Annotated in this window: 53 protein-coding genes and 3 tRNA genes (2 of these 56 cut by a window edge); 33 read left to right on the top strand and 23 right to left on the bottom strand. The window is 72.2% G+C overall.

Annotation, left to right across the window (positions count from 1 at the left end):
* Positions 1-894 carry the 5' portion of a DMT family transporter gene (locus ACIBG4_RS17760; protein WP_397202661.1) on the bottom strand. 15 nt of this gene lie to the left of the window's left edge, so the window shows 894 of its 909 coding nt (coding positions 1-894); its start codon is at positions 892-894; its stop codon lies off the left edge, out of view.
* Positions 895-981: 87 nt separating this feature from the next.
* On the opposite strand from ACIBG4_RS17760, the gene ACIBG4_RS17755 reads away from it, so the two are divergent.
* A complete protein-coding gene (locus ACIBG4_RS17755) occupies positions 982-1,509 on the top strand; it encodes a CGNR zinc finger domain-containing protein (protein WP_397202660.1) in 528 nt (175 codons plus the stop codon).
* 187 nt (positions 1,510-1,696) lie between these two features.
* On the opposite strand, the gene glgC is transcribed toward ACIBG4_RS17755, so the two are convergent.
* Positions 1,697-2,932 (bottom strand): glucose-1-phosphate adenylyltransferase, encoded by a 1,236-nt coding sequence (gene glgC / locus ACIBG4_RS17750; RefSeq protein WP_355449804.1) that lies wholly within the window; start codon positions 2,930-2,932, stop codon positions 1,697-1,699.
* Between the two features lie 195 nt (positions 2,933-3,127).
* On the opposite strand from glgC, the gene glgA reads away from it, so the two are divergent.
* The gene (gene glgA, locus ACIBG4_RS17745) at positions 3,128-4,321 is read left to right on the top strand and encodes a glycogen synthase (protein WP_310711066.1); all 1,194 of its coding nucleotides are present in this window, start codon (positions 3,128-3,130) and stop codon (positions 4,319-4,321) included.
* Positions 4,322-4,367: 46 nt separating this feature from the next.
* Here the strand turns inward: glgA and ACIBG4_RS17740 are convergent, their stop codons facing one another.
* The 7 genes from ACIBG4_RS17740 to ACIBG4_RS17710 all read right to left on the bottom strand — a co-directional run bounded on the left by ACIBG4_RS17740 (position 4,368) and on the right by ACIBG4_RS17710 (position 9,801).
* Entirely contained in the window at positions 4,368-4,736 is a 369-nt protein-coding gene (locus tag ACIBG4_RS17740; RefSeq protein ID WP_310711065.1) for a PH domain-containing protein, read from the bottom strand.
* Positions 4,737-4,800: 64 nt separating this feature from the next.
* Entirely contained in the window at positions 4,801-5,205 is a 405-nt protein-coding gene (locus ACIBG4_RS17735) for a nitroreductase family deazaflavin-dependent oxidoreductase (RefSeq protein ID WP_310711064.1), read from the bottom strand.
* Between the two features lie 173 nt (positions 5,206-5,378).
* Positions 5,379-5,834, bottom strand: a complete 456-nt coding sequence (locus ACIBG4_RS17730; RefSeq protein ID WP_310711063.1) for a hypothetical protein — start codon at positions 5,832-5,834, stop codon at positions 5,379-5,381.
* Positions 5,835-5,946: 112 nt separating this feature from the next.
* Positions 5,947-6,495: a GNAT family protein gene (locus ACIBG4_RS17725; protein WP_310711062.1), complete on the bottom strand. Its 549-nt coding sequence runs from the start codon at positions 6,493-6,495 to the stop codon at positions 5,947-5,949.
* 43 nt (positions 6,496-6,538) lie between these two features.
* Complete coding sequence (locus ACIBG4_RS17720; RefSeq protein ID WP_310711061.1) at positions 6,539-7,246, bottom strand: hypothetical protein; 708 nt, start codon at positions 7,244-7,246, stop codon at positions 6,539-6,541.
* A 228-nt stretch (positions 7,247-7,474) separates the two neighbouring features.
* The gene (locus tag ACIBG4_RS17715) at positions 7,475-8,407 is read right to left on the bottom strand and encodes an SPFH domain-containing protein (protein WP_310711060.1); all 933 of its coding nucleotides are present in this window, start codon (positions 8,405-8,407) and stop codon (positions 7,475-7,477) included.
* An 89-nt stretch (positions 8,408-8,496) separates the two neighbouring features.
* Positions 8,497-9,801, bottom strand: coding sequence for an MFS transporter (locus ACIBG4_RS17710; protein WP_397202659.1), 1,305 nt, complete (start codon positions 9,799-9,801; stop codon positions 8,497-8,499).
* An 84-nt stretch (positions 9,802-9,885) separates the two neighbouring features.
* On the opposite strand from ACIBG4_RS17710, the gene ACIBG4_RS17705 reads away from it, so the two are divergent.
* The 5 genes from ACIBG4_RS17705 to ACIBG4_RS17685 all read left to right on the top strand — a co-directional run bounded on the left by ACIBG4_RS17705 (position 9,886) and on the right by ACIBG4_RS17685 (position 13,955).
* Entirely contained in the window at positions 9,886-10,623 is a 738-nt protein-coding gene (locus tag ACIBG4_RS17705) for a GntR family transcriptional regulator (protein WP_397202796.1), read from the top strand.
* A gap of 10 nt (positions 10,624-10,633) precedes the next feature.
* The gene (locus ACIBG4_RS17700) at positions 10,634-10,996 is read left to right on the top strand and encodes a DUF2203 domain-containing protein (protein ID WP_397202658.1); all 363 of its coding nucleotides are present in this window, start codon (positions 10,634-10,636) and stop codon (positions 10,994-10,996) included.
* 83 nt (positions 10,997-11,079) lie between these two features.
* A complete protein-coding gene (locus ACIBG4_RS17695) occupies positions 11,080-12,102 on the top strand; it encodes a hypothetical protein (RefSeq protein WP_397202657.1) in 1,023 nt (340 codons plus the stop codon).
* Positions 12,103-12,107: 5 nt separating this feature from the next.
* The gene (locus ACIBG4_RS17690) at positions 12,108-13,196 is read left to right on the top strand and encodes a hypothetical protein (RefSeq protein ID WP_397202656.1); all 1,089 of its coding nucleotides are present in this window, start codon (positions 12,108-12,110) and stop codon (positions 13,194-13,196) included.
* Between the two features lie 45 nt (positions 13,197-13,241).
* Complete coding sequence (locus tag ACIBG4_RS17685) at positions 13,242-13,955, top strand: CGNR zinc finger domain-containing protein (RefSeq protein WP_397202655.1); 714 nt, start codon at positions 13,242-13,244, stop codon at positions 13,953-13,955.
* Here the strand turns inward: ACIBG4_RS17685 and ACIBG4_RS17680 are convergent.
* Complete coding sequence (locus ACIBG4_RS17680; protein WP_397202654.1) at positions 13,895-15,184, bottom strand: MFS transporter; 1,290 nt, start codon at positions 15,182-15,184, stop codon at positions 13,895-13,897. The genes ACIBG4_RS17685 and ACIBG4_RS17680 overlap by 61 nt on opposite strands.
* A 218-nt stretch (positions 15,185-15,402) precedes the next feature.
* Between ACIBG4_RS17680 and ACIBG4_RS17675 the strand changes: the two genes are divergently transcribed.
* Entirely contained in the window at positions 15,403-16,032 is a 630-nt protein-coding gene (locus tag ACIBG4_RS17675; protein WP_397202653.1) for an alpha-ketoglutarate-dependent dioxygenase AlkB, read from the top strand.
* Positions 16,033-16,057: 25 nt separating this feature from the next.
* Here the strand turns inward: ACIBG4_RS17675 and ACIBG4_RS17670 are convergent, their stop codons facing one another.
* Positions 16,058-17,008: a helix-turn-helix domain-containing protein gene (locus ACIBG4_RS17670; protein WP_397202652.1), complete on the bottom strand. Its 951-nt coding sequence runs from the start codon at positions 17,006-17,008 to the stop codon at positions 16,058-16,060.
* 41 nt (positions 17,009-17,049) lie between these two features.
* Between ACIBG4_RS17670 and ACIBG4_RS17665 the strand changes: the two genes are divergently transcribed.
* Positions 17,050-17,850 (top strand): phytanoyl-CoA dioxygenase family protein, encoded by an 801-nt coding sequence (locus tag ACIBG4_RS17665; protein WP_397202651.1) that lies wholly within the window; start codon positions 17,050-17,052, stop codon positions 17,848-17,850.
* A 76-nt stretch (positions 17,851-17,926) separates the two neighbouring features.
* On the opposite strand, the gene dusB is transcribed toward ACIBG4_RS17665, so the two are convergent.
* A complete protein-coding gene (gene dusB, locus ACIBG4_RS17660; RefSeq protein ID WP_397202650.1) occupies positions 17,927-19,036 on the bottom strand; it encodes a tRNA dihydrouridine synthase DusB in 1,110 nt (369 codons plus the stop codon).
* Between the two features lie 83 nt (positions 19,037-19,119).
* Here dusB and ACIBG4_RS17655 point away from each other — a divergent pair, with 83 nt between their 5' ends.
* The 4 genes from ACIBG4_RS17655 (at position 19,120) to ACIBG4_RS17640 (ending at position 20,061) form a co-directional block, all read left to right on the top strand.
* Positions 19,120-19,755 carry an ACT domain-containing protein gene (locus ACIBG4_RS17655; RefSeq protein WP_355449847.1) on the top strand — a complete coding sequence of 212 codons (636 nt, stop codon included), beginning with the start codon at positions 19,120-19,122 and terminating at the stop codon, positions 19,753-19,755.
* Between the two features lie 71 nt (positions 19,756-19,826).
* Positions 19,827-19,898 (top strand) — tRNA-Gly (locus ACIBG4_RS17650).
* 13 nt (positions 19,899-19,911) lie between these two features.
* A tRNA-Cys gene (locus ACIBG4_RS17645) sits at positions 19,912-19,985 on the top strand.
* Position 19,986: 1 nt separating this feature from the next.
* A tRNA-Val gene (locus tag ACIBG4_RS17640) sits at positions 19,987-20,061 on the top strand.
* 131 nt (positions 20,062-20,192) lie between these two features.
* Here the strand turns inward: ACIBG4_RS17640 and ACIBG4_RS17635 are convergent.
* Entirely contained in the window at positions 20,193-20,702 is a 510-nt protein-coding gene (locus tag ACIBG4_RS17635) for a hypothetical protein (protein ID WP_397202649.1), read from the bottom strand.
* A gap of 118 nt (positions 20,703-20,820) precedes the next feature.
* Positions 20,821-21,180, bottom strand: a complete 360-nt coding sequence (locus ACIBG4_RS17630; protein WP_397202648.1) for a MerR family transcriptional regulator — start codon at positions 21,178-21,180, stop codon at positions 20,821-20,823.
* Positions 21,181-21,244: 64 nt separating this feature from the next.
* Here ACIBG4_RS17630 and ACIBG4_RS17625 point away from each other — a divergent pair, with 64 nt between their 5' ends.
* Together ACIBG4_RS17625 and bla are read left to right on the top strand one after the other, a co-directional pair.
* Complete coding sequence (locus ACIBG4_RS17625; RefSeq protein ID WP_397202647.1) at positions 21,245-21,574, top strand: putative quinol monooxygenase; 330 nt, start codon at positions 21,245-21,247, stop codon at positions 21,572-21,574.
* 150 nt (positions 21,575-21,724) lie between these two features.
* Positions 21,725-22,708: a class A beta-lactamase gene (bla, locus tag ACIBG4_RS17620; protein ID WP_397202646.1), complete on the top strand. Its 984-nt coding sequence runs from the start codon at positions 21,725-21,727 to the stop codon at positions 22,706-22,708.
* Between the two features lie 28 nt (positions 22,709-22,736).
* On the opposite strand, the gene ACIBG4_RS17615 is transcribed toward bla, so the two are convergent.
* On the bottom strand, positions 22,737-23,630 hold the full coding sequence (locus tag ACIBG4_RS17615; protein ID WP_397202645.1) for an NAD(P)-dependent oxidoreductase: 894 nt from the start codon (positions 23,628-23,630) through the stop codon (positions 22,737-22,739).
* Between the two features lie 1,070 nt (positions 23,631-24,700).
* Here ACIBG4_RS17615 and ACIBG4_RS17610 point away from each other — a divergent pair.
* Positions 24,701-25,621: a hypothetical protein gene (locus tag ACIBG4_RS17610; protein WP_397202644.1), complete on the top strand. Its 921-nt coding sequence runs from the start codon at positions 24,701-24,703 to the stop codon at positions 25,619-25,621.
* A gap of 460 nt (positions 25,622-26,081) precedes the next feature.
* Here the strand turns inward: ACIBG4_RS17610 and ACIBG4_RS17605 are convergent, their stop codons facing one another.
* Positions 26,082-27,260 carry an ROK family transcriptional regulator gene (locus ACIBG4_RS17605; protein WP_310711042.1) on the bottom strand — a complete coding sequence of 393 codons (1,179 nt, stop codon included), beginning with the start codon at positions 27,258-27,260 and terminating at the stop codon, positions 26,082-26,084.
* Positions 27,261-27,432: 172 nt separating this feature from the next.
* Here ACIBG4_RS17605 and ACIBG4_RS17600 point away from each other — a divergent pair, with 172 nt between their 5' ends.
* The 7 genes from ACIBG4_RS17600 to ACIBG4_RS17570 are packed head-to-tail and all read left to right on the top strand — an operon-like array spanning position 27,433 to position 37,015.
* The gene (locus ACIBG4_RS17600) at positions 27,433-28,779 is read left to right on the top strand and encodes a glycoside hydrolase family 36 protein (protein WP_397202643.1); all 1,347 of its coding nucleotides are present in this window, start codon (positions 27,433-27,435) and stop codon (positions 28,777-28,779) included.
* Positions 28,776-29,660 carry a carbohydrate ABC transporter permease gene (locus ACIBG4_RS17595; protein ID WP_397202642.1) on the top strand — a complete coding sequence of 295 codons (885 nt, stop codon included), beginning with the start codon at positions 28,776-28,778 and terminating at the stop codon, positions 29,658-29,660. The genes ACIBG4_RS17600 and ACIBG4_RS17595 overlap by 4 nt, the downstream gene beginning before the upstream one ends.
* A 15-nt stretch (positions 29,661-29,675) precedes the next feature.
* A complete protein-coding gene (locus ACIBG4_RS17590) occupies positions 29,676-30,494 on the top strand; it encodes a carbohydrate ABC transporter permease (protein ID WP_397202641.1) in 819 nt (272 codons plus the stop codon).
* A gap of 27 nt (positions 30,495-30,521) precedes the next feature.
* Positions 30,522-31,835: an ABC transporter substrate-binding protein gene (locus tag ACIBG4_RS17585; protein ID WP_397202640.1), complete on the top strand. Its 1,314-nt coding sequence runs from the start codon at positions 30,522-30,524 to the stop codon at positions 31,833-31,835.
* A gap of 11 nt (positions 31,836-31,846) precedes the next feature.
* Positions 31,847-33,400, top strand: coding sequence for an alkaline phosphatase D family protein (locus tag ACIBG4_RS17580; protein WP_397202639.1), 1,554 nt, complete (start codon positions 31,847-31,849; stop codon positions 33,398-33,400).
* A gap of 11 nt (positions 33,401-33,411) precedes the next feature.
* Positions 33,412-35,364, top strand: a complete 1,953-nt coding sequence (locus ACIBG4_RS17575) for an NPCBM/NEW2 domain-containing protein (RefSeq protein ID WP_397202638.1) — start codon at positions 33,412-33,414, stop codon at positions 35,362-35,364.
* 22 nt (positions 35,365-35,386) lie between these two features.
* Positions 35,387-37,015, top strand: a complete 1,629-nt coding sequence (locus ACIBG4_RS17570) for a beta-N-acetylhexosaminidase (RefSeq protein WP_397202637.1) — start codon at positions 35,387-35,389, stop codon at positions 37,013-37,015.
* On the opposite strand, the gene ACIBG4_RS17565 is transcribed toward ACIBG4_RS17570, so the two are convergent.
* On the bottom strand, positions 37,012-37,506 hold the full coding sequence (locus ACIBG4_RS17565) for a DUF2087 domain-containing protein (protein WP_397202636.1): 495 nt from the start codon (positions 37,504-37,506) through the stop codon (positions 37,012-37,014). The genes ACIBG4_RS17570 and ACIBG4_RS17565 overlap by 4 nt on opposite strands.
* Positions 37,507-37,523: 17 nt before the next feature.
* On the opposite strand from ACIBG4_RS17565, the gene ACIBG4_RS17560 reads away from it, so the two are divergent.
* Positions 37,524-38,102 (top strand): hypothetical protein, encoded by a 579-nt coding sequence (locus tag ACIBG4_RS17560; protein ID WP_397202635.1) that lies wholly within the window; start codon positions 37,524-37,526, stop codon positions 38,100-38,102.
* A gap of 215 nt (positions 38,103-38,317) precedes the next feature.
* Here the strand turns inward: ACIBG4_RS17560 and ACIBG4_RS17555 are convergent, their stop codons facing one another.
* From ACIBG4_RS17555 to ACIBG4_RS17545, 3 genes are all read right to left on the bottom strand, one after another.
* A complete protein-coding gene (locus ACIBG4_RS17555) occupies positions 38,318-40,825 on the bottom strand; it encodes a DEAD/DEAH box helicase (protein ID WP_397202795.1) in 2,508 nt (835 codons plus the stop codon).
* A gap of 236 nt (positions 40,826-41,061) precedes the next feature.
* Positions 41,062-41,556 carry a GNAT family N-acetyltransferase gene (locus ACIBG4_RS17550; protein ID WP_397202634.1) on the bottom strand — a complete coding sequence of 165 codons (495 nt, stop codon included), beginning with the start codon at positions 41,554-41,556 and terminating at the stop codon, positions 41,062-41,064.
* Between the two features lie 48 nt (positions 41,557-41,604).
* Entirely contained in the window at positions 41,605-42,894 is a 1,290-nt protein-coding gene (locus ACIBG4_RS17545) for an acyltransferase (protein WP_397202633.1), read from the bottom strand.
* A 218-nt stretch (positions 42,895-43,112) separates the two neighbouring features.
* Between ACIBG4_RS17545 and ACIBG4_RS17540 the strand changes: the two genes are divergently transcribed.
* Positions 43,113-44,348: a sensor domain-containing protein gene (locus ACIBG4_RS17540; RefSeq protein ID WP_355452041.1), complete on the top strand. Its 1,236-nt coding sequence runs from the start codon at positions 43,113-43,115 to the stop codon at positions 44,346-44,348.
* Positions 44,339-44,986, top strand: a complete 648-nt coding sequence (locus ACIBG4_RS17535; RefSeq protein ID WP_397202632.1) for a response regulator — start codon at positions 44,339-44,341, stop codon at positions 44,984-44,986. The genes ACIBG4_RS17540 and ACIBG4_RS17535 overlap by 10 nt, the downstream gene beginning before the upstream one ends.
* 177 nt (positions 44,987-45,163) lie before the next feature.
* On the opposite strand, the gene mihF is transcribed toward ACIBG4_RS17535, so the two are convergent.
* Together mihF and ACIBG4_RS17525 are read right to left on the bottom strand one after the other, a co-directional pair.
* Positions 45,164-45,469 carry an integration host factor, actinobacterial type gene (gene mihF / locus ACIBG4_RS17530; RefSeq protein WP_310711026.1) on the bottom strand — a complete coding sequence of 102 codons (306 nt, stop codon included), beginning with the start codon at positions 45,467-45,469 and terminating at the stop codon, positions 45,164-45,166.
* Positions 45,470-46,338: 869 nt separating this feature from the next.
* A complete protein-coding gene (locus ACIBG4_RS17525) occupies positions 46,339-47,157 on the bottom strand; it encodes an MBL fold metallo-hydrolase (RefSeq protein ID WP_397202631.1) in 819 nt (272 codons plus the stop codon).
* Between the two features lie 104 nt (positions 47,158-47,261).
* On the opposite strand from ACIBG4_RS17525, the gene ACIBG4_RS17520 reads away from it, so the two are divergent.
* Entirely contained in the window at positions 47,262-47,870 is a 609-nt protein-coding gene (locus ACIBG4_RS17520) for a helix-turn-helix domain-containing protein (protein ID WP_397202630.1), read from the top strand.
* Between the two features lie 206 nt (positions 47,871-48,076).
* Here ACIBG4_RS17520 and ACIBG4_RS17515 read toward each other — a convergent pair whose 3' ends face one another.
* The gene (locus ACIBG4_RS17515) at positions 48,077-49,390 is read right to left on the bottom strand and encodes an ROK family protein (RefSeq protein ID WP_397202629.1); all 1,314 of its coding nucleotides are present in this window, start codon (positions 49,388-49,390) and stop codon (positions 48,077-48,079) included.
* Between the two features lie 122 nt (positions 49,391-49,512).
* On the opposite strand from ACIBG4_RS17515, the gene ACIBG4_RS17510 reads away from it, so the two are divergent.
* From ACIBG4_RS17510 to ACIBG4_RS17485, 6 genes are all read left to right on the top strand, one after another.
* Positions 49,513-50,775, top strand: a complete 1,263-nt coding sequence (locus ACIBG4_RS17510) for an MFS transporter (protein WP_397202628.1) — start codon at positions 49,513-49,515, stop codon at positions 50,773-50,775.
* A 430-nt stretch (positions 50,776-51,205) separates the two neighbouring features.
* On the top strand, positions 51,206-52,345 hold the full coding sequence (locus tag ACIBG4_RS17505; RefSeq protein WP_397202627.1) for a LacI family DNA-binding transcriptional regulator: 1,140 nt from the start codon (positions 51,206-51,208) through the stop codon (positions 52,343-52,345).
* Positions 52,342-53,262 carry a sugar ABC transporter permease gene (locus ACIBG4_RS17500; protein WP_310711020.1) on the top strand — a complete coding sequence of 307 codons (921 nt, stop codon included), beginning with the start codon at positions 52,342-52,344 and terminating at the stop codon, positions 53,260-53,262. The genes ACIBG4_RS17505 and ACIBG4_RS17500 overlap by 4 nt, the downstream gene beginning before the upstream one ends.
* On the top strand, positions 53,259-54,107 hold the full coding sequence (locus ACIBG4_RS17495; protein WP_310711019.1) for a carbohydrate ABC transporter permease: 849 nt from the start codon (positions 53,259-53,261) through the stop codon (positions 54,105-54,107). The genes ACIBG4_RS17500 and ACIBG4_RS17495 overlap by 4 nt, the downstream gene beginning before the upstream one ends.
* Before the next feature lie 12 nt (positions 54,108-54,119).
* Positions 54,120-55,433, top strand: a complete 1,314-nt coding sequence (locus ACIBG4_RS17490; RefSeq protein ID WP_397202626.1) for an ABC transporter substrate-binding protein — start codon at positions 54,120-54,122, stop codon at positions 55,431-55,433.
* On the top strand, positions 55,430-55,996 hold the 5' portion of the coding sequence (locus ACIBG4_RS17485) for an ADP-ribosylglycohydrolase family protein (RefSeq protein WP_397202625.1). It continues 579 nt past the right edge of the window; the window shows 567 of its 1,146 coding nt (coding positions 1-567); it begins with the start codon at positions 55,430-55,432; its stop codon lies off the right edge, out of view. Before ACIBG4_RS17490 ends, ACIBG4_RS17485 begins: the two co-directional genes overlap by 4 nt.

Below are 55,996 nucleotides of genomic sequence, written 5' to 3'. Positions count from 1 at the left end.
CAGGAGCACTCCGGCGCCGCCCACGACCAGGCCGGCCACCGCGAGCGGGTGCAACGACTGCCCGGCGACGAGCCACGCCATGACGGCCGTCACCGCGGGGGTGAGGAAGAACATCGTGCTCACCCGGCTCGCCGGCGCGTCCCGCAGCATGGTGTTGAGCAGGAGGAACGCGCCGATCGAGTTCACCAGCACGAGCCAGGCCACCGCGCCGCCGAACGCGCCCCAGTCGCCCACCCGCGGCGTCTCCAGCAGCAGCGCGCCCAGTCCCATCAGCGGCGCCCCGGCCAGGAACTGCACCGCCGTCCCCGTGCGCACGTCCATGTCGGCGGCGAAGCGCTTCTGGTACACCGTCCCTGCGCTCAGCCCCAGCAGCCCGACCGCGCACAGCGCCAGCGCGGCGGGGGAGAAGCTCACCCTGTCGGCCACGGCCAGGCCCACCCCGGCGGCGCCGAGCCCGAACCCGGCCCACCGGACGGGACTCATCCGCTCGCCCAGCGCCCGCCCGGCGAGCAGCGCGACGACCATGGGGCTCAGCCCCTGCACGAGCGCGATCAACGCCGCCGGGACGCCCAGGCCGAGCGCCGAGTAGAACGCGCCGAACTGCACCACCTGGACCAGCAGCCCGGCCACCACCACGTGCGCGAGGCGCCGCCCGCGCGGCCACGGGGCCCGCACCGCCAGCGCGTACCCGCCCAGCAGCAGCCCGGCCAGCGCGAACCGGGCGAACGTCAGCAGCAGCGGCGGCGCGGCGCCCACCCCGATCAGGCCGGCCACGAACGCGCTGCTCCACATCACCACGAACAGGGACGGCAGGAGGGCCGGCGCCTTCGCCCGGCTCTCCGCCCGCGTCGTCTCTGTCCGCGTCGTCTCTGTCCTCGTCACCTGGACGGCCACAGTTCCGCTCCCCACATAACCACTCAGCACGGTTACTTCACTGTGCTCGTCCTACTCATAACCTGTCAAGGCGGTTATGATGAGGGTGTGGCAGGCTTCACCTTCGTCAGCGGCAACCTCGGCCTCGACCTGGCCGGCACGGTCCAGCACCGGCGGGCGGACCGGTGCGAGATGCTGGAGAGCCCCGCCGACCTGGGGATCTGGGCCGTGGAGGCAGGCATTCTCGACCGGCCCTGCGAGGTCACGCCGGACGGGCTGGCCGCCGCCAGGCAGCTGCGCGAGGCCGTCTACCGCCTGGCCGCCGGCACGGCTCTCCCCGGCGACCGTGAGCTGGTCAACCGGGTCGCCGCCGGGCCCCCCGTCCGGGTCGCGATCGGCGCCGACGGGCGCATCGAGCGCGGCGGCGACCTCGCGGCCGTCCTGTCGACGGTCGCCCGGCAGGCGGTGGAGCTGCTCGGCGGCCCGCACGCCGCGCGGATCAAGGAGTGCGGCGCCGACGTCTGCACCCGGCTGTACGTGGACACCTCGCGGGGCAACGGCCGCCGCTGGTGCGACATGCGCGAATGCGGCAACCGCGCGAAAGCGGCGCACTTCCGCGCCCGCCACCACGGCTGACGCGGCCGGTTAATGGGTGGCACCCCCGGCGATCACCTGGCTACCGTGGACGACATCCGGATGATCCACGGGTCACGGTCTGACCGGCGGGAATGGCGCCCCCCGGCCGGACGGCGGCCCCAGCCTCGGGCATGGCCCCACGCCAGCCCGGCCCGAGGCCACACTTCCTCCGCGATCCGGGTGCGGGTCAGCGCTCCACGATCTCGTTCTTGCCGATGACCACGACGCCGCCGCGCGTCAGCGCGAAGCGGGTGCGGTCGTAGTCCAGGTCGAAGCCGATGCGCGCCCCGTCGGGGATGACCACGTTCTTGTCGATGATCGCCCGCCGGACGATGGCGCCCCTGCCCACCTTGACGTTCTCCATGAGGACGGAGTCCTCCACCAGCGAGTGGGAGTGCAGCACGACCTTGGGCGACAGGATCGACCGGATGGCCGTGCCGCCCGAGACGATCACGCCCGGGGACACGAGCGAGTCGATCGCCCGGCCCACCCGGTCGCCGTCGTTGTGCACGAACTTCGCCGGTGGCAGCGGGTCGTGGCCGGTGTGGATCGGCCACTTGTCGTTGTACAGGTTGAAGATCGGGTGCGCCGAGATGAGGTCCATGTGGGCCTCGTAGTAGGCGTCGAGCGTTCCCACGTCGCGCCAGTAGCCCCGATCGCGCTCGGTGGAGCCCGGCACCACGTTGTTGGCGAAGTCGTAGACGTCGGCTCCGCCCGACTTGACCATCATCGGGATGATATTGCCGCCGAGGTCGTGCTTGCTCGTCGGGTCGAGCGCGTCCTCGCGCAGAGCGTCGATCATGGCCTGGGTCCGGAAGACGTAGTTACCCATCGAGGCGAACACCTCGTCGGGCGAGTCGGCGAGGCCGACCGCGTCCTTCGGCTTCTCCCGGAACGCCACGATGCGCCGGCCCTGCGGGTCGGTCTCGATGACGCCGAACTGGTCGGCCAGGGAGATCGGCTGCCTGATGGCCGCGACCGTGACGTCCGCGCCGGAGTCCTCGTGCTGCTCGACCATCTGCCGGGGATCCATCCGGTAGATGTGGTCGGCGCCGAACACGATGACATGGTCGGGCATCTCGTCGTAGATGAGGTTCAGGTTCTGGTACAGCGCGTCGGCCGAGCCGGAGAACCAGCGCGGGCCGAGCCGCTGCTGCGCCGGCACCGGCGTGACGTAGTTGCCGAGCATGGCCGTAAGCCGCCAGGTGCGTGAGACGTGGCGGTCGAGACTGTGGTTCTTGTACTGGGTCAGTACGACGATCTGCAGGTAACCGCCGTTGGCCAGGTTCGACAGGACGAAGTCGATCAGACGGTACATCCCGCCGAACGGGACGGCCGGTTTCGCCCGGTCCGCCGTCAGAGGCATGAGCCTCTTCCCCTCGCCACCTGCCAGCACGACCGCAAGCACCCTCCGGGACCTCATGACCAGGACGCTACCCCCTATGAGCCGATCTATCGACGTGACCTCGTACCGGAGTGTTACTTTTCTCCAGATTTTGGCGATTTCTCCTTGCTGAGCTGCCCGGACGATCGCCGGGGTCGTCCCGCAGGAGGGCGAGAAGCGGCGAGTCGCGCACCGGTGTGTCCCGGATGGGCGGGATGCTCGTAAGGTCGTTCCATGCGCGTTGATCTGCTCAGCCGGGAGTATCCGCCAGAGGTGTACGGCGGTGCCGGAGTTCACATGGAGTACCTGGCGAGCCGGTTGCGCCGCCTGGCCGACGTCCGGGTGCGGTGCTTCGGCGCGCGGCGCGACGAGCCGGGGGTCTCCGCCTACCGGGTGCCCGCAGGGCTGGAGTCGGCCAACGCGGCGCTCCAGGTGCTGGGCGTCGACCTGGAGATGGCCGCCGCCTGCGAGGGCGCCGACGTGGTCCACTCCCACACCTGGTACGCCAATTTCGCGGGACATGTCGCCAAGCTCCTGTACGGCGTGCCGCACGTCGTCACCACGCACAGCCTCGAACCGCTGCGCCCGTGGAAGGCCGAGCAGCTCGGCGGCGGCTACACGATCTCCTCGTGGGCCGAGCGCACCGCCCTGGCCGCCGCCGACGCGGTGGTCGCCGTCTCGGACGGCATGCGGCGCGACGTGCTGGCCGCCTACCCGGAGATCCCGCCGGAGCGGGTCAGCGTGATCCACAACGGCATCGACACGGCCGAGTACGCCCCCGACCGGGACGACGCGGTGCTGAAGAAGCACGGCGTCGACCCCGCCAAGCCGTACGTCGTCTTCGTCGGCCGCATCACCCGGCAGAAGGGCCTGGTCCACCTCCTGCACGCGGCGCGGTCCCTCGACCCCGGCGCGCAGCTCGTGCTCTGCGCCGGCGCGCCCGACACGCCGGAGATCGCCGCCGAGGTCACCGGCCTGGTCCGCGACCTCGAACGTGAGCGCAAGGGCGTGGTGTGGATCTCCGAGATGCTGCCCAAGCCCGAGGTGATCCAGCTCCTGACGCACGCCACGGTGTTCGTGTGCCCGTCGGTGTACGAGCCCATGGGCATCGTCAACCTGGAGGCCATGGCCTGCGAGACGGCCGTCGTCGCCACGGCCACGGGCGGCATCCCCGAGGTGGTCGCCGACGCCGAGACCGGGCTGCTCGTGCCGATCGACCAGGGCGCCGACGGGGTGCCGCACGACCCGGAGCGCTTCGCCGCCGACTTCGCCGAGCGGGTCAACTCCCTGCTGGGCGACCCTGAGCGGGCGCGCCGGATGGGCGAGGCCGGGCGGGCGCGGGCGGTCGAGCACTTCTCGTGGGAGCGCATCGCCGAGCGCACCCTGGAGCTGTACGCGTCGGTCGCCGGGACGGCCCCCGGCGCGTGACGTGACGGCGCCCGGCCCCGCCGGGGTCCGGGCGCCGCCGCGGGCGTCAGCCCTGGGAGATGTGGTGGAGGATCACGTCGTGGACGTGATGCGCCTTGTTCTCGCCGCGGAAGTCCACCTCGTACGTGTGCGTCCCGACGTGGATGGCGATCGCCCCGGACGAGAAGAACCCGCCCGCGAACGACTTGTTGCTCACCACGCTCACCGCGGAGATCTTGCCGTAGGGGATGCTCGTGAGCGCCACCCGCTTGCCCACGAACGACTTGTCCTGCACGATCACGCGGCGGTCGGTGAGGCCGAGGAAGCCGGTGCCCGCCCCGATCGCGTCGTAGACGGCGACGATCCGCTCGCCGGGCAGGAGACCGCTCTCGATCTGCCTGAGCTGTTCTTTCCGATCATAGGGAATGTCAGCCATGCCCGGCCAACGAACGGGGACCGTCTCCTCGTTCCGTCCTCGCGGAGCTCTTCCGGCGCGGGTGTCAGCGCAGCGGCTCCAGGACCACGACCGGGATCGGGCGGTCGGTCTTCGTCTGGTACTCGTCGTAGTCCGGCCAGGTCCGGGTCATGACGGCCCACAGCTCGGGCTTCTCCTCCTCGATGGCGGTGTGCGCCCGGGCCTTGAACTTCTCGCCCATGACCTGCACCTCCACCTCGGGAGTGGCGTCGAGGTTCTTGTACCAGTCGGGGTGGTCGGGGTCGCCGCCCTTGGAGGCCACCACGACGTAGGCGTCTCCGTGCTTCTGGTAGATGAGCGGCGTCGTGTACGGGCGGCCGGTGCGTCGGCCCTTCGTGGTCAGGAGGAGGACGGTCGTGTTGTTCCAGTCGTGGCCTTCCGCGCCGTTGGTCTCCTGATAGCGCTGAACGTGTTCTTTCCCGAAAAGCATGAATCCGGACTACCCGCGCCACGGCTGATGTCACCGTCGGCCGCCAGGTCTGTACGAGGACTTGACCGGCGGCCGCCCCGCCTCACGGGCCCGCCGCACCGGCCTGCCTCACCCGCCTGCCTCACGGGCCCGCCTCGGAGAACTGCCTCACTGGGCCGCCTCGCAGGGCCGCCTCACAGGTAGGAGCGGGTGGCCGTGACCAGGTCGGGGACGGCGTCGCGGGTGTCGACGTAGAGGGCGGTGTCGGGGGTGCGCTCGCGCACGTCGCGGTCGCGGATGGCGAACACGGCCGGAGCGACGCCCGCGTCGCCGTAGCGGCCGGTGACCGCCGCGGAGATCGCCCGGCGCACGTCGGCGACCACGCCGCGGGTCGTGTGGCCGGGGCCGGAGGCGGCGAGGTAGCCCAGCAGGGCGGCGAAGCGCTGCTCGACCTCGGCGACGGCCTCCTGCCGGGTCGGCACGGGGCTGTCGAGCCAGAACACCTTGCCGGCGAGGAACGCCTCGTAGCTCACGCCGTCATGGTCGAGCGTGCGCGCCGTCTCGGCGAGCAGCGTGCCGAACTCGGCCAGGTCGGCGCTCGGCGGCAGGTCCGTCGTGACGAACAGGGGCACGATCAGCGAGTCGAGCATGTCTGTGATCCCTCCGTGAGGAGCCTCATCGTAGGGGGAGCCACCGACAATCCCCGGCGGCGACGCACCTTCACGTCAAGCCGCGCAGGGCCGGAGCCGCGTCAGAGCCCGGTCAGCGGTCGGTCCACTCGTCCTCCAGCGCGGAATGGACGATGGAGTCGCGCCAGCCGTCAGGCGTGGGCAGGTGGTGGCGGATGCGGCCCTCCTCGACCATGCCGGCCGTCAGCATCGCGAGCTGCGCGGGCAGGTTGTCGGGGGAGCGGGCGCCCCAGACGCGGTGCAGGCCGAGCCGCTTGAAGCCGAACGACAGCAGCAGCCGGATCAGGTCGGTGCCCATGCCCCGGCCCCACTGGTCGGGCCGCAGCCCGAGGCCGATCTCGGCGCTGTGCGGGAGGTCGGTCTCGACGTGCAGCCGGGCGACGCCGATCACCTCGTGGTGGTCGGCGTCCTCGACCGCGAACACGTACAGGCGGCGCGGCTCGGCCTCCGCCGCCTCCAGTGCCTCGTCGACGAGTGCCCTCACCTGCTCGAAGGTGAGGGCCCCGAACGGCATGAAGCGCGTGGCGGAGGGATCGCCGTAGATGGCGTGCAGTGCCGCCACGTCGGCCTCCGTGACGTCACGCAGGCACAAACGCGCACCGTTGCACTGCACGTGGCGCATGGAGAGAAGTTAACGCGAGTTTTGTGATCTCCACAAGCCCTTGTCAAGTGGCGAGTTGACTCCCGTAAGCTCGCGCGACAAGCTCCGCGATGGCGCCGTGCGCGCCGAGCGGCTCGGCGTGGCCGGCCTCGATCTCGGCGGCGGCCCGCTCCACCGTCCCCGGGGCCACCTCGTGGCCGATCAGGCACGGGGCGAGGGCCAGGCGCCCGGCCCCGGCGGCGCGCAGCCGCTGGGCGGCCATGGTCACGCCGGGCTCGCTGTCGAGCGACGCCGCCACGACCGGCAGCGTGAGCCGGGAGGCGAGCAGCACGGCCGTGGCCTGGACGGCCTGCACGGCCCGCGCGCCGCCGGCGGTCCCGAGGATGACCGCGTCGACGGGGCTGGAGACGTTGAGCAGACGCACCCGGTCGGCCCGGGCCAGGCCGCGCTCGGCCAGCCTGATGTGCAGCGCCTCGGCCAGCAGCGGGTGGGGGCCGAGCGCCTCGGCCACGACCGCGCCGGAGCCTCCGGCGGCCACGGCCTTGCCGATGTCGGCGAGGACGGCCGGGTCGTCCCAGGTCAGCAGCGGTACCACCACGGCGTCGCGGCCGGAGGGCAGGGAGTCTGCCAGGTCGGCGACCGTCGCCAGGCGCACCTCGATCTGCGGGTTGTCCACCCGCACCACCGCGGCGATCTCCGAGGCCACGCCGGAGGCGTCGCCCGGCGCGGCGAGCACGAGCACGGGGGCGTCCGATGGCAGGGACGTGGGCACCGGACGGCGGTGTCGACCGCCGCCGGGCCGGGGGGAACGTTCACGTACAGGCAGGCTCACAGGCGCGCAGTTTATGCCCAAAGGATGCCCGGTGTTTTGGGAATCGGCAGCGATTAAGTCACAACGTCCCGGTTCGTTCCCGTGCCCGGCGCGGCCGCCTTTCCCGCCCGTCCCGGCCGCCGCGGCCCCCGTGGTCGCGGCGGCCGGAACGGGACGAGGGGAGCGGGCTCAGCGGGCCGGCACGACGACCGACTGCGGGTTGCCCGGGGCGTACACGGTGATGCCCTGCGGCAGGGACTTGAGCTTCTCGATCTCGGCGCACGCCGGACAGGCGTCGTAGCCCTGCTGGCGGGCCCGGTTGGCCGCGGCCTCGGCCTTGGCCTGCTCCACCTTGGCCTGGGCCTCGGAGACGGCGGCGTCGGCCGCCAGCGACCGGTCGACGGCCTGCTGCACCTCCGGCGGGAGCGTCACCCTGGCCAGCGTGAACCGCAGCCCGGTCAGGAAGTCGCCGCCCAGCGTGCCGGGCAGCTCGCGGGCCAGCGAGGCGTTGACCGCGTTCTGCACCTGGACCAGGGAGGTGTTGCTGCTCCGCGGCTTGAGCCCGGTGCTCTCCAGCAGCGAGCACGACGGCACCAGCTCGCCGCACCGCATGGCGCCGACCTCCGAGCGCAGCGCGTTGTCGATGACGGGCCGCACCGCCTGGCCGAAGAAGGCGCTCCAGCCCTCGTCGCCGTCCCAGGGGTAGAGCGACGCGCCGTCCTGCGCGCGGAAGGTGCGGGTGCCGTACCTGTCGTCGAACGTCTTGAGCGTCCGATGGTCGAGGTTGAGCGTGAAGTACAGGGTGCCCTCGATGCCGAGATTCACGCCGTCGCTGCTGGGCACCTTCACGACGTCCACGCCGAGGGTGGTGGCCCGCTTGGGGTCGGCGGTGATCGTGTAGAAGCGTTGCTGGGCGGGGTAGCTGTGGACGGAGGACCACCAGCCGGTCCAGGTCAGGCCGGAGGCGGGGTCGATGACCTGGCGCACCTTGTTGTCGTCGAACGGGCCGCCGTCGCGGACCACGGCGACCTCGCCGCCGTCGGTGCGATCCAGCCCGGTGACGAGCCCGGCGAGTGCGGGGATCGCGATGATCGTGGCGATGACGAGCAGGACGGTTCTCACCGGGGACCTCCCGCGCGGGCGGCGGTGGCAGCCGCCGCCCGCGGTTTCGCGGCGGTTGGGGGAGTACGGGCCTGTCAGGGACAGGGACGTCAGGTGCGCTGGGCGAGGCCCTCGGGGCGGTGCAGGTCGAGGTCGCGGGTCTCCGGCGCGATGGCCAGGCCCACGGCCGTGATGGCCAGCGCGACGAGCACGTACACCGACACGGCGAGCGTCGTGCCGTACACGTCGAGCAGTTTGAGCGCGACGATCGGCGCGATCGCGCCGCCCACGATCCCGGCCACCTGGTAGCCCATGGAGGCCCCGCTGTAGCGCAGCCGGGTGCTGAACAACTCGGCGATGAACGCCGCCTGCGGGCCGTACATGGCGGCGTGGGTGATCAGCGCGACGACCGCGGCGAGCGCGATGAGCGGGAACGAGCGCGTGTCGAGCAGCGGGAAGAAGACGAACACCCAGATCGCCGCGCCGATGACCCCCGCCAGGTAGACCGGGCGCCGGCCGAGGCGGTCGGACAGGGCTCCGAAGAACGGGATCATCCCCAGTTGCAGGGCGGAGGCGATGAGGACGGCGTTCAGCCCGACGGAGCGCGGGAGGCCGAGCCGGCCGGTCACGTAGACGAGGATGTAGACGGTGAAGGTGTAGAAGGCCACGTCCACGCCGATGCGGGCGGTGAAGGCCGACAGCAGCGCCCGCGGGTGCGTGCGCAGCACCTCGACCAGCGGCATCCGAGCCGTCTGACCCTGCTGCTCCAGCTCGGCGAACAGCGGCGACTCCGTCACCTTCAGCCGCACCCAGAGCCCTACGGCCACGAGCACGCCCGACAGCAGGAACGGGATGCGCCAGCCCCACGACAGGAACGCCGCGTCCGACATCGTGGCCGACAGCAGCGTCAGCAGCGCCGTGGCCAGCACGAACCCGGCGGGCACGCCCACCTGGGGCCAGCTCGCGTTGAAGCCGCGGCGGCGGTCGTCGGCGTGCTCCAGCGACATGATGACCGCGCCGCCCCACTCGCCGCCCAGCCCGAACCCCTGGACGAACCGGAGCACGGCGAGGAGGACCGGGGCGGCGACGCCCACGGCGTGGTACCCGGGGAGCACGCCGATGAGGAACGTCGAGACGCCCATCAGGAGCAGGGTGACGACGAGGACCGTCTTGCGCCCGGCCCGGTCGCCGAAGTGGCCGAACACGATGCCGCCGAGCGGCCTGGCGATGAACGCCACGGCGTTGGTGGTCAGGGCGAGCAGGGTGGCGTTGAGGGGATCGAAGGTCGGGAAGAACAGCTTGCCGAAGACCAGCGTCGCCGCGGTCGTGTAGAGGAAGAAGTCGTACCACTCCAGTGACGTGCCGACCAGGCTGGCGACGATCACCCGCCGGGCCTGTGAGGTGGAGCCTGCCATCGCTTCGCTCCCCACGGATTTGAAGGGCTTTGTATCAACGTAAGGATCGTTGAACAATTCGACAAGGGGTTTGTTCCATGATTAATTGTCACCGTGGACGACGGGGTTGCTGATCTCGAACGGGACCGTTCGCGCCTGGGGCGCAGCAGCACGGCCGAGCGCGTGGCCGACATCCTGCGCGACCGCATCAGCGAGGGCTTCTTCGAGCCCGGCCAGCGCCTGTCGGAGGAGTCGATCTCCGAGGCGCTCGGCGTCTCGCGCAACACGCTGCGGGAGGCGTTCCGGCTGCTCAGCCACGAGCGGCTGCTGTACCACCGGCTCAACCGGGGGGTGTTCGTGCGGATCCTGTCGGCCGAGGACGTCGCCGACCTCTACCGCGTGCGCCGCGTCATCGAGGGCGCGGCGGTCCGGCGCGCACCCACCCCGATGGCGCTGCGGCTGATCAGGGAGGCCGTCGCCGACGCCGAGCGGGCCGCCGCGAGCGATGACTGGCGCGCCGTCGGCACCGCCAACATCCGCTTCCACCAGGCGCTCGTCACGCTCAACCAGAGTCCCAGGCTCGACGAGGCCATGTGCCAGCTCCTGGCCGAGCTGCGGCTCGTCTTCCACGTCATGAAGAACCCGCGCACCTTCCACGAGCCGTTCGTCGAGCGCAACCGCCGGCTGCTGGAGCTGCTGGAGTCCGGCCGGCCGGACGAGGCGGCGTCCTTCCTCGACGCCTACCTCGACCACGCCGAGCGGCTCCTCGTCGACGCCTACGAACCGGCCTACGAGCCCAACTCGTCCACGCCCACGAGCCCGGCCCACGGGCGCAACCGTTAGCGTGGCCGTGATGGACAGGATCTTCACACCCGGCGAGGCACGCGAGCTGCTCCCCGCGATCATCGAGGAGGCCGGCGCGCTCGTCGCCGCCCGCGCCGACATGACCGAGATCGCCCACGACCGGCGCACCTCCGGGTCGTCGGCCCTCGGCGGGATCCCCGAGCTCAAGGCGCTGGAGGCGCGCATCGAGGACATCATGAGCGGCTGGGCCGGCCGGGGCCTGGAGATCAAGGGCATCGCGCCGGTCCTGCTCGACTTCCCGGCCGTGCTCGACGGCGTGTCGGTACGGCTGTGCTGGATCGAGGGGGAGACGGCGCTCGGCTGGTACCACCGCACCGACCTCGGCTTCGCCGGGCGGCGGCCGCTGGCGTAGCGGCGTCCGCGGTCGTGGCCGAGCTGTGACCAACCGCAGTCCCCGTGCCGGTATCTAACCCGGTGAACGGAAGGAACACCGACATGGGGCACATTTCAGCATCCGCCGCATTACTGGCCGCGGCGGTCATCGGAGGGGCGGCACTGGCGCCGCCCCCCGCCCACGCCACCACCACCGCGACGACCGCCGGCACCGCCTCTCCGGCGGCGCGGGCGGCGTGGATCCCCTCCTGCGAGAACCCGAAGAGCGGCGACACCCGCGCCTGCGGCCACTGGCGGCTGCTCATGGGCGACGGCCGCACGCTCACCGTCCGCGACGCCGCCACCCACCGGACCAGCGCCAAGGGCCGGACGCTCTCCGGCGAGGGCCGGTTCGCGGTCAGCGGGGACGGCCGCGTCATCGCCTACGAGCGCGCCAGCGACCACCGCCTCGTCGTACGGCGGGCGAGCGGCGGCCCCGTCACGGAGCTGCCCCGGTCGCTCGTCCCCCGGGGGAGCGGCACCGACGACGTGTGGCTCGCCCTCTCGCCGGCCGGCGACCGGCTCCTGGTGAGCCACTCCGACGACCCGGTCCGCCTGCCCGGCAAGATCGTCACGGTCGCCACCGGGAAGGTCACCGAGCTGCCCGCCTCCGACGAGCTCCTCGGATTCAGCGGCGACGGCGACGAGGTGCTGGCCCGCCGCGACGCCGGCGACAACACCACCACGCTCGTCGCCCACCGGCTCGACGGCACCGTCGTCAAGCGGACGCCGCCGCAGGTGGTGGCCAACGCCAGCGTCCTCGCCCTGGCCGCCGACGGCAGGACCGTCGCGGTGCTGATCGACGGCGACACGGACCGGAAGCGGCCGCCGCGGCTGCGGATCTACGACCTGGAGAGCGGCGAGCTGCACGAGACGGTGAAGCTGGCGCTCAAGCCGTCCGCCTCGCCGTACCTGGCCCGCTGGACGGCCGACGGGCGGCTCGTCCTGACGGTGGCGGCCAGCGACGAGGGCAGGCCGGCGGTGGTACGGGTGCTCACCGCCGACCCCGAGACGGGCGCGGTCCGGCAGAACGACACGTACTCCATCGGCAAGAGCCGGTACGCCTTCTACGCGGCGGGAGAGTGACGGACATGAGCAACGGGAACGCCACGGGGCGCACGGCGCCCGAGAGCGGCAGGGGAACGCGCGCCACGGCGGGGGCCGCGGCGCTCGTCCTGGGACTGGCCGCCGTCCTGGCCGCGCCCGCGCAGGCCGCGCCCGCTAGCGCGCAGGCCGCGCCTGCGGCCGCTTGGGGGTCGCTGCGGGAGCCCCCGCACGCCCACCTGGCCCACGGGGAGGACAGCGTCCGGTACGTCTCGATCAAGAGCTGCCGGACGAAGGACGACGTCCCGCGGCCGTGCGGCGGGTGGCGCGTCGTGATGCACAGCGGCGCGCGAGGCACGCTGCCCGACGCCCAGACGACCGCGCGTGACGCCAGGGGCAAGCCGGTGGAGGGCGTCGCCGCGCCGGTCGCCGTCAGCGGCGACGGCCGGCGGATCGCGTACTTCACCAAGAGCGGCCGCCTCGCCGTCCGGACCCTCGGGGGCGGGGTCAGGCTGCTGGCGGAGAACGCGCTGCCGAAGGCCGGCCCGGCGGAGACGGCCCTCCAGCTCTCGGACGACGGCTCCAGGCTCGCCGTGTCCTTCACCACCGAGAAGCCACGGGACACCTTGATCTTCGACACCGAGACCGGTGATCGGATCGGCACGATCCCGGCGGCGTACGAGCTGAAGGGCTTCAGCGCCGACGGCGGCGAGGTGCTCGCCGGGACGGAGGACGACGAGGGGACGCAGGTCCTGCTCGCCTACAGCGACGCGGGGCAGGAACTGGCCCGCGTCACGCCGCCGCAGCTCGTCGCGTCGAACGGCCCGCAGGCGCTGTCCGGCGACGGGCGCACGGTGGCGGCCGTCGTGCGCGGCTCCAAGCAGCAGCTGGCGCTGTACGACATGGTGAACGACCAGGTGACGGCGCGGCTGAAGGTGAAGCTGCCCGCCGGGGATGCCGAGATGGTCGACTGGACGGGGCCGTCGCAGGTCACGGTGCACCTGATGCGGTACCACGACACCAAGCCGACGTCGGTGACGATCGCGCAGATCGACTCCGGCACCGGCAAGGTGACGATCAGGGACACGTACACGCTGCTGAAGGACACGTTCGTCTTCGCCGCCTGCGGCGGGTGACGAAGAGGGGCGGCGCGGTGGGGGAGGGGGGCATACGCTGCGGGCGTGAAGGTTCACTCCACCAAGGCGATGGCGGCGCGGGCGGTCGACCTGTGCGCGGTCCTGCTGTACGAGGGACCGCCCGGTGGACCGCCCGCGGGGATGCCCGCCGGGCCGGGTGCCGGGCCGTCCGCCGGGGCGGGTGCCGGGCCGTCCGTCGAGTCGGTGGCGGCGGTCCTGCGGGCCCATGGCGAGACGGTCGTCCCCGTCCACGGCGCCGGTCCCGTCCACGGCGCCGGTCCCGGGCCGGCCGGCGGGGACCTGCCGGTGGGCCGGGACGTGCCTGCCCAGCCGGTGAGTCCAGGGGTGGCGATGAGCCCGTACCTGGACGAGGACGACGTCGCCGCCATGCGGGAGGCGGCCGAGCGGCTGGTGGAGGTGCTCGCCGCGCCCGGCCCGGATGAGGCCGCCGGCCTGCTCAACCGGCTGCTGGCCGGCACCGCCCGGCCGCCCCGGCTCACCAGCCACGGCGGCACGAGCCCCTGGCATGTGCACGTGGACAGCCGCGACGACGCGCCGTGGGCGGAGTGGTTCCTGGCGTCGTCGGCGATGGCTCTGGCGGTCCTGCTGGCCGAGCACCAGAGGGTGCCCGGCGGGCTGTGCGCCTCACCCGGCTGCCGCCGGCCGTACCTGGACCTGGGGGGCGGCAGCCCGCGCCGCTACTGCAGCGCCCGTTGCGCCACCCGCGAACGCGTCGCCGCCCACCGCTCCCGCGCCTGACCACCCCGGTCCTCCGCTCCGGTCGGGGGACCGGAGGGGCGGGGCGTGCGGGACAGCAGCGCGTACCCGCCCACGGCCGCCAGCTGGAGCGCCGCCCCCACCAGCAGGGCCGTGCCCACGTCGTGCCCCACCAGTGGGCCCGCCACCGCGGACCCCGCCGCGAAAGATGTGATCTTGAGGCTGGCGCCCGTGGTGAAGATCTGGCTCCGCCGCTCCGCCGGCGCCTCGCGGTGCCGTACCGACAGCAGGGCCGTGAGCTGCGGCCCCTCCGCCACGCCCGCGAGCGCCGCGGCGAGCACCGCCACCCCGAACGCCCCCGTGAACGGTCCGGGCCGTGCCGCCGCCAGGTGCGGCGTGACGGCGGCGAGCGCGAGTGCCGCGCCGAGGAGCAGGGTCGCGCAGACCAGGATCGCGTCGGGGGAGGGCGACGTGCTCCGCCGCCGGGCCAGCAGGGCGTTGGTGGCCAGCGCGCCCCCGGCGGTCACGGCCAGCAGCAGCGCCCCGTACGCCGCCCCGCCCGCCAGCGCGCCACCGAGCAGCGGCGCCCCGACCACGAACATCGGCACGCCGGCGTAGGAGACCATCGAGGTCACGGTCGCCCGGCGGAGGGGCGCGTTCCGGCCGATCGCCGTGAAACCGGCGGCCAGCTCCCGCCGGATGCCCTCGGTCCGGACCCCGCGCTCCGGGCGGCCGGGCAGCCGGTACGCGATCGGGGCCGCCGCCACCATGAGCGCCAGCGACACCACCACCGCGCTCCGCCCGTCCCACGCGGCCGCGACCCCCGCCACCGCCGCCGGACCGGCCAGCCCCGCGGCGTTGTAGCTGATCGCGTCGAGCGCGCTGGCCCGCTCCAGGCGTCCCGCCGGGACCAGGAGGGGCAGCTGGGCGGTCCAGCCGCCGGTCAGGGCGGGCCCGAGCACGCCCGCGAGCACGGCCACCCCGATCAGCGCGGCGTCGGGCACGTGGCCCAGGCCGAGCAGCACGACCAGCAGGCCCCCGGTGTAGCCCAGCAGGCAGCCGGCGAGCATCCTGCCCGGGCGTAAGGCGCGGTCGAGCAGCACCCCGAGCAGGGGTCCGCCGATCGCGGCCGACGCGGTGAGCCCGGCCAGCAGCCACGATGCGACCACCGGCGACCCGGTCAGGGCGAGTCCGGCCACGAGCAGGGCGGGACCGGACATCTCGTCTCCGGTTCGGGCCGTGATCGCGCCGAACATGTAACGGGCTATCATCAAAGAGACGTTACAGCGTGGCCTATGGTGCCGGGAAGGGGGGCGGTCAGCCGTCCGTGTCGTGGACCCACCGTTCGGTGAAGAGGCGGGGGCGGCCGGGTGTGGCCGGCCCATGCCGGCCGACGACGGCAGCCGTCCCTTCCGGTGGATGCCCGGTGGACGTCCCGCGGGAGGGGCGAGTCGAATGGATGTTTGAAGATGGGCATACACTCGGCGGTATGAGGGGTGTTTTCCAGGCGTCCCTGCTGGGGCTGGACGAGGACGTCGCCGTCGGCCCGCTCGGCTCCACGGTGCGCCGGACGCGGCTCGACCACGGCGCGTGGATCGACGTGCGGCCGGGCTGGCTGTCGGGCGCGGACACGCTGTTCGAGCGGCTGGCGGAGTGCGTGCCATGGCGGGGCGAGCGGCGGCGGATGTACGACAAGGTGGTCGACGTCCCGCGGTTGCTGAAGTTCTACGACGAGGGCGAGCGGCTGCCCGACCCGGTGCTCGACGACGCCCTGCGCGAGCTCGACGCCCACTACGAGGAGGAGCTCGGCGAGCCGTTCCGCACGGCGGGCCTCTGCTACTACCGTGACGGCCGCGACAGCGTGGCCTGGCACGGCGACACCATCGGCAGAGGCGGCACCGAGGACACCATGGTCGCCATCATCTCGGTCGGCACCCCGCGGCCCCTGCTGCTGCGCCCGCGCGGCGGCGGCCACTCCATCCGCCACGACCTGGGCCACGGCGACCTCATCGTGATGGGCGGAAGCTGCCAGCGCACCTGGGAGCACGCCGTGCCGAAGACCACCCGGCCCACGGGACCGCGCATCAGCATCCAGTTCAGGCCGCGCGGGGTCCGCTGACCGGGCGTCTCCGGCGCTCGTGGGCTCAGATTTCGGTGGTGTGCGGGACCTGCCGGCTCAGCCGGTACGCGCGGGGCGGCAGGCCGTACTCCTGCCGGAACGCCCGGCTGAAGTGGAACGGGCTGACGAAGCCGGAGGCCGCCGCGACCTGGCCGACGTCCATGTCGGTGGCCTCCAGCAGCCGGGCCGCGTGCCGTACCCGGGCCTGCCGGACGGCCCGCATCGGCGGCGTGCCCGTCTCGGCCGTGAAGAGGTGGGCGAAGCGCGACGGCGACAGCGCGACGGCGCGCGCCAGCGAGGCGACCGAGTGCGGGGCGCCCGGCTCGGCGGCGATCAGCGCGAGCGCGCGGCCCACCCTGGGGTCGCCGCCCTTCCCGTCGCCGCTCTCCTCGCCGGGGTGGCGGGCGGAGGCGGTGGCCAGGACCAGCACCTCCTCGACCGCGCCGAGCACCAGCTCCCGCGCCGCCGCCGACCCCGCCACAGCCGCCCCGGCCGCCGCGACCCCGGCGTCCGTGCGTGGGGGCTCCGGCGCCGTGGAAGCGGCCACCGAGGCGGAGCCGGCCGGGGGAAGCCAGCGGGAGTCGCGCAACGCCCGCCGGAACGCCTGGTCGAGCCGCTCGTGCAGCGCCCCCGGCACTCCGGCCACCAAATGGCACCCCGCCGCCCGCGCGTACGGCCCCAGCCATCCCGGCCACGACGGGCGCGGCTGGAAGTGCGCCCACCAGAACCGCCATCGCTCCGCCCCCGGCGCCACCCGGTAGTGCTGCGCCGCGCCCGCCGCCAGCACCACCAGATCGCCCGGCCCGGCCATGAACGACGCGCCGGCCTGCTCCACCAGCCCCGCCCCCGCCTGCGTCCACATCACCAGCCAGCTCGGCGACCCGGCCGGCCGGCGGGTCGCGTATCCGGGCGCCCGGTCGAAGTGGCCCACGATGACCATCTCCGCGGCAGGAACGGATATGTCGTCAGCGGTCACGGGCATACCTTTCGACGGGCCGGGTTCCTAGCGTGAGAAGCATGACGCTCACCGCCTTCCACGACCAGCTCGCCGCCTTCCACGACCGTGGCTACGCCGTCGTGCCCGGGCTCCTCGCCCCGGCCGAGGCCGCCGAGCTGCGCGACACGTTCATGGAGCTGCACGCCGGTGGCCCCATACCGGGACATTTCCAGCCCCAGCCGCAGGAGCCCGGCCGGCCGTACGACATCCTGCGCGACTACCCGCGGGTCATGCACCCCCACCAGGTGAACGGCCTGGCCCTGCGCCGGCTCCTCGACCCGCGGATCGCGGCGATCCTGCGCGAGCTGCTGGGGGAGGAGCCGATAGCAGCCCAGAGCATGTTCTACTTCAAGCCGCCGGGCGCGCGCGGGCAGGCGCTGCACCAGGACAACTTCTACCTCCAGGTGGAGCCCGGCACCTGCGTGGCCGCCTGGATCGCCCTGGACCGCATCGACCGGGCGAACGGCGGCCTGGAGGTGGTGCCCGGCACGCACAAGATGGACCTGTTCTGCCCCGAGGAGGCCGACCTGGACGTGTCCTTCACCCGGGAGTACGTCCCGCCGCCGCCCGGCCTCGAACCCGTGCCGGTCGACATGGAGGCCGGTGACGTGCTCTTCTTCAACGGCAGCCTGGTCCACGGGTCAGGGCCGAACACCACGGCCGACCGGTTCAGGCGCAGCTTCATCTGCCACTACACCGGCCGCTCAGCCGAGCGGATCTCCGTCCACTACCCGACGCTGACCATGTCCGGCGAGCCCGTCACGCTGGAGCCGGCGGTCGGCGGCGGCCCCTGCGGCACGGACGTCACCGGTCCCCACTGACCAGCTCCCACTGACCGGCCTTCACCGGCCGGCTCCCACTGGCCGGCCGGGTCGCTGTCGACGGTCCGCGCCTCCGTCAGCCGCCGGAGATGTCCGACTCGGCGTCGTCGGGCACGACGCAGTCCCACGGGTCGTCCAGCCAGCCGTCCGGCAGCTGCACCTTGGTCCGCTCGCCCGACTTGCCGCGCGGGGTGTCGGTGTTGGGCGGCCACGGCTGGTCCTGCTCCAGCCTGGCCAGCCCGTCCCTGAGCTGGTCGAGCGATTCGGCCGTGGCCAGCTGCCGCCGCAGCTCGGCGCCGACCGTGAAGCCCTTGAGGTACCAGCCGACGTGCTTGCGGAAGTCGGCCACGGCGTAGCGCTCGAGGTCGAAGCACTCCACGAGAGCCTCGGCGTGGCGGGCCATCATGGCCGCCACCTCGCCTAGGCTCGGCCGTACTCGCTCCGGATGGCCGTCGAAGGCGTTCGCCAGGTCCCGGAACAGCCATGGCCGCCCCAGGCAGCCGCGCCCCACGACCACGCCGTCACATCCTGTCTCGGCCACCATGCGCAGCGCGTCGTCGGCGCACCAGATGTCGCCGTTGCCCAGCACCGGGATCTCGGGGACCGCCTCCTTCAGCCGGGCGATCGCCTCCCAGTCGGCCACGCCGCCGTAGTGCTGCCTGGCCGTGCGCGCGTGCAGCGCGATCGCCGCGACCCCCTCCTCGACCGCGATGCGGCCGGCGTCGAGGTACGTCAGGTGGTCGTCGTCGATGCCCTTGCGCATCTTCATCGTCACGGGCAGGTGCCCCGCGTTCGCGACGGCCGCGCGCAGGATGCGCCGCAGCAGGTTGCGCTTGTACGGCAGGGCCGACCCGCCGCCGCGCCGGGTGACCTTGGGCACCGGGCAGCCGAAGTTCAGGTCGACGTGGTCGGCCAGGTCCTCCTCGGCGATCATCTTGACCGCCCGGCCCACAGTGTCGGGGTCGACGCCGTACAACTGGAGGCTGCGCGGAGACTCCGACTCCGCGAACCTGATCATCCGAAGGGTCTTGGGGTTGCGCTCGACGAGCGCCCGCGTGGTGATCATCTCGCACACGAACAGCCCGGCGCCCTGCTCGCGGCAGAGCACCCGGAACGGCGCGTTCGTGATGCCCGCCATCGGCGCCAGCACGACGGGCGGCCACACTCCTATCGCCCCAATCTTCACCTGGACATTTGTAGCGCAGGTCGGACCATGACCGGTATTCACCGATAGGCTGGGAACCGGCATCTTCGCAGGGGAGGGGACGAATGCTCCTTCGCGTCCGCATCGCGCTGCCCGACCGCCCGGGGGCGCTCGCCGAGGTCACGCGGGTGCTCGGCGCGGCCGGGGCCGACATCACCCAGGTCACCGTCCTCGACAGGGGCGCGGGCCAGGCCGTCGACGACATCACCGTGTTCTGCCCCGAGGACACGCCCAAGGACGCCCTGCGCAAGAGCCTGGAGGGCATCGACGGCGTGACGGTCGAGGGCCTGTGGACCACCCGCGAGGCGCCCGGCACCTACCCCGAGCTGGAGATCCTCAAGTACATCACCACGGCCGGCGACCGGGCCCTGACCACCCTCGTCGACTCGCTGCCCGTGCTGTTCAGCGCCGACTGGGCGGCCACGGCCGCCGAGCACGGCGTCCTGTACGCGAGCTGGCGGGCGCCGCAGAAGGTGCCGCTGCCGGAGGTCGTGCCGCCCCGGCCGGCGGCCGCCACGCTGGAGGGCGGCCTGCACGTCATCCACGCCCCGCTGCCGCCGCTCGCGCTCACCCTCCTGCTCGCCCGCTCCGACGGGCCGGCGTTCCACCGCATCGAGGTCCACCGGCTCACCCGCATTCTGGAGATCTTCCTCAGCCTCCCCGCCACGGAGCGCAGCGTGGCCCGGCAGCTCCGCAAGTAGCCGCCCCGCCGCTCGCCGGAGCGTGTGGAGTGAGCATCCACTCGAAAAACCCGCTAGAGTAGTCGGGCAACGCGGAAGTGGCTCAGTGGTAGAGCATCACCTTGCCAAGGTGAGGGTCGCGGGTTCGAATCCCGTCTTCCGCTCGGAGTTCGCCTCGGTGGAGTGGCCGAGAGGCGAGGCAGCGGCCTGCAAAGCCGTCCACACGGGTTCAAATCCCGTCTCCACCTCCAAGGACGATTAGCTCAGCGGGAGAGCGCTTCCCTGACACGGAAGAGGTCACTGGTTCAATCCCAGTATCGTCCACCACGCTCCAAAGCATGACGAAGCCCCAGCTCACGGCCTCTGCCGAGAGTCTGGGGCTTCTTGTTGTCCTGGGTTGATCATTGTTGTCCTCAGCACCGGTGCTGAAGGAGCAGTCGTCGAATCCTGTATACCGATCAGTTTGATCGGACTTCCCAGGACGGCCGGAGGAGCTCGTCGTTGTACACGATGATGTCGGCGTGATCGGTCGGGCGGGCCGTCGCGAAGTAGAGCTGTTGGGATGGGATGTAGCGGTTACGCCAACACCGTTCGATGTCGGTGGTGCCGGCGGCGGATCCGGCCAGCGCGGTGCCTCGGATCTGGGCGCGACCCACCGTCCGCCCGAACGGGACGGACACGAAGATGCGCAGGTCCCATCGGTCGATCAGCTCCGGGCGCAGGAGGAAGACGCCGTCGAAGAGCAGCACGGCGTCTGCGGGAGCGGTCGTGACGGGCGGGGACAGTGGGGTGTCGGTGTCTATGTCATGGCCCTGCGCACGGAGAACGGCGGCGAGCTCGTCGGCCAGCGTGGTCTTGCCGGCCGCCGGCGGCCCGTCGATGGCGACCCGCAGCGGGTGTGTGGTCGTGACGGACTCCGTCGCCTCGGCCAGCCGACCCATGAGGTCGCCGCGGCTGCCTTGGTCCATTGCCGCTGCACCCTGCCCTGGCTCGGTTTCGTGCCCGACGACGTGACGGCGGCGCCACACGCGGCGGTGGCACGGGTGGCCGGACGGCTCGGGGTGGCCCCGACGCGTGACGGCCGGTTCAGGCGGGGGTGAGTGCTCGGGTGGAGGCGTCGAGGATGTCGCCCAGAGCCGCGCGGGCTCGGGTGAGGTCGGCTATGCGGGAGTCCAACTCGGCGTACTGGGCTCTGAGGTGGTCGAGTACGCAGGCCTGGAGCTCGGTGCCGTCACCGACGAAGCAGGGCATGAGCTCGCGGATGACCTTGGTAGGGAGGCCGGCGGCGAGCAGGGTGCGGATGCGGGCGACGATGGCGGGGGCCTCGGGATCGTAATGGCGGTGGCCGCCTTCGCTGCGGTGGGAGGTGAGCAGCCCCTGGGCCTCGTAGTAGCGGAGGAGACGTACGGCCACGTCCGTTTCGCGGGACAGCTCCCCGATCTTCATGTGACCCACCTCATACGGCAACGGCTTGAACCTATCATCGATGTCACATTCTAACGTTGGTCACATGACGACGACTTCCCCTGCACCAGCGCCCGTTTCGCTCTACGGATTCCTGACCCCCAAGCCCGGACACGCCGACGAGTTCAGAAAGCTCCTGATGGACCTCGTCGAGCCGTCCCGGGCGCACGAGGGCAGCCTTCAGTACCACCTCCACGAGCAGGAGGACGGCCGCTTCTTCCTCTATGAGGTCTGGCGTTCACAGGAGGACCTCGACCGGCACAACGCGACCCCGCTGCTGCGCGCCTTCATGGATGAACTGCCCGAGCACATCGAAGGGGCGCCCGAGGCCTACTTCGGCGCGATGTGGAGTCCCTATCCGGCCATCGTGACCTGACCGGGCGCCTCGGCTTCACCTCGATCGATATCGAAATCCTTATCGACAGATCGTCCATATCGCTATTGGACATCACGGTGCGACCTCTGGTCTGCTCTTCCCCGCACCAAGAACGGTGCGAAGAACAGAACGAGAACGGGGAGAGTTCGCATGCGGCAGGTCCACCACACCACCAGCAGACTCCGGACGAAGCTGGGGGCGTCCGTACTGGCGATCTCCACGGCGTTCGCCGGAGCCGCCTGGAGCGCGGGGCCGGCGACGGCCGATGCCCGGGTGGCGTTCACTCAGGCCACCACGCAGACCGGCGTCACGGGGGCGCGGGCCGGCTTCCGTAAGGAACTGCGCGCACTGGAGGCCTCCTACCAGGGGCGCATCGGTGCGTTCGCGCTCGACACGGGCACCGGCAAGACCATCGCCTACCGGGCGCACGAGCGATTCCCCAGCCGGTCCACCTTCAAGGCGTTCGTGTGCGGCGCGATCCTGACCAAGGCGCGCACGACCGACCCGGGCCTGCTGGAGCGGACCCTCCACTGGACGCAGGACGACGTGGTCGTCGACTCCCCGATCACCGGTCTGAAGGAGAACGTCGAGAACGGCATGACCGTGGAGCGGCTGTGCCACGCGGCCATCACCGCCAGCGACAACACCGCCGGGAACCTGCTGCTCAAGCAGATCGGCGGCCCCTCCGGGCTGACGCGGTACTACCGGTCCCTGGGCGACCCGATCGGGCGGCTGGACCGCTGGGAGCCGGAGCTCAACGACTGGAAGCCGGGCGAGAAGCGGGACACCATCCTGCCCGCCCTGATGGCACGCAACCTCCAGAAGATCACCCTGGGCGGCGCCCTGACCGCCCAGGACAAGGAGCGGCTGAACGGCTGGCTGCGCGCCAGCATCACCGGAACCAAGCGCATCCGCGCCGGGCTGCCCACGGACTGGACCGTCGGCGACAAGACCGGAGGCGGCGCCGGAGCGTACGCGCCCGGCAGCGACATCGCCGTCGTCTGGCCGACCTCCGGCGCGCCGCTGATCATCGCCGTCTACACCAACCGCACCGACCCGGGCGCCGTGATGGACAACAGCGTCATCGCCAGGACCGCGACCGTGCTGGCGCGCGCGCTGGGCAGGATGCCGTGACCGGAGACAGGCTGTCCGGGGCCGGCAGTCAGCGGGCCTGAGCGTCGTCGTCGAAGCTGGCGTAGTAGGAGGCGGCCATGTCGTCGCCACCGTGACCCTGGGCGCCGGCTCGGCGGAAGCGTTCGGCGCCCGCCGCGGCCACGTCCAGCCGGACCCCGGCCCCCTCGCCCGCCTGCACGATCAGGCGGGCGTCCTTCTCCGCGGTGGCGACCGCGAAGCTGGGCGAGCTCAGGTCGCCACCCAGGATGAGCGCGGCCTTGGCCCGCAGATAGCCCATGTCCAGCGGGCCGCCCTCGACCGCGTCCAGCAGGCCCTGCGGGTCCACGCCGAGGCCCTTGGCCAGGGCGAGCGCCTCGGCCGTGCCGTGCGTGACGGTGAGCACCCAGCTGTTGATCACCAGCTTGAGGCGGGTCGCGCTGGCCTCCGCGCCGTCCTCGCCGGTCCAGACCGTACGGCTGCCGACGGCGTCGAAGACGGGCGCCACCGCGTCACGCGACTCGGCGGGACCCGCCGCCAGCACCACGAGTTGTCCCGCCTCGGCGGGCTGCCTGGTGCCGAGCACCGGGGCGTCGAAGAAGACCAGCCCGTGCTCGCGGGCGAAGGCGGACAGCTCGCCGAGCGCCTCGATCCCCGCGGTCGTCGACTGCGCCCACGCCGCCCCGGGACGCAGGGACGGGGCGGCCTGGCGCATCGCGTCCAGCGTGGCGGCGCCGTCGTACAGCACGGTCACGACGACGTCGGCGCCCTCCACCGCCTCGGCCGGCGTGCCGGCGACGTACGCCCCGTCGGCGGCGAGCGGCTCGGCCTTGGCGCGCGTCCGGTTCCACACGCGGACGCGGTGACCCGCCCGGGCGAGGTTGCGGGCCATGGCGGCTCCCATGATTCCGGTACCGAGAACGCTCACGGTGATGGCGTCGGCCATGACGGTGCCCTCCTGTTGCCGGTGCGGCGGTCGTTCGACCGTATCCGATGGCGCGGACGATCACCGTGAGGGGCTGCCACCGGCCTCGTCCTGGTCCAGTGCCGGCCTTCCACCGATGTCATGGCGGGGACCGGAGCCCGGCCTGACCGGATGCGGCCGGCTGGGGCCGCCGGTGCGGGCCAGGCGCGGGTCCGCCGTCAGAGCTGGACGCGGACCGGGACCGTGCCGATCGTCACGCGATGGTCGGAACACGGTCCGTCGCAGGCCGTGCCCTCCCCCGGCGCGTCAGCGATGCGTAACGTTGCAGGCTCACCGCGCCCACTCGATCGGCGGCCGCGCCCGCGTGCTGCGCGGATCCGGTGCTCGTGTTCGTCGTGCTGTCCATGAGTACTCTCCCCTCGCCCGTTCGAACCGTTCGGACCGAGAGTCTCCGCTCTGTAACTCCAATGCCCTGGTAATAGAGGTATCGCCACTGGGACATAGGTGACGCTAGCCGTCACAAGTAAACGTACGAGTATCGGTCACTGTGACGCCTTCACGAACGGATCTCCGCCGCCTCCACGCCCGGGTCCGGCACTTCGCCGAACACACCACCGCATCCGCGCGAAGATCCACCCCCACCAACCACTCCGCTTGACACTCCGGGCAGACCGCCCGAGCCGCTGGCGTATCGCTATGCCCTCACAGGTCACAACGGTCCATTCTGAGCAAGCTCTCCCGCTCACACGAGCATGATCAGAAGCTCGTGTCGGAAACAGGCGCTTCGGGTAACCTCCCGGCCAAGGCGAACATGATCAAGGGGGTGAGCTCGGGGGTACCGCTGAGAGTTCGTCCGACCACAATCCGGCGCAAAGGGGTAGACGGGTACCTGCATCTGTCGCGTCGCGAGAACTTCTACACCTACAGGTCTGCCCATGATTTCAAGGCTCGCGCTGACGGCCCTGACCCTTCTGACGGCATGCGCACCTTCCCCGATGCCCACGAAGCCACGTGCGACGCCGGAGCCCGTGATCATTTCCTCGCGTTGGAAGCCGGTGTTCGACCGGCGATTCAGCAGGATAGGTGACATCGTGGCACCCGACGCGAAGGCGGCTTGGGTCGTCGGCTCATGGGATGCCGCGGAGGACGAACCCGTCTACGGCAGGATCGGCCGCTGGAGCGGCTCGCGTTGGCAGGTCGAGCGAATGGGGGAAGATCGGTTGTTCTGGACGATGGCCGCCTCCGCCCCCGACAACGTCTGGATGGCAGGCGGGGACGGCGCCGTCCGGCGATGGGACGGCGAGCAGTATCACGACAGCCGACCGGCCGGCCCGCACTACCAGGCACGGGACCTCGCCGTAGACGGCCGCCGTGCGGTGCTGATCTCCGGCACCGGAAACGCCACGGACCCCGATGCCGTCGTCTCCTGGGACGGCGAGCAGGTCACGAAGATGTTCGTCGGCCCCGGCTTCAGCGCGGTCGCCACCGGGCGGGGACACACCTGGATCGCCGGGGCGCAGACGGCCGGCGGGTGCCTGCCCGACCATCCCATGGTGTCGCACCGCGGACCGGGAAAGACGGAGTTCACCGCGGTCTCCGTCCCCGGCGACGGCTCTGTCGAGGCGCTGGCGTACGACAATCCAGCCAATGTGTGGGCCGTGGGCAGGACCGGTGACGCGTGCGGACACGACAATCGCCCGCTCATCCTGCACTGGGACGGACGTAGCTGGCAGAAGGCCACGCTGCCGGACTGGACGGGCAATCTGACCACCGTTGTCGCCTCCGGCCGTGAGGTGTGGGCCGCAGGGGTCGATGGGAAGACCAGGCCATGGCAAGTGATGATCCTGCACTTCGACGGGCGTCGGTGGACGCGGGAGTATGTGGTGGTGGGCAATGCCGAGGATGAGGACGTCGTCACCTCAGTGACCCTGGCCCGTATCCCCGGCGCCCGTGGGATGTGGCTGGCCGGGTCGCTGAACAGCGCCGTCGGATTCGTCTCCCGCAGTCAGTGAAGGCAGGCTCGCTCCCCCGACGCGGTCAGGCGCGACTTGGGCGCCGTTGACCAACGCGCCACCAGCGGTCAGGTAGAGGAGCGCGAGCTCTTCATCGCCGACGGCGATCGATGTCTGCCCCAGTGGCATTCGACGAAGTGCAGAGAAGCAGCTCAAGGTTGAGAAACAGGCACTAAGCGGGCGTGCATTCTCATCTCACATGCTCCGATCTCGGATGTGTACCCGTCGTTCGGTGTACGGGCGTTGCCGGCGAGCCCTGCGGGTCCGGCCGATCCCCGGCATCCCGCGCCCTTCGCGAGGTAACTCAACGATGGTGAGTTGATGATAGGTCAACCCCGAGAGGAACTCAACACTTGATGAGTTGTCCGCCCGTGTCGATCCGGCGCCGGTCCTGGCGACGCCGGTGCACGACGGCGACGTCGCGGACCTCGGAGAGCGGCTGCCGTGCCGCTGCCTCGCCCTAAGCCCCCGGCCCCGAGACCGGCTGGGGGAGGGGCAGGGCGGGGCCCGCGTGCGGGGTGAACAGGTGGCGGTCGAGGTGGTCGACCGCGTAGTCGATGGCGCCCATCACCACGCACTCGTCGCCCAGCGCCGACGCCCGTACCTCCGGCATGCGCAGGCATGCCCGCTCCAGGCGCTCGCGCAGCGGCCCCAGCAGCACGTCGGCCGAGCGGGAGAATCCGCCGCCGAGCACCACGACCTGCGGATCCAGCAGCAGCACCATGGCGGCCGTCCCCACCGCCAGGTCGTCCACGTACCGGCCGACGGCCGCCAGCGCCGCCGGGTCGCCGTCGCGTGCCGCCGCCAGCGTGAAGCCCGCCGCGTCCTCGCCGGGCGTGCCGGGTGGGACGACCTCGCAGGCGTTGAGGTGGTCGGGCGCGTCGTACCAGCGGGCCTCCGGCAGCATGACGATCTCGCCGGCGGCCGCGCCGAACCCCCGGTGCACCTTGCCGTCGATGATCAGCCCGGTGCCCATCCGCCGCCCCACGTGCAGGAACACCACGTCACGCGCCCCGCGGGCCGCGCCGCGCCGGGCCTCGGCGAGGGCTGCCAGGCGGCTGTCGTTCTCGACCAGCACCTCGCACGGGAACATGCGCGCCAGCTCACCCGCCAGGTCCAGGCCCGTCCAGGCCGGGATCGCCGCCGAGAACAGCACGCGGCCCTCGGGGGAGACGACGCCCGTGGTCCCGGCCGCCACCAGCCACAGGTCGGACGCGGTCCGGCCGCTGAGCGCCAGGCAGCCGGACACCGCGCGCTCGATCGCGGCCAGCCGCTCCTCCAGCGGGGCGTCGGGCCGTACGGGCTGGCGGGTCTCGGCGAGGATGTCGCCGTCCAGGTCGGAGAGCGCGGCCCGGATGTTGTGCCCGCCTATGTCCACCCCGACGAGGTGGCCGCAGTCGGCGCGGAAGCGGTAGCGGCGCGCCGGCCTGCCCATCGTGCCGGGGCTCGGCGGCACCTCCTCCACCCAGCCCAGCTGCGCCAGCTCGTCCACCACCTCCTTGGTGGACGGCCGGGACAGGCCCGTGCGCTCGGCCAGCGCCGACAGCGTGAGCGGCTCGCCGCCGCGCAGCGCCCTGATCGCGGTCAGCGCGTTGAGCTGCCTGAGCCGCGACAGGTCACCGCCGCGAACATCGGCCATCGCCGCTCCTAATGTAGGTCTCCTCTGTAACTGGCCATTATGCCAGCGTTCAGCTGCTCGCGACGTGCCGGTAGTGGCCGCCCATATCGTGCTATTTCGGCCATTGACCCTCCGGAACGCCTGGTGCTACTAATGAAGCGCTCCTTCGTAAGTAGAGAGAGATGAGGGACCGATGTCGTTCGTGGATGTCGGCGAGACCAGGTGTGATCCGGAGCGGGGGCGGGTCTTCGAGCACGGATGGCAGTCGTGGAGCCCCACCGGTTCCTACCGGCTCGGCGAGACCCCGCCGCGCCCGGCGGACCGCAACATCCAGACGCTCTGCTACCGCCCGGAGACCCCCGTCCCGGACGGCGTGTTCCAGGGCGAGGGCCTGCTGGCGGTCGACCCGGGTGACGGGCCGATCCAGCTCTGGTCCGCGCCCGGCCCGCAGGCGGTGCCCTCCATCCGGGCGCGCCGGGAGGGCGGGCGGCTGGTCGTCTCGGCGGACGGTCCCGTACGGCACATCCAGACGGACGGCCCGATGGACACGGCCCTGCGCGACTGGGCCGCCGACCTGGCCGCCGATCGGGCCGCCGACAGGACCGCCGACAGGGCCGCGGGGCGGGCGACCGGTGCCTTCCCCGCCGTCCCGCCCATGTGGTGCACCTGGTACGGCTACTGGGACAAGGTCACCGAGGCCGACGTCCTCGACAACCTCCGCCTGGTGGAGCGACACGGGCTGGCGGCGGACATGATCCTCGTCGACGACGGCTACGAGGCGGGCATCGGCGACTGGCTGGAGCCCCGGCCCGGGTTCGGCTCGCTGGAGCGGGCCGTCGGCACGGTCATCGAGACGGGCCGCCGCGCCGGCATCTGGACCGCCCCCTTCCTGGCCGGCCACGGCAGCCGCCTCTTCCAGGAGCACCCCGACTGGATGGTGGGCGGCGCCCACGCCGGTCACATGTGGGACCAGGACCTGGCCGTCCTCGACGTGACGCACCCCGGCGCCGCCGCCTACCTCGTGGACGTCTTCCGCGCGTTCGCCACGCTCGGCATCACCCACTTCAAGCTCGACTACCTGTACGCCGGGGCGCTGCCGGGCGTACGGCACGAGGACCTCGACCCCGTCGCCGCGTACCGGCGCGGGCTGGAACTGATCAGGCAGGGGGCGGGGCCGGCGGCCACGCTGCACGGGTGCGGCGCGCCGATGCTGCCCAGCCTCGGCCTGGTCGACGTCATGCGGGTCAGCCCGGACATCGCCCCCACGCTCCACCCGCGCTCCGGCGACATCAGCCAGCCGTCGCAGCTCGGCGCGCGGCTGACCGGAGCGGCCCGGGAGTTCCTGCACGCGCGGTGGTGGGTGAACGACCCCGACTGCCTCATCGTCCGCCCCGAGGTGGAGGCGCGCGCGGAATGGGCCGCGCACATCGAGGCGAGCGGCGGGCTGCGCGGCTCCAGCGACCCGATCATGGCCCTCGACGCCTGGGGGCTGGAGACCACCCGCCGCCTCCTGACACCGACCCGGACGGACCCGTCGTGACCGGCCGGCGACGGCGCGGCGACTGGTACGCGTACCTGTTCGTCGCGCCCAGCCTGCTGGGCGTCGTCGCCTTCCTCCTCCTGCCGGTCGTCATCGTGCTCGTCCTGAGCCTGTTCCGCTGGGAGCTGCTCTCGGCGCCCGTGTTCGTCGGGCTGGCGAACTACGCGCGGCTGGCCGGCGACGGCGAGGCGTGGCACTCGCTCTGGATCACGGTCCTGTACGTCCTGCTGTGCATCCCGCTCCAGACCGTCCTCGCCCTGGCGCTCGCCCTGCTGCTCGACCGGCGGATCAAGGGTGTCCGGTTCCTGCGGTCGCTGTTCGTGATCCCCTGGATGGCCACCCCGATCGTCATGGGCCTCGTCTGGGACTGGATCTTCGACCCGCGTGACGGGGCGCTCAACCGGGCCCTGCACCTGGTCGGCGTCGCCGGGCCCGACTGGCTGTCCGACCCCCGCTGGGCGCTGCCCGCCGTGGCGCTGGTCAACGTGTGGCAGCACACCGGCTACACCATGCTGTTCTTCCTGGCCGGCCTGCAGGGCATCCCCAAGGAGCTGTACGACGCGGCCTCCACCGACGGCGCCACCCCGGCCCAGCGCTTCTGGAGGATCACGCTGCCCCTGCTCAACCCCACGACGTTCTTCGTCACCGTGACGAACCTGATCGGCGCCTTCCAGGTCTTCGACACGATCTTCGTGATGACCGACGGGGGCCCGAGCCGGAGCACCGACGTGCTCAACTTCAGGATCTTCGGCACCGCGTTCCGGGAGTTCGACTTCGGCTACGCCTCGACGCTGTCGATGCTGCTGTTCGCCGTCATCCTCGTGGTGACGCTGGCGCAGGTCAGGTTCTTCGGCAAGCGCACCACCTACGACCTGAGCTGAGAGCCGGAGAGCACCGTGACGACATCGTTCAGACGCGTGGCGCTGTACGCCGTGCTCGCGGCCGGCGCGTTCGTGTCCGTCTTCCCCTACCTGCTCGTCGTGCTGACCGCACTCAAGACGCGGCGGCAGCTCAGCACCACCGAGCCGTGGCTGCCCGCCCTGCCTCCGTCCACGGCGAACCTGGCCGAGATCCTCGGCGGCGACTTCCCCCGCTACCTGCTCAACACGGTCGCCATGACGGCCCTGCTCACGCTGGGGCAGCTCGTGTTCACGACGTTCGCCGCGTACGCCTTCGCCCGGCTGCGCTTCCGCGGGCGTGACGCGCTGTTCTGGCTGTACGTGGCGACGATGATGGTGCCGGGCGCCGTCACCGTCATCCCGCTGTTCCTCATCATGCGCGAGCTCGGCGCGGTCGACACCTGGTACGGCCTGCTCGCCCCGTTCATCCTCGGCACCCCGTACGGGATCTTCCTGATGCGGCAGTTCTTCAGGAGCCTGCCGTCGGGACTGGAGGAGGCGGCGCGCATCGACGGCGCGGGGCCGCTGACCATCCTGGTCCGGATCCTGCTGCCGCTGTGCCGGCCGGCCATCGGCACGCTCGCGATCATCACCGTCGTCTCGTCGTGGAACAGCTTCCTCTGGCCGCTGATCGTCACCAGCGGCGAGGAGACCAAGGTGGTCACGGTGGCCATGGCCGTGCTCAAGAACGGCATCGGCGTCGACCGCGGCCTCATCATGGCGGGCGGCCTGATCGCGCTCGCCCCCATGGTCGTGATCTTCGTCTTCTTCCAGAAGTACATCGTCCGGTCGGTGGTCCTCACCGGCCTCAAGTGAGACTCGACTGAGAGAGGTCGGCGTAGCATGACAACCCCCCGAATCCGCCGGGCCGTGTCCCTGTCCGTCGCCGCCGCGCTCACCCTCACCGCCTGCGGCGGGGGCGGCGGAGGCGGCGCGGACGGCGGCGGCGAGGTCACCCTGACGTACCGGCTGTGGGACGAGCAGCAGAAGGCCGGCTACGAGAAGGTCATGGCCGCCTTCGAGAAGGCCAACCCGTCGATCGACGTCAAGATCGAGCTGCTGCCGTACGACCAGTACTGGACGAAGCTCACGGCCGACGCCGTGGCGGGCACCGCGCCCGACGTCTTCTGGATGACGCCCACCCAGTTCCCCGAGTACGTCACCAAGGGCGTGCTCAGCCCCGTGCCGGTGGACACCGCGAAGTACCACAAGACCGTGGTGGAGGCGTTCACCTACCAGGGCAAGCAGTACGGCATGCCCAAGGACTGGGGCGTCGTCGGCCTGCTGTACAACAAGGACCTGTTCAAGAAGGCCGGTGTCGAGATGCCGGACACGCTGACCTGGAAGCCCGACGGGTCCGGCACGTTCCTGGAGACCGCCCGCAAGCTGACCGCCGACGAGGCCGGCAAGCACCCCGGAGACCCCGGCTTCGACCCGGACAAGGTGAAGACGTATGGCTTCCTGTCCTGGAACCACTACCAGACGCAGTGGATGAACTGGGTCAACGGCAACGGCGGGAAGCTGCTCGACAAGCCGTTCGGCACGTACACCTTCAACGACGAGGCGAGCGTGCAGGCGCTGCAGTTCGGCGTGGACCTGGTGAACAAGTACCACGTCTCGCCGCCCGCCACCCGGACCAACCCGCCCACCGGCAAGGCCACCGACATGTTCAAGGCCGGCGAGGTGGCCATGTTCCCGGCCAACAACGCCTTGCTGCCGTTCGTGGTGCCCGACTCCGCGTTCGAGGTCGGCGTCGCCCCCATGCCCGAGGGCCCGGCCGGCCGGGCGGTCAACCTCAACGGCCTGGCCGAGGCCGTCTACGCCAGGAGCAAGCACCCGGAGGAGGCGGCGCGGCTGGCCGCCTACCTCGGCACCGAGGAGCCGCAGAAGCTCATGGCCGACGAGGGTTACGTGTTCCCCGCGCTCAACGGCCTCAGCCAGGGTTATGTCGACCACTGGGCCAGGACCGCCAAGCTCGACGTGTCGGCCCTCGTGAAGGAGGCCGAGGGCATGACCTTCCCCCTCCCGGTGACCACCGGCTTCACCGGCTTCGAGACCAAGCTCAACCAGATCTTCAACGAGATGTACCTCGGCCGTCTGACGCCCAAGCAGGCCGCCGACCAGGCGGTCACCGAGGGCAACGCCACCGTCAAGTAGGGAGCCCCCCCATGATCACCCGGCGTGCTTTTCTCGCCGGGGGCGCCGGCCTGGGCGCCGCCGCCGCGCTGGGCGTCCCGCCCGCGCGCGCGGCGGCGGCCCGCACCGCCCGCGTCCCCCTGTCCGACCCGTTCCTGCTCGGCGTCGCCTCCGGCGAGCCGGCCCCCGACGGCGTGGTCCTGTGGACCCGCCTCGCCCCCGACCCGCTCGCACCGGACGGCCTCGGCGGCATGCCGTCGCGGCCCGTCGCCGTCCACTGGCAGCTCGCCCGGGACGAGGGCTTCCGTCACGTCGTACGGCAGGGCGTCGAGACCGCCCGGCCCGAGGAGGCCCACAGCGTCCACGTGGAGCCCGCCGGCCTCCAGCCGGGCGCCGAGTACTTCTACCGCTTCAAGGCCGACGGCGAGATCTCTCCCGTGGGCCGCACCGTCACCGCCCCGGCCCCGGGCACGCGCAGCCGGGAGCTCAACCTGGCCTTCACCTCCTGCGCCGACTACCAGACCGGCTGGTTCACCGCCTACCGGCGGATGGCCGAGGAGGAGCCCGACCTCATCGCGTTCCTCGGCGACTACATCTACGAGTACGGCGACTACAAGTACCCCGTGCGCGACCAGGCCGGCGGCGAGTGCCTCGACCTGGCCGGCTACCGGTTACGCCACGCCCAGCACAAGGCCGACCCCGAGCTGCAACTGGCCCACGCGGTCGCCCCCTGGGCGGTCGTCTGGGACGACCACGACATCGAGAACGCCTGGGCCGGCGACGTCCCCGAGCAGCCCGACCCGCCGTTCCTCAAGCGCCGCGCCGACGCCTTCCAGGCCTACTACGAGAACATGCCGCTGCGCCGCGCCCAGCGGCCCCGGGGCTCGTCGCTGCGGCTGCACCGCACCCTGCGGTGGGGCGCCGTGGCCAACCTGCACCTGCTGGACACCCGCCAGTACCGCGACCTGTACGCCTGCACCGGCAGGAGCGGCACGGTCGGCCCCGACTGCCAGGAGCGCCTGGCCCCCAACCGCACGATCCTCGGCCAGGAGCAGGAGGCGTGGCTCGAAGGCCGGCTCAAGGACTCCGCGGCCACCTGGGACCTGCTCGGCCAGCAGGTGTTCATGATGGAGATGGACTGGACCAACGGCGAGGGCAAGGGCTACTCCAACGAGGGCTGGGACGGCTACGTCGCCTCACGTGACCGGCTGACCGCCGCCATCGAGGCCACGAGGCGCAACGCCGTCGTCCTCACCGGCGATGTCCACTCCCACTGGGCCGGCGAGGTGAAGCGCAGCTTCCAGGACCCCGGGTCCGAGGCGGTGGCCGTCGAGCTGGTCACCACGTCCGTGACCAGCGCCGGGGACGGCCTGGACGAGTACCCCAACACCGGCGTCCTGCTCGCCGAGAACCCGCACGTGAAGTTCTTCAACGGCCGCCGCGGCTACGTCCGCGCCCGGCTCACCGAGCGCGAGATGACGGTCGACTTCCGGTCGCTGTCCCGCGTCACCGAGCCGTACGCCCCCGCCTACACCTCCGGCTCCTTCGTCATCGAGCCCGGCGCCCCCCGGCTCAACCAGGTTTGACAGGACCCCCGATGCGCAAACTCACGGCCGCCGCCGCGGCGGCCCTCCTCACGCTGCCCCTCCTCCCGGTGTCCGGCGCCGCCGCGGCGCCTGCCGGCGGCCCGCCGATGGGGTGGAGCAGCCGCTCGCAGGGCTGCTCGGTCTCCGAGGCGTCGGTACGGCAGGCCGCCGCCGGGCTCGCCGCGCTCGCGCCCCTCGGCTACCGGCTCGTCCTCGTCGACGACTGCTGGCTCGCCCCGCAACGCGCGGACGGCGCCCTCGCCCCCGACCCGGCCCGCTTCCCCGGCGGGATCAAGGCGCTCGCCGACCACCTGCACGGCCTCGGGCTCCGGCTCGGGCTCAGCCTGTCGGCGGGCACGAAGGCGTGCTCGGGCGGCGGCCCCGGCTCGTACCGCAACGAGGCCGCCGACGCCGAGCTGATCCGCGGCTGGGGCGTCGACCACGTCAAGTACGACTGGTGCGCCGTGCCCACGGCCGACTTCCCCGGCCAGAACGTCCAGCAGATCGCCCAGACCCTCTACCCCCGCATGCGCGAGGCCCTCGGCGACTCCGTGACGTTCGCCATGAACAACGAGGACGGCAGCACCGTCCCGTGGCTGTGGGCCAAGGACGCGAAGGCGGCCACCTGGCGGACCAACGTCTACAACCGGCCCCTCGCCGACGCCTACGCGTCCATGGCGGACGTCTGGGAGACCAACCAGCTCCGCGTCCAGTACGCCGGCCCGGGGAGCTGGGCCGATCCGGACCTGATCCAGGCCGGCCGGGGCGGCATGACCGACGCCGAGTACCGCACCCAGTTCACCCTCTGGGCGGCCGGCGCCGCCCCGCTCGTCCTCCAGGCCGACCCGGCCGCCGCCCCGCGCGCGATCGTCGCCAACCCCAAGGTGATCGCCGTGAACCAGGACAGGCTGGGCGTCCCGGCCCGGCTGGTGCGCAGCGACGGCTGGTACCACGTCCTAGCCAAGCCCCTCGACGGCGGCGACCAGGCGATCGTGCTGTTCAACGAGAGCAACCGGGCGGCGACCGTCTCCCACCGGCTGCCCGCCTCGCGCTACCGCGCCGAGGACCTGTGGACCGGGCAGGTCGCCACCACCACGGGCGAGCTGTCGGCGCACGTGCCGGCGCACGGCGCGGTGATGTACCGCGTCGGCGAGAGCCGGGAGCAGGCCCCGCCGCTGGTGACGGTGGAGACCGACCCGCCGGCCTTCCTCGGCGACGACCGGCCCGGCACGCTCGAACCCGGCAAGGAGCGGGAGATCGTCACCCGGGTCGTCAACACCGGCGGCACCGGCCGGCTCCGCGACCTGCGCGTCACGCTCGCCGTGCCGGAGGGGTGGAAGGCCGAGGCCCGTACCTCCGCGACCCGGGCCCGGCTCGAAGCCGGGGAGGCGTTCACCGTCACCTGGGCGGTCACCCCGCCCGCGGGGACGGAGCCGCGCGCCCACGACCTGACCACCACAGCCGCCTTCACGGGCGGGACGGCCACCGGCACCGCCGTCGTGGCCGTCGCCCAGGCGCCGGGCCCCGGCCGCACGTACCTCAGCGACCTGCCGTGGACCTCGGCCAAGAACTACTTCGGCCCGGTCGAGCGGGACACCAGCAACGGCGACAAGGCGGCCGGCGACGGCCGGCCCCTCACGATCGAGGGCGTCCGGTACGCCAGGGGACTGGGCGCGCACGCGCCCGCCGACATCGAGTTCCACACCGCCGGCCGCTGCCGGAGCGTGGAGTTCACCGCCGGCATCGACGACGAGGTGGGCACCGGCGGCTCGGCCGGGTTCGAGGTCTGGGCCGACGGCGGCCGCGTCGCGTACTCCGGCGTGCTCACCGGCGCGCAGCCCGGCAAGAAGATCACCGCCTCCGTGCGCGGCGCCCGGTTCGTGCGCCTGGTCGCGACCAACGGCGGCGACAACGCCACCTCCGACCACGCCGACTTCGCCGACGCCGTCATCACCTGCGACTGATCCACGAGGAGAAAGAGAGCACATGATCGTTCCCAAGCCCGTCCGGTACGAGCCCCGCCTGGGCCGCTGGCTCCTGGACCGCGACACCGCGCTCGCCGCCGACCCCGCGCTCGGCGAGGTGGCCTCCTGGCTGCGCGCGGAGCTCGGCCCGGTGACCGGAGGCGAGCTCCTGCCGGGCGGACCGGCCGCCGGAGACGGGCCGTCGGGGACGATCAGCCTCGTCCTGGCGGACCTGCCGCCCGAGGCGTACCGGCTGACCGTGGACACCGGCGGCGCGCGGATCGAGGCGGGCGGCCCCGCCGGGGCGTTCTACGGCGCGCAGACGCTCCGGCAGCTCCTGCCGCCCCGCGCCCACCGCAGGGCGGCAGGCTCCGGGGCGCCGCCGCTGGAGGTGCGGGCCGCGTACGTCGAGGACGCGCCGCGCTTCGCCTGGCGCGGCTGCGTGCTGGACGTGGCCCGCCACTTCCTGCCCAAGCACGACGTGCTGCGCTTCGTCGACCTGATGGCGCTGCACAAGCTGAACGTCCTGCACCTGCACCTCACCGACGACCAGGGCTGGCGCGTGGAGATCCGGCGCTACCCGCGGCTCACCGAGGTCGGCGCCTGGCGCAGGGAGAGCCAGGTCGGCTGGGACGGCCCCATGGACGGCCGGCCGCACGGCGGCTACTACACCCAGGACGACCTGCGCGAGATCGTCGCCTACGCCGCCGCCCGGCACATCACGGTCGTGCCCGAGATCGACCTGCCCGGCCACACCCAGGCCGCCATCGCCGCCCACCCCGAGCTGGGAAACCTCGCCACCCCGCTGGAGGTGCGCACCACCTGGGGCGTCGGCGTCAACGTGCTCAACGTCGAGGAATCCACCATCGCGTTCTTCCAGCACGTCCTCGACGAGGTGCTGGAGCTGTTCCCCGGGCCGTACGTGAGCGTGGGCGGCGACGAGTGCCGCAAGGACCAGTGGCGGGCCAGCCCCGCCGCCCGCCGCCGCATCGCCGAGCTGGGGCTGCGCGACGAGGACGAGCTGCAGAGCTGGCTCATCCGCCGCTTCGCCGACCACCTGGCCTCGCGGGGGCGGCGGCTGCTCGGCTGGGACGAGATCCTGGAGGGCGGCCTGCCCCCGGGCGCGGTGGTCGCCTCGTGGCGGGGCGACCACGGCGCGGTCGCCGCGGCGCGGCGCGGCCACGACGTGGTCACCTGCCCCAACACCTCCGTCTACCTGGACTACCGGCAGGGTCCCGGGCCGGACGAGCCGGCGCCGTTCGGGACGGTGCTGACGCTGGAGGACGTCCACGCCTTCGAGCCGGTGCCGGCCGCGCTGCGCGGCGATCCCGCCGAGGCGCGGGTGCTCGGCGCGCAGTGCGCGGTCTGGACCGAGCTCATCGACTCGGCCAGGCGCGTGGACTACATGGCCTTCCCCCGGCTGGCCGCCTTCGCCGAGACCGTGTGGAGCCCGGCCGGGCGGGACCTGCCGGACTTCCGCGAACGGCTGGCCGCGCACCTGCCCAGGCTGGACGCGATCGGCGTGGAGTACCGGCGCGAGGGCGGGCCGCTGCCCTGGCAGACCCTGCCCGGGGTGCCCGGCCGGCCGGAGGACGACGCCGCCTGGGAGGCGAAGATCGACGCCTTGACCCGCAACATCCGCGAGCCCTAGACGTCGACCGGGCCGCCGCTGCGCCAGTAGACGTTGCCCTCCCGCGACAGCAGGTCCTCGTCCACCAGGTAGCGGCGCAGCGCCGCGTAGTCGTCGTGGAAGGCGCGCAGCGTCACGTTCACGTCCTTCTCCGCGTAACGCACGCCCGGCTCGAACAGCCGCGCGATGTAGCGCAGCACCACCAGCCGCTTCTCGCGCTTCATCGGCATCGTGCGCAGCCGGCCGTCCACCAGGAACGTCCGCAGCAGACGCTCCTCCTCGCTGAGCGCGGCGGCCGGCTCGGCGCGCTCCCGCAGCAGCTCGCGGAACCGCTCGGGGGCGGCCCGCCACGTCCCGTCCGCGCCGCGCGCGGCCAAGCCGCCGCCGGCCAGCCGGTCGAGCGCCTTCGGCGGCTGCTCGCCGCCCACGCCGAGCACCAGGGAGGCGAACGCGCGCAGCGTGTCCTCCTGCGACAGCAGGCCCAGAACCCTTCTGATGTCCTCGTCACTCATTCGTACTATTTTGAACCATGCTGATCAGTCTCGTGTTAGCCGCCGCCGTGTCCATCCCGAACGGGTTCCTGCTGTCCGAGAAGGCCGCCGCGGTCAAGGACGACGACCCGGAGACGAGCTGGAGCGTGAGCGCCAGGAAGACCGCCCCGCTGGTGGTGGACCCGTGCGAGCGCCCCAAGCTGGGCCAGGCCGGGCGGGTGGCCGCCAAGACCGTGGTCTACACGGCCGTCCCCGACTACTCCAAGTCCGAGCAGGTCGTCCTCTACGCCTCCGAGGCCGCGGCCCGCAAGGCCATGAAGGACCTGCGCGCCGCCGCCGCGGGCTGCCGCACCGCCGGCTACCGGTACGCCGTCGCGCCGCTGACCCTCGGCGACGAGGCCGTGACCGTCTCCGGCCAGAGCTACCAGGGCGGCAAGCCGGCCATCGGCGGCGAGCGCGCCGTGGTGGCCCGCCGCGCCAACGCCCTCCTGCTCTACACGCGGGCGGGGGAGTGGGGCAGGCCCGCCAAGGCGGACTACCGGGAGCAGGCCAAGGACGCCCAGCGGATGCTCCTCAAGATCTGCCGCATCGCGAGGTGCGAAATGTCCCGATCTTGAGACATTGCCATGACCCCATCAAGAACCTTTCCCCGCGAGGATTGAGGAACAGGCGTGTGCCGGAACGCCGTTGCCAGTCCGTTCCGGCACACGGCTATCTCTCCCGCCGCGCGTCCCCGTGATCGACTGCGATCACCAGGTGTGACCGGAGCGGGGGACGTCGAGCCCGGCGTCGGCCCGGGGGCCGCCGGGCTCCAAGCGCTCCCAGCACGGGATCAGAGCCGGTTGAGGCCGATGACGTGCAGCACCGCCCGGCCCTCCTCGTCGGAGGCCGCCAGGTCGACCTGCGCGTCGATGCCCCAGTCGCCGTCGCCCGCCGGGTCCTTGACCGTCTGGCGGACCTTCCACAGCCCGCTCTCCTCCTCGATGCGCAGCAGCGCCGGCCCGCGCGCGTCGGCGTCGGTGAAAATCTCCTCGTGCTCGTCGTAGTAGGCGTCCAGCGCCGCGCCCCAGTCGACGTCCGGAGCCAGCTCCTCCAGCTCCGCTTCCTTCTCCAGCGCGCACAGCTCCACCAGCCGGAACATCGCGTTGCGCACCAGCACCCGGAACGCCCGCGTGTTGGCCGTGACCGGCCGCACCCTGGTCTCCAGCTGCTGGTGCGCCTCCAGCGCCTCGGCGGGGTTGGCCAGCTTCTCCCACTCGTCGATCAGTGACGAGTCGACCTGCCTGACCAGCTCGCCCAGCCATTCGATGAGGTCCACCAGGTCCTCGGTCTTCAGGTGCTCGGGAACGGTGCGCGACAGCGTCCGGTAGGCGTCGGCCAGGTAGCGCAGCACCGTGCCCTCCGAGCGGGCCAGCTCGTAGAACTGGATGTACTCGCCGAACGTCATCGCCCGCTCGTACATGTCGCGCACCACCGACTTGGGGCTGACCGTGTAGTCGCCCACCCACGGGTGGCCCCGCCGGTACGTCTCGTACGCCCCGAGCAGCAGATCCTCCAGCGGCATCGGGTACATGACCTCGGCGAGCGCCTCCATGCGCTCCTCGTACTCCATGCCGTCGGCCTTCATCTGCGCGACCGCCTCGCCCCTGGCCTTCTTGAGCTGGGCGGACAGGATCTGGCGCGGGTCGTCCAGGATGGACTCGACGATGGAGACCATGTCGAGGGCGTAGCCGGGCGCCTCCTGGTCGAGCAGGTCGAAGGCGGCCAGCGCGAAGGTGGACAGCGCCTGGTTGAGCGCGAAGTCCTCCTGCAGGTCGATCGTCAGCCGGGCCCGCCGGCCCTGCTCGTCGGGCTCACCGAGCTGCTCGACGATGCCGCCCGCGAGCAGCGACCGGTAGATGGCGATGGCCTGGCTGATGTGCCGCCGCTGCCACTTGCGGTCCTCGTGGTTGTCGGTCAGCAGGTGCTTCATCGCCTGGAAGCAGTCGCCGGGCCGGTTGATGACGGCCAGCAGCATCGCGTTGCTCACCTTGAAGCGCGAGGCCAGCGGCTCCGGCTCGGCCGTCTGCAGCTTCTCGAACGTCTCCTCGCTCCAGCCGACGAACCCCTCCGGCGGCTTCTTGCGGGCGTAGCCGCGCCGCCGCTTCGGGTCGTCGCCGATCTTGGCCAGGGCCTTGGCGTTCTCGACGTCGTGCTCGGGCGCCTGGCAGGCCACGTAGCCGATCGTGTCGAACCCGGCCCGGCCGGCCCGGCCGGCGATCTGGTGGAACTCGCGGGCCCGCAGGCGGCGCACCTTGTTGCCGTCGTACTTGGACAGCGCCGTGAACAGCACGGTGCGGATCGGCACGTTGACGCCCACGCCGAGCGTGTCGGTGCCGCAGATGACCTTCAGCAGGCCCGCCTGGGCCAGCCGCTCGACCAGGCGGCGGTACTTGGGCAGCATCCCGGCGTGGTGCACGCCGATGCCGTGGCGCACGAGCCGCGACAGCGCCCGGCCGAAGCGCGTGGTGAACCGGAAACCGCCGATCATCGCGGCGATGGCCTCTTTCTCGGCCTTCGTCGCCATGTTGATCGACATCAGCGCCTGCGCCCGCTCCATCGCGGCGGCCTGCGTGAAGTGCACGACGTACACGGGGGCCTGCCCGGTCGAGAGCATCTCCTCCAGCGTCTCGTGCAGCGGCGTCATCCGGTACGAGTAGACCAGCGGGACCGGCCGCTCGGCGTGCTTGACCACGGAGGTCGGCCGGCCGGTGCGCCGGGTCAGGTCGCGCTCGAACATCGAGACGTCGCCCAGCGTGGCCGACATCAGCACGAACTGCACGTGCGGCAGCTCCAGCAGCGGCACCTGCCAGGCCCAGCCGCGGTCGGGCTCGGCGTAGAAGTGGAACTCGTCCATGACGACCTGGCCGATGTCGGCCGCCGCCCCGTCGCGCAGCGCGACGTTGGCGAGGATCTCGGCGGTGCAGCAGATGATGGGGGCGCCGGGGTTGACGCTGGCGTCGCCGGTCATCATGCCGACGTTCTCGGTGCCGAAGACGGCGCACAGGTCGAAGAACTTCTCCGACACCAGCGCCTTGATCGGCGCGGTGTAGAACGTGCGGATGTCGCGCGTCAGCGCCGCGAAGTGCGCGCCGGCCGCGACCAGGCTCTTGCCGGAGCCCGTGGGGGTCGCCAGGATCAGGTTGCTGCCGGAGACGACCTCGATGAGCGCCTCCTCCTGGGCGGGATAGAGCGTGAGCCCCCGTTCGGAGTTCCAGGAGACGAAGGCGTCGAAGATCGCGTCGGGGTCGGCGTCGATCTCTTCGGGAAGGCGGTCGATGAGAAGGCTCACGGTCCCTATCCTGCCGAAGAAACCCCGGTGCTCCGAACCGCCTGCCCGATACGCGCCGTCCGTTGTGGCGTGCGGGGGGAGTGGGGTGGAAACCCCGGTGCTCCGAACCGCCTGTCCGATGCGCGCCGTCCGTTGTGGCGTGCGGGGGGAGTGGGGTGGAAACCCCGGTGCTCCGAACCGCCTGTCCGATGCGCGCCGTCCGTTGTGGCGTGCGCGGGGAAGTTGGTGCTTCGAACCGGTTCAGTTCACAGGGTGAGCTGGAGGAGGATCGTGTCGATCCAGCGGTCGTGCTTGAAGCCGACGCTCCTCAGCCGCCCCGCCTGCTCGAAGCCGAACGACGTGTGCAGCCGCAGCGAGGCCGGGTCGCCGCTGTCGGCGATCACCGCCACCATCTGCCGCGCCCGCGCGCGGGCGGCCCGCTCGATCAGCTCGCCCAGCAGCAGCCGCCCCAGCCCGCGTCCCGTCGCCCCGGGCGCCAGGTAGATGGTGTCCTCGACCGTGTGCCGGTAGGCGGGCTTGGGACGGAACGGGCCGGCGTAGGCGAACCCCGTCACCTCGCCGTCCTCCTCCGTCACCAGGAACGGCAGCCCGGCCCCCGTGATGGCGGCCGCCTTGCCCCGCCAGTCCTCGACGCCGGGGGGCGTCTCGTCGAAGGTGGCCACGGTCCGGTCGACGTAGTGGGCGTAGATGCCGGCGACGGCCGGCAGGTCGGCCTCGGACAGCGGTCGTAGTGTCGTCATGTCACGCCATTGTGGCGACCCGCGCATGACAGGCGTGTTTCCGCCGGCTCACCGCAGCCGCGCGGTGGAGCGCGCGAGCGGGCGCCGCGTCGTCAGCACCAGCCCGCCGACGACCGCCGCCACCGCCGGCACCGGCGCGGCCCCCGGCGCGAACCCCGCCACCGTGAGCGTCAGCAGACCGGCGCCGACCAGCGCCGCCGCGACCAGCACCCCCGGCCACCCGCCCGGCCGGTACGGCAGCGCGGGCGGCTCCTCGAACCGGGCGAACACCTTCAGCAGCGGCCACATCACCAGGCACAGCGCGCCGAACCACAGCGGCCACCCGGCGAACCATCCCGCGCTGCCCGGCGCCGGCGTGTCCAGCCCCAGCGCCACCACGGCGACGCCGGTGACCGCGAACAGCGCCGGCATGTGCCACAGGTACACCGTCATGACCCGCGGCCCCGCCCACCTGAGCAGCCCGCCCAGCGGCAGCCGCAGGATCCGCTCGCGCAGCAGCAGGGCCAGCCCCACCTGCCCGAACGCCACGGCCAGCATCGCCAGCGTCGGGGGCGCCATGTTCGACATCTCGGCGCCGGGCAGGCCGATCATGCTGCCCGGGTACGGTCCGGCCCACACCAGCAGCGCCGCGGTCCCGAACCCGCCCGCCGCCATGACGCCCGGCCGGGTGATCCGCCCCTCCGCGTACAGGAGACCGAGCTGGTGGACCGCCAGCCAGACGCACACGATGTTGAGATAGCCCAGCGCGTCCACGCCCGTGGAGAAGCGGGCCACGTCCGTCAGCACCGCACCGGCGGCCAGCGCCACGGGGACCCGCCCGCCGTACCGGTCGTGCAGGCGAGCCATCAGCGGCGTGGCCGTCACCGCGATCAGATACACGGCGAGGAACCACAGGAGCTGGCCGGTCAGCCGCGTGCCCGTCTCCAGCGGCTGGGCCGGGACGCCGAGTGCCGCCAGCGCGTGGGGGAGCGGGATCCACACGGCGGCCAGCGGCAGCAGCGGCCAGGCGAGCCGCCGCAGCCGCGTGGCCAGCCAGCGCGGCCCGTCGTGCCGGGCACGGCGGAAGCTGATCGCGTTGGCGGCTCCGCCGGCGAAGAACACCAGCGGCATCACCTGGCTGAGCCACGTGACCACCCACACCCCGGGCGTCTCCAGCGCGTTGCCGGTCGTCAGAGTGGCCCCGTCGAAGGCGAGCACCGGGATCGTCCAGTGCTGGAACACCACCAGCGCGATGCCCGCGACGCGCAGCACGTCGATGAACGGGTCCCTGGCGACGCGCGGCGGGCCGGCCGCGACACCGCCTCCGGGCGTCGCCGGGCGGTCGAGGAGCACGGTCACGGGGGGCCTCGATTCATGCGGGGTCGTCGGGGTTCATCGGGGAAGGAGATGAGAACCCAGGCTCCCGGCCGGGCCACGCCGGCACATTGCCGTGGGCCACCGAGTCCGGGTCGAGACCACACCACCCGCCGGGGTAGGGCCTGCCCTACCGCGGCATGCCTGCGTACCGGGTCGAAACCGCGACGACTCCGGCATAGCGTTGCGCCATGCTCTCCCTCATGAGGCGTGTCCTGCTCGACACGCGCTACACGCTCGTGGGCTTCCCCACGACCGTCATCGGCTTCGCGATCCTGGTCGCCGGGTTCGCCGCCGGAGTCGGCACCGCGGTCGTGTGGGTCGGCGTGCCGCTCCTGGCCGGCACCCTCATGGTCGCGAGGGGCTTCGCCGACGCCGAGCGCGGCTGGCTGTCCGACGTCCTCGGCCAACCGCCCGTACGCCCCCGCTACCGCCCTGCCCCCGAGGGCGCCGGCCGGTTCCGCCGGCTGATCAACCCCCTGACCAGCGGCCAGTCCTGGCTCGACCTGCTCCACGGCATCCTGAACCTGCCGATGGCGATCATCGCGTTCGTGCTGACCGTGGTGTTCTGGGCGGTGCCGCTCGCCGGCCTGCTCTACCCGGTCTACGGCATCGTGACCTCCCGCATCCCGGGCAACGTGGAGCTTCCCGAGCTGCTCGGCCTCGGCGACGGCTACGGCGTCAACTCGATCTTCTACGTCTCCCTCGGCCTGCTGGGCCTGGTGCTCATGCCGGTCACGGTGCGCGCCGCCGCGCTGGTGCGCTCCGCGCTCGGCCGGGGGCTGCTCACGGGCGTCGCCCAGCTCCAGGAGCGCATCGAGGACCTCGCCGAGGGCCGCGCCGCCGCCGTCTCCGCCGAGGCGAACGCCCTGCGCAAGCTGGAGCGCGACATCCACGACGGCCCCCAGCAGCGCCTCGTCTCGCTCGCCATGGAGCTGTCCCGGGCGCAGCGGCAGCTGGCCAAGGACCCGGAGGGGGCGCAGGCCACGATCACCTCCGCGATCTCCGCCACCCGCGAGACGCTCGACGAGCTGCGCGCCCTGTCGCGCGGCATCGCGCCGCCCATCCTGTCGGACCGCGGGCTCGCGCCCGCGCTCGCCGCCCTGGCCGGCCGCTGCACGGTGCCCGTCGAGCTGGACGTGCAGATCGTCGGGCGCTTCCAGGCGGCCGTGGAGAACGCGATCTACTTCGTGGTCGCCGAGTCCCTGACGAACATCGCCAAGCACAGCCGGGCGACCCTCTGCACCATCCAGCTCAGCCGGACCGGGAACTTCCTCATGCTGACGATCGGGGATGATGGTGTCGGCGGCGCACACGTCGCCAAGGGACACGGTCTCGCCGGGCTCGCCGACCGGCTCCGCGCGGTCGACGGGGAGCTGACGGTCGACTCGCCCGACGGCGGGCCGACAGTGATCGTGGCGGAGGTGCCGTGCGCGTAGTCGTGGCCGATGACGCGGTTCTGATCAGGGAGGGCCTGGTCAGGCTGCTGGAGGAGTTCGGCTGCGAGGTGGTGGCGGCCGTCGGCGACGGCGACGCCCTCGTCTCGGCCGTGGACGAGCACCGGCCGGACGTGTCGGTCGTGGACGTGCGGATGCCGCCGTCGTTCACCGACGAGGGCCTGCGCGCCGCCGTCGAGGTCCGCAGGCGGGTGCCGGGGGCGCCGGTGCTCATCCTGTCGCAGTACGTGGAGGTCTCGTACGCCGACGACCTGCTGGCCGACGCCCGGGGCGCGGTGGGCTACCTGCTGAAGGACCGGGTCGTGGACGTGGACGAGTTCCTGGAGGGCCTGCGGCGCGTGGCCGGGGGCGGGACCGTGTTCGATCCGCAGGTGGTGTCGCAGCTGATGGTACGAAGGCGCAAGAACGACCCGCTGGCGCAGCTCACGCCGCGCGAGCGCGAGGTGCTGGGGCTCATGGCCGAGGGCAGGTCCAACCCGGCCATCGGCAGGCAGCTCGTGATCAGCGACGGGGCGGTGGAGAAGCACATCCGGAGCATCTTCAGCAAGCTCGGTCTCTACGCCGACGACAGCGACCAGCATCGCCGCGTCCTCGCCGTCCTGACCTACCTGCGCTCCTGACCCTGCCGGGGGCCGGCTCCCGCGCTCGGGGGCTGGTCTCTGTTGTCGTTCCGGGGCTGGTCCTGGGGGTCGTTCCGGGCTCTGGCCGGGGGTTCCGGGGCCGGGCGGCCGGCCGGTCCGCGCGGCACACCCGCGCGGACCCGGCCACCCGGTCTCCAGGACCCGGACACCCGGGTTCTAGCCGAGCGCCTCGACCAGCTTCTTGCGCTGCTGGGCGCCCAGGCCGCCGAGGCGGCGCTTCTCGTCGACGCCCGCCTCCTCCATCAGCGCGGTCGCCTTCGCCGGGCCGACGCCCTTGACCGCGCGGAGCGCCTGCGACACCTTGATCTTCTTGGCGATGTCGTCATCGCGCTCCAGCAGCTGCGAGAACGACATCTCGCCGGCCTTGACCTTGGCCAGCAGGGCGGTACGCGCCGCGCGGGCCTCGGCCGCCTTCTCCAGAGCCGCCTTGCGCTGCTCGGGGGTAAGAGTGGGAAGTGCCATCTCTGTCTCCTCGGGGAGTTAAACGTTCGGGGTTCTGTTACCCGTAGTGCAGTGGCTAATCATGGCGGATACCAGCGGTTCTTGGTGCGGAAAGCGTCCGCTCAGGGGGCGCGCCACGCCGGTGCGGCCGCCCGGGGACGGGCCACGCCCTCCTCGGGGACGCCGCCGCGACCCGCCTCGCGTCGCCGCCGCGGGCGGGCGACGGCAGCGGGACGCCGCCCGCCGCGCCCGGGAAACGGCCTCCGGCCAGGTCCTGGACGGCTCCGCCGGAGGCCGCCGGCCGGGCCTGCCGGCCCGCCGTCATGGCGTGCCGCAGCCGCTGTGCCCGCCTGGCCCGGGGGCGGGGTGGTGAGAACCGGTCAGCCGCCGGGAAACGCCCAGGTGGGCGGCCCTGTCGGCGTTCCTGACCCGGGCGAGGGAGCGCGGGCGGCCGGCCCGGGCTCGCCTCTGCGCAGCCCGATTCCGGGATCACCGCGCGGCGGCGTCCTTCGGGGCGGCCGTCTCCAGCCGGCTACGGTCTCCTGCGGGTGCGGACGGCCTTGGGTGTGGCTTGCTGAGATGGACCGTTCCGAGGTCGCAGGACGGGGTGAGGCGTCCGGCGTGCTGCGGGATTTCACCCCTTGTGCGTGTTTTGCATCACATTCCGGCATCCGGGCGTGTCGCAGCCCCTTTTCGCGGGCCGGAGGGGGCGTTCGACAGCCTGATGCGTCAAGACGCCTGTTCGTTCTTGCGGCGATAGCCAGGGCGGCGGCCACCGCGAGGGCGAGGTTCTTGGGATCGAGGCCGGACAGCAGCGTGCGAGGTCGACCGCCTTGCCAGGCGGCATCCGGTCCGAGGAGGCCGGCGCGGCCCGGAGCCGCCAGGCTCGATCAGCCGATCGGTGGTGCGAGGTATTCCAGCGCATAGCCGTCACCGGAGGGGGTTACGCGGGCTATGCCGGGTGAGTCGAGGTGGGCGCCGGCTACGAAGTGGTGTGGTTGGGTCAGTCGTTCGAGGAGGGCCGCTCGCGCGGTGCGGGCCTGGGGCTGGTTGCCGTCGAGCTCCCAGGACACGTTCGGCTGATCGAATTGGAGCGTGGGAACGTGAACGGTGTCGCCCCAGACGAGAAGGTGGCCGGTGCCGCTCCTGACGTCGTAGACGGTGTGACCGGGTGTGTGGCCCGGTGTCGGGATCGCGGTGGTCCAGTCGTTGATCGCGACCTTCTCCGACACGGGTACGACCCGGTCGCGGATCGGTTCGAGCCGCCCCGTGAACACCGAGGTGTCGCCCGCGCCGATCCACACGCGCTCGAGTTCGGTGAACGCCTCTGAACCGTCCGGCGCGATCAGGCCGCTCACGTGGTCTTCGTGCTTGTGGGTGATGGCCACATCGGTGACATGCGCGCGGTCGATTCCCGCTTCGTCGAGCGCGTCGTAGATCAACCCCATGGTGGGGTCGTGCCAGGCGTTGGACGCGCCGGTGTCGATGAGAACCGACCGCGTGCCGTCGGTGACGAAGAAGGCGTTGACCGACAGCCGCAAGTTGTCGCCGGCCAGCGGGACGGCGGCCGGCAGCTCATCGAGCGGGCGCCCGTCCTCGTCGCGGAGCCGGGTCGGCGGCATGTCGATGTACCCGTCTCGCAACGAGATCACCTGCAGATCGCCGAATTCGAACGTGGCATGGTGCTGGCCACTTGAGATCAAACGCATGGAGCCCCCGTCGTAGTGGATGAACGTCTCCGATAGAAGAATCTCTCTTCTTTAGGAGAACCCTACACTGTGGGCAGCGAGACACTCAACGATCAAGGAGCACGGTGGTCGAGCAAGACGGAAACGCGGCCGAACCACAGCACGGTGATGACCTGGCCGGCGCGTTCGGCGCTAACGTGCGGCGACGCCGCGAGGAGGCGGGTCTGACGCTGGAGCAGCTGTCCACACAGTCGTCGGTCAGCCGGGCGATGCTGTCCAAGGTCGAACGCGGTGAGAAGAGCCCGACGATCGGCGTCGCGTCCAGGATCGCCCACGCGCTCGACGCGTCGCTCTCGGACCTGATCGGTGCGCCGGCTGCTGCCGCGTCTGGTGTGGCCATTGTCATGCGCAAGAACGATCGCCCCGTTTTCCGTGACCCGGAAACCGGTTTCGAGCGGCACATGGTGTCAGCGGCTCCGGGCGCGGGCGGAGCCGAGATGGTCGTCCACCACCTCCCGGCGCAGGTCTCCACCGGGCTGCTGCCCGCGTATCCGCCGGGTACGGAGAAACAGCTCGTGGTGCTCGAAGGCACCCTCACCGTCGCGATCGGCGGGATCAGCGAGACCCTGAGCACAGGCGACTCTCTGTTCTTCCAGGCCGACGCGGACCACGGCTTCGCCAACCGAACGAACGCTCCCTGCGAATACATCATGGTCATCTTGCGCAGAACCTGATCGGCCGCAGCTCGCGGGCCTGAACAGAGCCGGCCAGGGCATCGCCGCACTCACGGCATTCTTCGGGAGAGCCGACTTGCGACCGGCTCCGCGGCGTGTCGGTCCGATTCCCGCGTTCGGGGCTGGTTTTCCCGCGTTCGGGGCTGGTGACACGTTCGTTGACGGCACCCCCATAAGGGTCAAGTGTGTCCGGAGGCCGGGTGCTCTCAGGAGCGGGTGCGGCGCCAGCGGTCCACGGCCTCGACCGTCAGGAAGGCGTCGAAGACGGACTCCATGGCGCCGATCAGTGAGCCGCGCCACCCGAGGGCCGACGGCGCGAGCCGGGGCGGCCGGTCGCGGCGGATCGTCATCAGGCCGCCTCCGAACCGCTCCATGAGCGCCGGCAGCGCCCGCGCGTGCAGGTCCACGCCGAACCCCGACAACGTCACCACCTCAGGGTCGTGCGCGTTCACCAGGGCGGCGATGCCCCGGCCGAGCGCGCCGGCGCAGGACGTCACCGCCCGCACCGCGCTCTCGTCACCGGCCGCCGCGCCGTCGAGCAGCCGCTCGGCCTGGTCGCGGCCCCGGCCGCCGCCGTGGGCGAGGCCGAGGTGGCGCAGCAGGGCGTTCGTGCCCACCTCCTGCCCCCAGCAGCCGCGGGCCCCGCACATGCAGGGCGCGTCACCGCCGGTGAGCGGCATGTGCCCGAACTCGGCGCCGATCCCGGCGGCCCCGCCCAGCGGCCGGCCGTCCACGATCAGCACCCCGCCCAGGTCGAAGTCCACGTGCAGGTGCAGTCCCACCGCGACGCCGCGCAACCCGCCCCGCCGCGCCTCGGCCAGCCCCGCGAACGCCGTGTCGTTGCCCACGACGGGCGGCTCGGGCAGCCCGAGCAGGCCGGGTACGTCGACCGAGCTCCATCGCAGGTGGGCGATGTCGACGAGCCCGCCGGGGCGCACCGGGCCCGCCAGGGCCACGCCGGTGCCGACGACGCGGGGGGCCAGGTGGTCGAGCCGGCTCCTCAGCGCCGCGCCGAGGGGGACGAGCGCGCCCTCGGGCGTCCCGTCGTGCGGGCGCACCTCCAGGACCGTGGCCCGGCCGCCCAGCTCGCACACGGCCAGCTCCCAGGCGTCCTCCCGCACGTCCACCGCCAGGGCGAGGGGGCCGTACGGGTGCGGGCCGGGCACCTGCGTCGGCCGGCCGCGCCCGTGCTCGGCGGCCGGCTCCTCGTGCAGCAGGCCGGCCTCGGCCAGCTCGCCGACCAGGACGGACGCCGTGCCGCGGGCGAGGCCGAGGTCGCGGGTGAGCCGGGAACGCGTCAGGCTCGCCCCGCAGTCGTGCACGGCCCGCAACAGCCGCACCCGATTGTGAGCCCGCAACGCCCCACTGGTCGTCGCCCCACCTGTCGCCCCGCCGGTCGTCGCCCCACCTGTCGCCCCGCCGGTCGTCGCCCCACCTGTCGCCCCGCCGGTCGTCGCCCCACCCGTCGCCCCGCCGGCTGTCGTGCCGTTCGCCGCGGAGCCGACGGCCGAACTCGTCATGGGCCCCGTGCCGGGTTCCGCGCCAAGACTCGGGTCAGGGCCCGACGCCCGGATGGGGGGCGGGGCTGGGTTCGGGGTCATCGCCATTGTGTCGTCCTCATATCCATGATTATGCTCTAGCCGTGAACATAAGTCTTGCGGTGGCCAGACGTGCCCGTATCGCGGTTTTTGGTTACTTCTTTCTGGCGGGGTTCGTGATGGGGTTGTGGGCCGCCGGCCTGCCGTCCCTCAACGACCGGCTCGACCTCGGCCCCGCGCGGCTCGGCAGTGTGCTGCTGCTGATCTCGGGTGGCGCGCTGGTGTCCATGCTGGTCGCCGGCCCGCTCGTGGACCGGTGGAGCAGCCGGGCCGTCTGCTGGTTCTCCGGGCCGGTGTCGGCCGCGGTGCTGCTGGGGCCCGCCCTCGCCCCCGGGTTCCTGTGGCTGGCCGTGCTGGCCGTGGTGTTCGGCATGGGTCTGGGCGTGACGGAGGTGGCCATGAACACCCACTCCGTCGAGGTCGAGCACGCCTACCGGCGGCCGATCATCTCCGCGTTCCACGGGACGTGGAGCCTGGGCGGGGCCGCCGGCGGCGGGCTGACGGCGCTGGTGCTGCAGGCGGGGCTGGACGCGCAGGCGCTGCTCGTGGTGGCGGCCGTGGCGGTGCCGTTCGTGTACATACCGTTCGCGCGGCTGCTCCTGCCCGCGCGGGCGTCCGGGTCCGGGTCCGAGGCCACGTCCGGGTCCGAGGAGGGGGCCGCCGGTTCCCGGCGTGACGGCTCCAGGGCCCGGGCCGGCTCCGGGCGGCGGTGGGGGCTGGTGGCGATGCTCGGCCTGGCCGCGTTCGCGGGGCACCTGAGCGAGGGCGCCGCCATCGACTGGGCCGCCCTCCACGCCCGCTGGGTGCTCGGCACCGACCCGGCCGCCGCGCCCATCGCGTACACGATCTTCTCCGTCGCCATGACCACCATCCGGCTGCTCGGCGACCCCATCAGGGGCCGGCTCGGCTCCGTGCGCACGATCCAGCTCGCCGGGCTGCTCGCCACCTGCGGGTACATCCTTGTGCTCGTCTCGCCGCTGGTCGGCGAGGCGCTGCGGGTGGTGTGCGCCTGGACGGGGTGGGCCCTGGCGGGGGTGGGGCTGGCCACGGTGGTGCCGGTGATCTTCAGCGCCGTGGGCGCGGCGGGCGGCCAGGTCGGCCGGGCGCTGTCGCTGGTGACGGCGTTCGGCTACAGCGGGCTGCTGGTGGGACCCGCCGTGCTGGGGTACGTCGCCGAGGCGTCCTCGCTGCCGGTGGCGCTGTTCGTCCCGGCGGTCCTCGCGGCGGTCGTCGCCCTCACGGGCGCCCCGGCCATCCGCGCCCTGAGCACCGAGCACCCGCGTGTGGTGGCTCCCGTCCGCTCCTGACGTCTCGCCGCGGCGGGTCCTCCCGTCAAGGCATGCAGGGCCGGCGCGGGGCCGTGGCCGGTCCTGCGTCGGAGGTCCTTTACGGCAGGCACGCGAGCCCCCACCCGCCGACCGTGGCCGGTGACCTTCCAGGGGCACGCTCCGCCGCCTCACCGGTCGCCCGCCGTGACGCGCGCCCGGTCACCGGGGCCGTGGTGAACCCACCACGGCCCACGGGAGCGCTCCCAGCCCCGGCCGCCCCGTCACCCGAATGTGCCGATTCCATGACCGATACCTTGCCGAAGGTCTTCCCTGTTTGTCAGACATGGCGTTGACCTGGCGTTATGTGATCGTGACTTGACCCTTGTGTTGCGTCCGGGTTTCATGTCCGAAACACCGTAAACGTTTACAGAACCATGCCGGAAACGTTTACGAACCGGGAAGGACGACCTTGGCACAGGGACCCACGATCACCACGATCGCCGAGCGCGCGGGCGTGTCCATCGCCTCCGTCTCGCGGGTGCTGAACGGCCTGCCCACCCGGCAGGAGACCGTGCGCAAGGTGATGGCCGCGGCCGAGGAGCTCGGCTACGTGCGCAACGCCGTCGCCCGCTCGCTCAAGTCGCGGCGCACCCACCAGGTCGCGTTCGCCATGGCCGACGTCGGCAACCCGGCGTACCTGGCCATGCTGCGCGAGATCCAGCCGGTGTTGAAGGCCGCCGGATACCGCCTCGTGCTCCACTCCACCGGCGCCGTCGTCGCCGACGAGATCGACGTGCTGCACAGCCTCGGAGAGCGCTACGTGGACGGCATGATCATGGTGCCGCTGCGTGTGACCGAGGCGCACCTGCAGATGCTGGCGGCCGCCCGCGCGCCCGTCGTGGTCATCGGCTCGGTGCCCGAGGGCACGCCCGTCGACAACGTGCGGGCCGACTCCCGCACCGGCGTCCGGCTGGCCGTCGACCACCTGCACGGGCTCGGCCGCCGCCGCATCGCCCTGGTGAACGGCCCGACCGACACCGTGCCGGGCGCGGCCCGCGGCGCCGCCTACCGGGAGGCGCTGGCCGAGCTGGGCCTGCCGTACGACGAGGATCTGGTGGAGATCGGCGACTTCTACCGGGCGGAGGGCGCCCGCGCGGTCGCGGCGCTGCTCAACCGGGTGGGCGACGTCGACGCGCTGCTGTGCGCCAACGACCTGATCGCGCTCGGCGCGCTGGACGTGCTGCGCGCGGCCGGCAGGAGCGTGCCGGAGGACGTGGCGGTGGTCGGCATGGACGACACGGACCTCGCCGCCGCCTCGTGGCCGTCGCTCACCAGCGTCTCGCTCGGGTCGGCCGAGCGTGGCCGGGCCGCCGCCGAGCTGCTGCTCGACCGGCTCCAGGAGGGCGAGCACGAGCCGCGCGTGGTGACCGTTCCGCCCCGCCTGGTGGTGCGCGCCTCCACGACGCCCGAGCCGCCGGCCGTGCGGCGGGACCCGGGGCGACGCCCCGGCGACGGCTCCGGCTCCAGACCCGGCACCGGCACCGGCACCCGCATCGACATCGGCATCGACGAAGAGACCAGGACCACGGAAGGAGGGGGCACGTCATGACGGCGACCGCGACCAGGTCCGCGCCGCCCACGCCGCCCGGGCGGCGGGCGCGCCGCAGAGGGATCTCCCGGCAGACCCGCGAGATGTGGGTGCTCATGCTGCCCGCGCTCGTGCCGGTCCTGCTGTTCAGCGTGGGCCCGCTGCTGTACGGCATCGGGCTGGCGTTCACCGACGCGCGCAACACCCGCAACCACGAGACGAGCTTCGTCGGCCTGGAGAACCTCACCGAGCTGCTGACCGCCGAGGACTTCTGGTCGTCGTTCCGGATCGGCATGATCTGGTCGGTCTCGGTGACCGGTCTGCAGTTCCTCGCCGCGCTGGGCCTGGCGTTGCTGCTCAACCAGGACCTCAGGTTCCGGGGAGTGGCCCGGGTGCTGGCGGTGGTGCCGTGGGCGATGCCGCCGGTGGTCATCGGCCTCATGTGGAAGCTCGTCTACCACCCCGACGCCGGCATCCTGAACAGCCTGCTCGGCACCCACGTCAACTGGCTGGCCGACTTCTCGTTCGCCCTGCCGGCGATCATCGTGGTCGGCGTCTGGACCGGCATGCCGCAGACGACCGTCGTGCTGCTCGCGGGCCTGCAGAGCGTCCCGAGAGAGCTGTACGAGGCCGTGGAGGTGGACGGGGCGGGCCGCTGGCGCAAGTTCTGGAACATCACGCTGCCCCAGCTCAAGCCCGTCATCGTGGCCATCACCTCGCTCGACTTCGTGTGGAACATCAACCAGTTCGGCCTGGTCTACGTGCTCACCCAGGGCGGGCCGGGCGGCCAGACGCGGCTGCCGATGCTGTTCGCCTACGAGGAGGCGTTCCGGTACCGGTTCGCCGGCTACGCCTCGATGCTCGGCCTCGCGATGGCCGTCGTCGTGCTCGCGGTGCTGGGCGTGTACCTGTGGCGCCAGATGAGGGAGGCCAAGTGACCACCACCCGCGGAGCGGCCGCCGGGGTGCGCCGCGTCCCGCAGTACCTCGCCCTGCTCGCCTACGTCGTCTTCCTCGCGTTCCCGCTGCTGTGGCTGCTGTCCACGGCGCTGAAGACGCCGCGCGAGATGGCGCTGGCCGACCCGACGTGGATCCCGCGGGACCCGACGCTGGCCAACTTCGCCGACGCGTTCGGCGAGCAGGACCTCGTCGGCGCGGCCACCCGCAGCCTGGTCGTGGCACTGGCCAGCAGCCTCGTCACGGTGCTGATCTCGCTGCCCGCCGCCTACGCGATGGCCCGCTACCGCGGCCTGGTCAACCGGATCGCCATCGGGTGGGTGCTGGTCAGCCAGGTCTTCCCGTTCATCCTCATCATCATCCCGCTGTTCATGATCCTGCGGGACCTGGAGCTGGTGAACACACTGCCCGGCCTGGTGGTCGTGCACGTGACGTTCACGCTGCCGTTCGCGCTGTGGATGCTCCAGGGGTACGTGCGCGCGGTCCCGGCCGAGCTGGAGGAGGCCGCGGCCGTGGACGGCGCCGGGCGGATCACCACCATCGCCCGCGTGGTGGCGCCGCTGCTCGCCCCTGGCGTGGTGGCGACGCTGCTGTTCTCGTTCATCTCGTCGTGGAACGAGTTCCTCTTCGCGCTCGTGGTCCTGCAGGACCCCGACGTGATGACGCTCCCCCTGACGCTGGTGCGCTTCACCGGTCCGGAGGGAGTGGCCCGGCTCGGCCCGCTGGCCGCGGCGTCGCTCATGGCGACCATCCCGAGTCTGATCTTTTTCGCAATCATCCAGCGGCGACTGAAGTCCGGTCTGATGGCCGGCGCCGTCAAGGGCTAGTAGGAGGCTCTCATGCGTATGAAGTCCGCTTTGGCGGCGGCAGCGATCGTCGCGCTGGCCGCCGGCTGCGGCAGCGGCGGCAGCGGCGACAAGGGCGGCTCCGCGGCCGAGCCCAGTGAGCCGGTCAAGCTCAACTTCCTCAGCCTGGCCTGGCAGAAGGAGTCGGTCGCCGCCAACAAGCAGATCGTCGACGAGTGGAACAAGGCCAACCCCAAGATCCAGGTCACCTACGTCCAGGGCAGCTGGGACAACGTCAACGACCAGCTCGTCACCCAGTTCGCGGGCGGCACCGCGCCGGACGTCATCCACAACGACTCGCCCGCGCTGTCCGGCTTCTCCTCCGACGGCTACCTGCTCGACCTGTCGGACAAGCTGCCCGCCGAGCTGAAGAGCGACATCCCGCAGAAGTCGTGGGACACCGTCACCTTCGATGACGGCAAGGGCAAGCAGGGCGTGTACGGCGTGCCGTTCCTCCAGGAGTCGCAGGTCATCATCGCCAACAAGAAGCTGCTCGACGGCGCCGGCGTGCGCATCCCCACCCCCGACAACCCGTGGACGTGGGACGAGTTCGCCGAGGCGAGCAAGAAGATGACCAAGGGCGGCGCGTTCGGCGTGGCCTGGCCGATGAAGTCGCCGGTCAACAAGACCCTCAACCTGGCGCTCAACTTCGGCGGCACGTTCTTCCAGACCGCCGACGGCAAGACCACCGTCAAGGTCGGCCCGGAGGAGAAGCAGGTCCTCCAGCGCATCCACGACCAGCTCTACAAGGACAAGTCGGCCGACCCGGCGGCGCTCGGCCAGGGCACGGCCGACCCGCTGCCCGCCTTCTACGCCGGCAAGTTCGCCCTGCTGCCCGCCGGCGTGTACCTGCGCCAGCAGGTCGCCGAGCAGGCGCCGAAGGGCTTCGAGTGGGTGACGCTGCCGCCGCTGAAGGGCACCACCTCCGACCAGGGCGCGGTCTCCCAGACCCTGTCGGTCTCGCAGGACAGCAAGCACGCGGACGAGGCGCTGAAGTTCATCTCCTTCTTCCTCAACCCGGCCAACCAGGCCAAGCTCGCCAAGGGCGACTGGCTGCTGCCGACCTCCGTCAAGGCCGCCGCCGACCCGTCGATGACGACCAAGGAGAACGGCTGGGACGTGGCCACGGCCTCGGCCAAGAACCTCGTCGTCGCGCCGTTCCTCAAGGTCAACGGGTTCGACGAGTGGAAGAGCAAGGTGGCGACGCCGGCGCTCCAGGAGTACTTCGCCAACAAGATCACCATTGATGCCGTGGCGAAGAAGCTGGTCGAGGACGGCAACAAGGTGCTGGAGCGGTACCAGAAGTGACGTATCGCGACCGGGCCCGGGGGTGTCTGCTCGGCCTCGCGGCCGGCGACGCCCTCGGGGCGCCCGCCGAGAACCTCACGCCGTCGGAGATCCGGCGGCGCTGGGGCCGGCTCACCGAGATCGAACGCGGCGGCACCGACGACACCGAGTACGCCATCTTCGCCGCCTCCCTGCTGGTGCGGCACGGCCACGGCCTCACCTCGGCCGATGTGGCCGCCGCCTACCGGGCCGAGATCCTGCCGCGGATCACCGGCCCCATGCGCGGGGCCGGGTTCTCCGAGCTGGGGACCGTCGAGGCGCTGCGCCGCGGCCTCGAACCGCCGATGACCGGCCTGGTCCACCAGCACGGCTGGTCGGACGGGCTCGCCATGCGGGCCGCGCCGTACGGGATCTTCTGCCCGGGCGACCCGGCCGAGGCGGCGCGGCTCGTGGAGGAGGACGGCCGGGTCAGCCAGTCCGGCGAGGGCATCCTCGGCGGGCGGGCCGTCGCGGGCGCCGTGGCCGCCGCCATGGCGGGGCTGCCGCCGCGCGAGGTGGTGGCGGCGGCGCTGTCGGTGGTGCCG

The organism is Nonomuraea sp. NPDC050383 (genome assembly GCF_044459125.1).
Lineage (GTDB): Bacteria > Actinomycetota > Actinomycetes > Streptosporangiales > Streptosporangiaceae > Nonomuraea.
This window is presented reverse-complemented; position numbering and strand designations above follow the sequence as displayed.

Coding starts and splice junctions, on each gene's coding strand:
- ACIBG4_RS17735 (WP_310711064.1), bottom strand. CDS start 5,205: ATGCTTTTCGGGAAAGAACACGTTCAGCGCTATCAGGAGACCAACGGC.
- ACIBG4_RS17490 (WP_397202626.1), top strand. CDS start 54,120: ATGCGTATGAAGTCCGCTTTGGCGGCGGCAGCGATCGTCGCGCTGGCC.
- ACIBG4_RS17525 (WP_397202631.1), bottom strand. CDS start 47,157: ATGCGTTTGATCTCAAGTGGCCAGCACCATGCCACGTTCGAATTCGGC.
- ACIBG4_RS17690 (WP_397202656.1), top strand. CDS start 12,108: ATGAGCAACGGGAACGCCACGGGGCGCACGGCGCCCGAGAGCGGCAGG.
- ACIBG4_RS17570 (WP_397202637.1), top strand. CDS start 35,387: ATGATCGTTCCCAAGCCCGTCCGGTACGAGCCCCGCCTGGGCCGCTGG.
- ACIBG4_RS17725 (WP_310711062.1), bottom strand. CDS start 6,495: ATGCGCCACGTGCAGTGCAACGGTGCGCGTTTGTGCCTGCGTGACGTC.
- ACIBG4_RS17665 (WP_397202651.1), top strand. CDS start 17,050: ATGACGCTCACCGCCTTCCACGACCAGCTCGCCGCCTTCCACGACCGT.
- ACIBG4_RS17710 (WP_397202659.1), bottom strand. CDS start 9,801: ATGGCAGGCTCCACCTCACAGGCCCGGCGGGTGATCGTCGCCAGCCTG.
- ACIBG4_RS17695 (WP_397202657.1), top strand. CDS start 11,080: ATGGGGCACATTTCAGCATCCGCCGCATTACTGGCCGCGGCGGTCATC.
- ACIBG4_RS17630 (WP_397202648.1), bottom strand. CDS start 21,180: ATGAAGATCGGGGAGCTGTCCCGCGAAACGGACGTGGCCGTACGTCTC.
- ACIBG4_RS17655 (WP_355449847.1), top strand. CDS start 19,120: ATGCTCCTTCGCGTCCGCATCGCGCTGCCCGACCGCCCGGGGGCGCTC.
- bla (WP_397202646.1), top strand. CDS start 21,725: ATGCGGCAGGTCCACCACACCACCAGCAGACTCCGGACGAAGCTGGGG.
- mihF (WP_310711026.1), bottom strand. CDS start 45,469: ATGGCACTTCCCACTCTTACCCCCGAGCAGCGCAAGGCGGCTCTGGAG.
- ACIBG4_RS17515 (WP_397202629.1), bottom strand. CDS start 49,390: ATGACGAGTTCGGCCGTCGGCTCCGCGGCGAACGGCACGACAGCCGGC.
- ACIBG4_RS17615 (WP_397202645.1), bottom strand. CDS start 23,630: ATGGCCGACGCCATCACCGTGAGCGTTCTCGGTACCGGAATCATGGGA.
- ACIBG4_RS17730 (WP_310711063.1), bottom strand. CDS start 5,834: ATGCTCGACTCGCTGATCGTGCCCCTGTTCGTCACGACGGACCTGCCG.
- glgA (WP_310711066.1), top strand. CDS start 3,128: ATGCGCGTTGATCTGCTCAGCCGGGAGTATCCGCCAGAGGTGTACGGC.
- glgC (WP_355449804.1), bottom strand. CDS start 2,932: ATGAGGTCCCGGAGGGTGCTTGCGGTCGTGCTGGCAGGTGGCGAGGGG.
- ACIBG4_RS17540 (WP_355452041.1), top strand. CDS start 43,113: ATGAGGCGTGTCCTGCTCGACACGCGCTACACGCTCGTGGGCTTCCCC.
- ACIBG4_RS17585 (WP_397202640.1), top strand. CDS start 30,522: ATGACAACCCCCCGAATCCGCCGGGCCGTGTCCCTGTCCGTCGCCGCC.
- ACIBG4_RS17500 (WP_310711020.1), top strand. CDS start 52,342: ATGACGGCGACCGCGACCAGGTCCGCGCCGCCCACGCCGCCCGGGCGG.
- ACIBG4_RS17575 (WP_397202638.1), top strand. CDS start 33,412: ATGCGCAAACTCACGGCCGCCGCCGCGGCGGCCCTCCTCACGCTGCCC.
- ACIBG4_RS17600 (WP_397202643.1), top strand. CDS start 27,433: ATGTCGTTCGTGGATGTCGGCGAGACCAGGTGTGATCCGGAGCGGGGG.
- ACIBG4_RS17560 (WP_397202635.1), top strand. CDS start 37,524: ATGCTGATCAGTCTCGTGTTAGCCGCCGCCGTGTCCATCCCGAACGGG.
- ACIBG4_RS17605 (WP_310711042.1), bottom strand. CDS start 27,260: ATGGCCGATGTTCGCGGCGGTGACCTGTCGCGGCTCAGGCAGCTCAAC.
- ACIBG4_RS17680 (WP_397202654.1), bottom strand. CDS start 15,184: ATGATAGCCCGTTACATGTTCGGCGCGATCACGGCCCGAACCGGAGAC.
- ACIBG4_RS17580 (WP_397202639.1), top strand. CDS start 31,847: ATGATCACCCGGCGTGCTTTTCTCGCCGGGGGCGCCGGCCTGGGCGCC.
- ACIBG4_RS17740 (WP_310711065.1), bottom strand. CDS start 4,736: ATGGCTGACATTCCCTATGATCGGAAAGAACAGCTCAGGCAGATCGAG.
- ACIBG4_RS17625 (WP_397202647.1), top strand. CDS start 21,245: ATGACGACGACTTCCCCTGCACCAGCGCCCGTTTCGCTCTACGGATTC.
- ACIBG4_RS17700 (WP_397202658.1), top strand. CDS start 10,634: ATGGACAGGATCTTCACACCCGGCGAGGCACGCGAGCTGCTCCCCGCG.
- ACIBG4_RS17635 (WP_397202649.1), bottom strand. CDS start 20,702: ATGGACCAAGGCAGCCGCGGCGACCTCATGGGTCGGCTGGCCGAGGCG.
- ACIBG4_RS17675 (WP_397202653.1), top strand. CDS start 15,403: ATGAGGGGTGTTTTCCAGGCGTCCCTGCTGGGGCTGGACGAGGACGTC.
- ACIBG4_RS17550 (WP_397202634.1), bottom strand. CDS start 41,556: ATGACGACACTACGACCGCTGTCCGAGGCCGACCTGCCGGCCGTCGCC.
- ACIBG4_RS17565 (WP_397202636.1), bottom strand. CDS start 37,506: ATGAGTGACGAGGACATCAGAAGGGTTCTGGGCCTGCTGTCGCAGGAG.